Source organism: Pseudofrankia coriaricola, assembly GCF_032027725.1.
Taxonomy (GTDB): Bacteria; Actinomycetota; Actinomycetes; order Frankiales; family Frankiaceae; genus Pseudofrankia.
The window spans coordinates 115,344-173,014 of sequence record NZ_JASNFO010000021.1; the positions used below are offsets into that span (position 1 = coordinate 115,344).

42 protein-coding genes, 1 pseudogene and 1 riboswitch (2 of these 44 cut by a window edge) are annotated in these 57,671 nt (G+C 72.3%); of the genes and pseudogenes, 16 read left to right on the forward strand and 27 right to left on the reverse strand.

The annotated features are described in order from the left end of the window. A protein-coding gene (locus QOZ89_RS12950) for an AI-2E family transporter (RefSeq protein WP_312623884.1) crosses the window boundary here: on the reverse strand, positions 1-1,074 show its 5' portion. The gene continues 462 nt to the left of window position 1, outside the view; the window shows 1,074 of its 1,536 coding nt (coding positions 1-1,074); the start codon lies at positions 1,072-1,074; the stop codon falls past the left edge of the window. Between the two features lie 450 nt (positions 1,075-1,524). Between QOZ89_RS12950 and pepN the strand changes: the two genes are divergently transcribed. Then, a complete protein-coding gene (pepN, locus tag QOZ89_RS12955; protein WP_071051741.1) occupies positions 1,525-4,083 on the forward strand; it encodes an aminopeptidase N in 2,559 nt (852 codons plus the stop codon). A gap of 161 nt (positions 4,084-4,244) precedes the next feature. Here the strand turns inward: pepN and QOZ89_RS12960 are convergent, their stop codons facing one another. The 7 genes from QOZ89_RS12960 to QOZ89_RS12990 all read right to left on the reverse strand — a co-directional run bounded on the left by QOZ89_RS12960 (position 4,245) and on the right by QOZ89_RS12990 (position 13,667). Further along, positions 4,245-5,789: an MFS transporter gene (locus tag QOZ89_RS12960; RefSeq protein ID WP_241842099.1), complete on the reverse strand. Its 1,545-nt coding sequence runs from the start codon at positions 5,787-5,789 to the stop codon at positions 4,245-4,247. 294 nt (positions 5,790-6,083) lie between these two features. Then, a complete protein-coding gene (locus tag QOZ89_RS12965) occupies positions 6,084-6,482 on the reverse strand; it encodes a DUF5130 family protein (protein WP_312623885.1) in 399 nt (132 codons plus the stop codon). After that, complete coding sequence (locus tag QOZ89_RS12970) at positions 6,469-6,795, reverse strand: hypothetical protein (RefSeq protein WP_241842098.1); 327 nt, start codon at positions 6,793-6,795, stop codon at positions 6,469-6,471. Before QOZ89_RS12970 ends, QOZ89_RS12965 begins: the two co-directional genes overlap by 14 nt. A 241-nt stretch (positions 6,796-7,036) precedes the next feature. Then, complete coding sequence (locus QOZ89_RS12975; RefSeq protein WP_071051739.1) at positions 7,037-9,466, reverse strand: 4-alpha-glucanotransferase; 2,430 nt, start codon at positions 9,464-9,466, stop codon at positions 7,037-7,039. Between the two features lie 110 nt (positions 9,467-9,576). Beyond that, positions 9,577-11,439: a sensor histidine kinase gene (locus QOZ89_RS12980; RefSeq protein WP_397428731.1), complete on the reverse strand. Its 1,863-nt coding sequence runs from the start codon at positions 11,437-11,439 to the stop codon at positions 9,577-9,579. Then, on the reverse strand, positions 11,436-12,176 hold the full coding sequence (locus tag QOZ89_RS12985; RefSeq protein ID WP_071051737.1) for a response regulator transcription factor: 741 nt from the start codon (positions 12,174-12,176) through the stop codon (positions 11,436-11,438). Before QOZ89_RS12985 ends, QOZ89_RS12980 begins: the two co-directional genes overlap by 4 nt. Positions 12,177-12,440: 264 nt before the next feature. After that, a complete protein-coding gene (locus QOZ89_RS12990) occupies positions 12,441-13,667 on the reverse strand; it encodes a mechanosensitive ion channel family protein (RefSeq protein ID WP_312623886.1) in 1,227 nt (408 codons plus the stop codon). 538 nt (positions 13,668-14,205) lie between these two features. Here QOZ89_RS12990 and QOZ89_RS12995 point away from each other — a divergent pair. After that, positions 14,206-14,721 carry an HNH endonuclease gene (locus QOZ89_RS12995; protein ID WP_071051736.1) on the forward strand — a complete coding sequence of 172 codons (516 nt, stop codon included), beginning with the start codon at positions 14,206-14,208 and terminating at the stop codon, positions 14,719-14,721. Between the two features lie 93 nt (positions 14,722-14,814). On the opposite strand, the gene QOZ89_RS13000 is transcribed toward QOZ89_RS12995, so the two are convergent. Next, positions 14,815-17,397 carry an ATP-binding SpoIIE family protein phosphatase gene (locus QOZ89_RS13000; protein WP_241842097.1) on the reverse strand — a complete coding sequence of 861 codons (2,583 nt, stop codon included), beginning with the start codon at positions 17,395-17,397 and terminating at the stop codon, positions 14,815-14,817. 340 nt (positions 17,398-17,737) lie between these two features. Here QOZ89_RS13000 and QOZ89_RS13005 point away from each other — a divergent pair, with 340 nt between their 5' ends. Next, entirely contained in the window at positions 17,738-19,798 is a 2,061-nt protein-coding gene (locus QOZ89_RS13005) for an alpha-amylase family glycosyl hydrolase (protein ID WP_312623888.1), read from the forward strand. 196 nt (positions 19,799-19,994) lie between these two features. Next, positions 19,995-20,396, forward strand: coding sequence for a globin (locus QOZ89_RS13010; RefSeq protein ID WP_071051734.1), 402 nt, complete (start codon positions 19,995-19,997; stop codon positions 20,394-20,396). 68 nt (positions 20,397-20,464) lie between these two features. On the opposite strand, the gene QOZ89_RS13015 is transcribed toward QOZ89_RS13010, so the two are convergent. Then, on the reverse strand, positions 20,465-22,180 hold the full coding sequence (locus QOZ89_RS13015) for an MFS transporter (protein WP_071051733.1): 1,716 nt from the start codon (positions 22,178-22,180) through the stop codon (positions 20,465-20,467). A 159-nt stretch (positions 22,181-22,339) separates the two neighbouring features. Between QOZ89_RS13015 and QOZ89_RS13020 the strand changes: the two genes are divergently transcribed. Next, the gene (locus QOZ89_RS13020) at positions 22,340-22,693 is read left to right on the forward strand and encodes an ArsR/SmtB family transcription factor (protein ID WP_071051732.1); all 354 of its coding nucleotides are present in this window, start codon (positions 22,340-22,342) and stop codon (positions 22,691-22,693) included. Here QOZ89_RS13020 and QOZ89_RS13025 read toward each other — a convergent pair. Then, the gene (locus QOZ89_RS13025; RefSeq protein ID WP_241842096.1) at positions 22,656-23,324 is read right to left on the reverse strand and encodes a ribonuclease FAU-1 family protein; all 669 of its coding nucleotides are present in this window, start codon (positions 23,322-23,324) and stop codon (positions 22,656-22,658) included. The genes QOZ89_RS13020 and QOZ89_RS13025 overlap by 38 nt on opposite strands. 155 nt (positions 23,325-23,479) lie before the next feature. Between QOZ89_RS13025 and ettA the strand changes: the two genes are divergently transcribed. After that, complete coding sequence (gene ettA / locus QOZ89_RS13030) at positions 23,480-25,162, forward strand: energy-dependent translational throttle protein EttA (RefSeq protein WP_071051731.1); 1,683 nt, start codon at positions 23,480-23,482, stop codon at positions 25,160-25,162. A gap of 69 nt (positions 25,163-25,231) precedes the next feature. Here ettA and QOZ89_RS13035 read toward each other — a convergent pair whose 3' ends face one another. The 3 genes from QOZ89_RS13035 to QOZ89_RS13045 form a co-directional block, all read right to left on the reverse strand. Further along, a complete protein-coding gene (locus QOZ89_RS13035) occupies positions 25,232-26,470 on the reverse strand; it encodes a type II toxin-antitoxin system HipA family toxin (protein WP_312623889.1) in 1,239 nt (412 codons plus the stop codon). Further along, positions 26,471-28,072 (reverse strand): DUF262 domain-containing protein, encoded by a 1,602-nt coding sequence (locus QOZ89_RS13040; protein WP_071051729.1) that lies wholly within the window; start codon positions 28,070-28,072, stop codon positions 26,471-26,473. A 228-nt stretch (positions 28,073-28,300) separates the two neighbouring features. Next, complete coding sequence (locus QOZ89_RS13045; RefSeq protein ID WP_312623891.1) at positions 28,301-30,532, reverse strand: ABC transporter ATP-binding protein; 2,232 nt, start codon at positions 30,530-30,532, stop codon at positions 28,301-28,303. A 581-nt stretch (positions 30,533-31,113) separates the two neighbouring features. Here QOZ89_RS13045 and QOZ89_RS13050 point away from each other — a divergent pair. From QOZ89_RS13050 to QOZ89_RS13060, 3 genes and pseudogenes are all read left to right on the forward strand, one after another. Beyond that, positions 31,114-32,001 (forward strand): annotated as a pseudogene (locus tag QOZ89_RS13050) (PP2C family protein-serine/threonine phosphatase); the annotation flags it as partial. A 309-nt stretch (positions 32,002-32,310) separates the two neighbouring features. Continuing rightward, on the forward strand, positions 32,311-33,438 hold the full coding sequence (locus tag QOZ89_RS13055; RefSeq protein ID WP_071051800.1) for an AMP-binding protein: 1,128 nt from the start codon (positions 32,311-32,313) through the stop codon (positions 33,436-33,438). Beyond that, positions 33,438-34,979 (forward strand): aldehyde dehydrogenase family protein, encoded by a 1,542-nt coding sequence (locus QOZ89_RS13060; protein ID WP_312623892.1) that lies wholly within the window; start codon positions 33,438-33,440, stop codon positions 34,977-34,979. Before QOZ89_RS13055 ends, QOZ89_RS13060 begins: the two co-directional genes overlap by 1 nt. Before the next feature lie 215 nt (positions 34,980-35,194). On the opposite strand, the gene glyA is transcribed toward QOZ89_RS13060, so the two are convergent. Beyond that, on the reverse strand, positions 35,195-36,469 hold the full coding sequence (glyA, locus tag QOZ89_RS13065; RefSeq protein ID WP_071051728.1) for a serine hydroxymethyltransferase: 1,275 nt from the start codon (positions 36,467-36,469) through the stop codon (positions 35,195-35,197). A gap of 140 nt (positions 36,470-36,609) precedes the next feature. After that, positions 36,610-36,696: riboswitch (ZMP/ZTP riboswitch) on the reverse strand. Positions 36,697-37,081: 385 nt separating this feature from the next. Between glyA and QOZ89_RS13070 the strand changes: the two genes are divergently transcribed. Then, a complete protein-coding gene (locus tag QOZ89_RS13070; RefSeq protein ID WP_071051727.1) occupies positions 37,082-38,044 on the forward strand; it encodes a DUF5996 family protein in 963 nt (320 codons plus the stop codon). An 18-nt stretch (positions 38,045-38,062) separates the two neighbouring features. Here QOZ89_RS13070 and QOZ89_RS13075 read toward each other — a convergent pair whose 3' ends face one another. Further along, positions 38,063-39,883, reverse strand: a complete 1,821-nt coding sequence (locus QOZ89_RS13075) for an alpha/beta hydrolase (RefSeq protein ID WP_312623893.1) — start codon at positions 39,881-39,883, stop codon at positions 38,063-38,065. 418 nt (positions 39,884-40,301) lie between these two features. On the opposite strand from QOZ89_RS13075, the gene QOZ89_RS13080 reads away from it, so the two are divergent. Continuing rightward, on the forward strand, positions 40,302-41,039 hold the full coding sequence (locus tag QOZ89_RS13080; RefSeq protein ID WP_312623894.1) for a maleylpyruvate isomerase family mycothiol-dependent enzyme: 738 nt from the start codon (positions 40,302-40,304) through the stop codon (positions 41,037-41,039). A gap of 13 nt (positions 41,040-41,052) precedes the next feature. On the opposite strand, the gene QOZ89_RS13085 is transcribed toward QOZ89_RS13080, so the two are convergent. Both QOZ89_RS13085 and QOZ89_RS13090 read right to left on the reverse strand, forming a co-directional pair. Next, complete coding sequence (locus tag QOZ89_RS13085) at positions 41,053-42,057, reverse strand: isopenicillin N synthase family dioxygenase (RefSeq protein WP_071051726.1); 1,005 nt, start codon at positions 42,055-42,057, stop codon at positions 41,053-41,055. A 124-nt stretch (positions 42,058-42,181) separates the two neighbouring features. Beyond that, complete coding sequence (locus QOZ89_RS13090; RefSeq protein ID WP_071051725.1) at positions 42,182-43,102, reverse strand: LysR family transcriptional regulator ArgP; 921 nt, start codon at positions 43,100-43,102, stop codon at positions 42,182-42,184. Between the two features lie 61 nt (positions 43,103-43,163). On the opposite strand from QOZ89_RS13090, the gene QOZ89_RS13095 reads away from it, so the two are divergent. Beyond that, positions 43,164-43,847, forward strand: a complete 684-nt coding sequence (locus QOZ89_RS13095; RefSeq protein ID WP_083419402.1) for a LysE/ArgO family amino acid transporter — start codon at positions 43,164-43,166, stop codon at positions 43,845-43,847. A 96-nt stretch (positions 43,848-43,943) separates the two neighbouring features. Continuing rightward, complete coding sequence (locus QOZ89_RS13100) at positions 43,944-44,645, forward strand: cyclase family protein (protein ID WP_241842094.1); 702 nt, start codon at positions 43,944-43,946, stop codon at positions 44,643-44,645. Positions 44,646-44,687: 42 nt separating this feature from the next. Here the strand turns inward: QOZ89_RS13100 and QOZ89_RS13105 are convergent, their stop codons facing one another. From QOZ89_RS13105 to glnT, 5 genes are all read right to left on the reverse strand, one after another. Then, the gene (locus QOZ89_RS13105; RefSeq protein WP_397428733.1) at positions 44,688-45,425 is read right to left on the reverse strand and encodes a helix-turn-helix domain-containing protein; all 738 of its coding nucleotides are present in this window, start codon (positions 45,423-45,425) and stop codon (positions 44,688-44,690) included. Then, complete coding sequence (locus QOZ89_RS13110; protein WP_071051723.1) at positions 45,422-46,762, reverse strand: FMN-binding glutamate synthase family protein; 1,341 nt, start codon at positions 46,760-46,762, stop codon at positions 45,422-45,424. The genes QOZ89_RS13105 and QOZ89_RS13110 overlap by 4 nt, the downstream gene beginning before the upstream one ends. A 50-nt stretch (positions 46,763-46,812) precedes the next feature. After that, entirely contained in the window at positions 46,813-47,667 is an 855-nt protein-coding gene (locus QOZ89_RS13115) for a glutamate synthase (RefSeq protein WP_312623896.1), read from the reverse strand. A 29-nt stretch (positions 47,668-47,696) separates the two neighbouring features. Then, complete coding sequence (locus tag QOZ89_RS13120; RefSeq protein WP_312623897.1) at positions 47,697-48,689, reverse strand: class II glutamine amidotransferase domain-containing protein; 993 nt, start codon at positions 48,687-48,689, stop codon at positions 47,697-47,699. Positions 48,690-48,758: 69 nt separating this feature from the next. Then, the gene (gene glnT, locus QOZ89_RS13125; RefSeq protein ID WP_312623898.1) at positions 48,759-50,144 is read right to left on the reverse strand and encodes a type III glutamate--ammonia ligase; all 1,386 of its coding nucleotides are present in this window, start codon (positions 50,142-50,144) and stop codon (positions 48,759-48,761) included. A gap of 323 nt (positions 50,145-50,467) precedes the next feature. Between glnT and QOZ89_RS13130 the strand changes: the two genes are divergently transcribed. Continuing rightward, complete coding sequence (locus QOZ89_RS13130; RefSeq protein WP_071051720.1) at positions 50,468-51,046, forward strand: Maf family protein; 579 nt, start codon at positions 50,468-50,470, stop codon at positions 51,044-51,046. Between the two features lie 297 nt (positions 51,047-51,343). Here the strand turns inward: QOZ89_RS13130 and nudC are convergent, their stop codons facing one another. Continuing rightward, positions 51,344-52,366 carry an NAD(+) diphosphatase gene (gene nudC, locus QOZ89_RS13135; RefSeq protein ID WP_071051719.1) on the reverse strand — a complete coding sequence of 341 codons (1,023 nt, stop codon included), beginning with the start codon at positions 52,364-52,366 and terminating at the stop codon, positions 51,344-51,346. Positions 52,367-52,911: 545 nt separating this feature from the next. Between nudC and QOZ89_RS13140 the strand changes: the two genes are divergently transcribed. Then, entirely contained in the window at positions 52,912-54,123 is a 1,212-nt protein-coding gene (locus QOZ89_RS13140) for a DmpA family aminopeptidase (protein ID WP_312623900.1), read from the forward strand. 300 nt (positions 54,124-54,423) lie between these two features. Continuing rightward, positions 54,424-55,095, forward strand: coding sequence for a nitroreductase family protein (locus QOZ89_RS13145; protein ID WP_071051794.1), 672 nt, complete (start codon positions 54,424-54,426; stop codon positions 55,093-55,095). Positions 55,096-55,106: 11 nt separating this feature from the next. Here the strand turns inward: QOZ89_RS13145 and pstB are convergent, their stop codons facing one another. The 3 genes in view from pstB to pstC are tightly spaced (at most 56 nt apart) and all read right to left on the reverse strand, a layout consistent with a single transcriptional unit that may run on beyond the window. After that, positions 55,107-56,024, reverse strand: coding sequence for a phosphate ABC transporter ATP-binding protein PstB (gene pstB / locus QOZ89_RS13150; protein ID WP_312623901.1), 918 nt, complete (start codon positions 56,022-56,024; stop codon positions 55,107-55,109). 56 nt (positions 56,025-56,080) lie between these two features. After that, a complete protein-coding gene (gene pstA, locus QOZ89_RS13155) occupies positions 56,081-56,977 on the reverse strand; it encodes a phosphate ABC transporter permease PstA (protein ID WP_071051717.1) in 897 nt (298 codons plus the stop codon). Further along, positions 56,974-57,671, reverse strand: partial view of a phosphate ABC transporter permease subunit PstC gene (pstC, locus tag QOZ89_RS13160; protein WP_071051716.1) — the 3' portion only. 250 nt of this gene lie beyond the right edge of the window; only the last 698 of its 948 coding nucleotides appear in the window; its start codon lies beyond the right edge, outside the window — the gene reads right to left on this strand; the stop codon is at positions 56,974-56,976. The genes pstA and pstC overlap by 4 nt, the downstream gene beginning before the upstream one ends.

The window sequence follows — 57,671 nt, forward strand, 5'->3', positions numbered from 1 at the left end:
CCTGCCCGCGCCGCGGACCCGCTCCTCGGCGGTCGCCGGGAACCGGGACACGATCCAGTCCCAGATCCCGGCGCCGTCATAGACGAAGAAGAAGGTGGCGAACAGCGTGACCAGGATGGTGGTGAGCACCTCGAACAGCACCGAGGCTGTTGTGATCACACCGGACAGCACCTTGCCCCGGTTCTCGCTGAGCGAATGCTGGATGCTGTTGACCAGGTCGTCGATCTGCTTCTGCGACAGGTTCAGCGGGCCGTTGATCAGGTAGTCGCGGACCTGGTCGATACCCGCACTGACCTGGTCGATGACCTTCGGCAACTCATTGGCCGCGTTGAAACCGACGGCGACCGCCGCGCCACCGATCAGGACGAAGAAGGTCAGCAGCGCGATGAACGCCGAGGCCAGCCGCGGCACGCCGATCCGCTGCAGCCGGTGCGCGATCGGGACGATCAGCGCGCTGATCAGCAGGCCGGCGACGACAGGGATGACGACGGTGCGGATCCGCCCGAGCACGACCACCACGACGTAGACCGCGGCGGCGACGACAAGCAGCCGCCACGACCAGCCGGCGCTGACTCGTAACGCCAGCGGCACCGCCCGTTCGGCCCGATCCCGTGTCGAGAGCCGGGCGGCCTCCTCGGCCGCCGCGGCCCGCCGCGCGTCGGCCTCAGCCCGGCGCGCCTGGACCCGCCCCTGCAGGTTCGCTCGGAGGCGCCCGCCCGGAGGGGGTGCTCCCGCGCCCGGCCCGTCATCACCCGGTCCGTCATCCGGACCAGCGCGGTCGGCGTCATCGGCATCGGCATCGGCATCAGGGTCATCGGCATCAGGGTCGGCATCGACGACGTCCGCGTCGTCGGAGCCGCCAACTTCGTCGGGGCTCCCAGTGCCGTCGCCGTCCCCGGCGCCATTGCCGCTCCCGGTGTCGCCGCTGTCGGCGGTGTCAGCGACATCGGCGGTGTTGTCGACCTCGGCGGTGTTGTCGACCTCGTCCGTGCCGTGGGCGTCCGCGTCCGGCGTGTCGTCGCCGCCTGGCGGCGGCGGCGGGTCGGACTGCTCGCCGCGCGCGGCCCGTTCCACCTGGCGCTCTCCTCCGGTCGAGCGTTGTGCCGGATAACCGGCGATTCAGGGCCGGACCGCGGAACCGGCCGGCCGGACGCGCGGCCCCGAGACCACGCCGGAATCGTCCCACATCGTTGATGGACCGCTGACAGCCCGACCCGGCACGCGCCACCGTGGGCGGCGCGATGAGCGCGGGCACGGCCCGGCCGCCCACGCAGCGTGGAAGACTGGCGGGAATGGTTCTTCCGCCGCGCCTTCGGAGGCCTACCGAGGCACGTGGCCAAAGGAGGCGCGAAAATGCTCTTCTTCGCGCCTCCGGAGGCCTACCGGAGTCACGTGGCCAAAGGAGGCGCGAAAATGCTCTTCTTCGCGCCTCCGGAGGCTACCGGGAGTCGTGTGGCCAAAGGAGGTGCGAAAATGTTCTTCTTCGCGCCTTCGGAGGCTACCGGGAGTCAAGAGAGGATCCGAGTGCCGAACAACCTCACCCGTGACGAGGCGAGCGCGCGCGCCCGCCTGCTGAACGTCTCCTCCTACGACGTCGAGCTCGACCTGACGACCGGTCACGAGACCTTCGCGTCGACGACCACCGTCACGTTCACCGCGACCGAGCCCGGAGCGACGACCTTCATCGAGCTGGCGGCGCCGGCGGTGCGGGAGATCGCGCTCAACGGCGTCGCACTGGACCCCGCCGAGGTGTTCGACGGCGACCGGATCACGCTGGCGAACCTCGCCGAGTCGAACCGGCTCGTCGTCGCCGCCGACTGCGCCTACTCGCGCACGGGTGAGGGCCTGCACAGGTTCGTCGACCCGGTCGACGAGGCGGTATACCTCTACACCCAGTTCGAGACGTATGACGCGCACCGGATGTACGCCTGCTTCGACCAGCCCGACCTGAAGGCTTCCTTCACGCTGAGCGTCACCGCCCCGGCCGACTGGAAGATCATCTCGAACGGCCCGGTCGCGGCTGTCACCGAGGCGGCGATCGGCGTGCGCGTGATCCGATTCCTGCAGACCCCGGTGATGTCCACCTACATCACCGCGCTGGTCGCCGGCCCGTACCACGAGGTCCGCGACCACCACGATGGCATCGACCTCGGGCTGTACTGCCGGCGCTCGCTCGCGGAGTTCCTCGACCCGGCGGAGCTGTTCGAGATCACCAGGCAGGGCTTCGACTTCTACCACCGGGTGTTCGACTACCGGTACCCGTTCGGCAAGTACGACCAGCTGTTCGTGCCGGAGTTCAACGCCGGCGCGATGGAGAACGCCGGCTGCGTGACGTTCCTGGAGGACTATGTCTTCCGCGCCAAGGTGACCGAGGCCCGCCGGGAGCGGCGCGCCGAGACCATCCTGCACGAGATGGCGCACATGTGGTTCGGCGACCTGGTCACCATGCGCTGGTGGGACGACCTGTGGCTGAACGAGTCGTTCGCGACCTACATGTCGGTGCTCGCGCAGGTCGACTCGACCCGGTTCACCAACGGCTGGACGACGTTCGCGAACGCGGAGAAGGCGTGGGCCTACCGCCAGGACCAGCTGTCGTCCACCCACCCGATCGTCGCGGACGCCGTCGACATGGACGCGGTGCGCACGAACTTCGACGGCATCACCTACGCCAAGGGCGCCTCCGTCCTCAAGCAGCTCGTCGCCTGGGTCGGTCAGGAGGAGTTCCTCGCCGGCCTGCGCAGCTACTTCCGCGCCTACGAGTTCGGCAACACCGAGCTGCGCGACCTGCTCGACGAGCTGGAGAAGTCCAGCGGCCGCAAGCTCACCGCCTGGTCGCGCGACTGGCTGGAAACCACCGGTGTCAACACGTTGCGCCCGCGGTTCGAGACCGACTCGTCGGGTCTTTTCACCGCGTTCGACGTCGTCCAGGAGCCGGCGTCCTCGCCGCCGACCGCGTCCCAGACGCTGCGGCCGCACCGCGTCGCGATCGGCCTCTACGACCGGGACGAGAAGGGTGACCTGGTCCGGCGCGAGCGGGTCGAGCTGGACGTCGTCGGCGAGCTCACCGAGGTGGCGAAGCTGGTCGGCGCGCGGCGCCCCGAACTGCTGCTGGTCAACGACGACGACCTGACGTTCGCCAAGATCCGCCTCGACGACGACTCCCTGCGGACGCTGGTCAGCGACATCGGCAAAGTGCGGGCGTCGCTGCCGCGCACGCTGTGCTGGGCGGCGGCGTGGGACATGACCCGCGACGCGGAGCTCGCCGCCCGCGACTACGTCCAGCTGGTGCTGTCCGGTGCCGACGCCGAGGACGACATCGGCGTCGTGCAGACGCTGCTCGCGCGGGCCGCGCTCACGCTCGACAGCTATGGCGACCCGGCGAACCGGTCGGCGGCGCTGCGGGCACTGTGCGCGCGGGCCGAGGAGCTGATGCGGGCCGCGCCCGGCGGCAGCGACCTGCAGCTGGTGTTCACGACGACGTTCGCCCAGGCCGAGGACCCCGGGCAGGTCGAGAAGATCCGGGCGATCTTCGAGGGCCGCGACGTGATCGAGGGCCTCGCGCTGGACACCGAGCTGCGCTGGACGCTGCTGACCCAGCTGGTCGCCCGCGGCGTCTACGGCGACGCCGAGATCGACGCGGAGCTGGCCCGCGATGCCACGGCGGCGGGTGAGAAGCGGGCGGCCACGGCGCGCAGCGCCCGGCCGACCCCCGACGCGAAGGCGGCGGCCTGGGCGGCGGTCATGGAGTCCGACAAGCTGTCCAACCACCTCCTGGTGGCTACGCTGGGCGGTTTCTGGATCTCCAGCCAGCGGGAGCTGACGAAGCCCTACGTGGACCGCTACTTCGCCGAGATCGCCGAGATCTGGAAGACACGCAGCTTCGACACCGCGCAGACGATCACCCAGATGCTCTTCCCCGACGGCGTCATCGAGCAGGCGACGATCGACAAGGTGGACGCCTACCTCGCGAACGAGGACCCGGCGCCCCCGCTGCGCCGCGCCCTCGCCGAGGGCCGCGACGGGCTCGTCCGGGCCTTGGCCGCCCGCGCGAGGGACGTTGAGGCGGCGTCCGCCGCCGGCTAAGGGCCGCTGGCGGGGAGGCGGCGCCGAGGCCGGGCCTCCCGGATCGCCGGCTTCCCGGCGGGCTCGCGGCGCTGGGCCAGCCGTGGCGGATCCCGCCACGGCTGGCCCGGCGGCGGCGCGCCGCGGGCCGCGCGACCACGCGGTAGGGCCCGAGCCGCCGCCTAGGCCAGGGCCGCCCGGCGCGGCCGCAGGCCCACGAAGGCGGTCACCGAGGCCGCGAGGCTGGTGGCCGCGACGAACCACCAGCCCTCGTGGAACGCGTGCACGAATCGCTGAGGCGCCGGAGAACCGACGATCGCGACGAGGATGGCCACACCGAGGACGCTCGCGACCTGGCGGGCCATGCTCACCACCGCGCTGCCGGTGGCGAGCCGGTCAGGGGGCAGCACGGCGGTCGCCCCGGCGGTCAGCGTCGGCATCACAAGCCCCACGCCGATGCCGGTGAGCAGCATGCCGGGCAGCACGTCCGCGGCGTAGTCCGCGTGCTGCCCGACCCGCAGCGCCCACCACGCCGCCCCGACGGCGTAGATCAGGGCGCCGGTGCCCGCGGTCCGCCAGAGGCCGAACCGGGCGATCAGCGGGCCCGCCAGCAGCAGCGCCACCGGCGGCACCATCGCCGGCCCCGGAGTGACCGCGAGACCGATCCTCAAGGCCGACCAGTTCCAGGCGCCGGCCATGTAGGTGACCAGCGAGAGCAGCATCGCGGCGAAGGCGATGCAGAACAGGAACAGCGCGACCGCCGCGGGCGAGAACCCCGGCGTGCGCAGCAGGGAGAACTCGACCACGGGCGAGGGGTGGCGCATCGACCTCGCGACGAACCCGGCCAGCAGCACGGAGGCGCCCACCAGGCTCCCGACGACCTCGGCCGACCCCCAGCCCCAGTCGGAGGACTTCACCAGGCCAAGCGCGAGCAGGCCGATGCCGGCCGTCAACGCGAGCACGCCGGCGGCATCCGGCAGCGGCCCGGGGTTCTCCTCCCGCCGCCGCGGCAGCACTCGGGCACCGAGCACGAGGGTCGCGACGCCGACCGGCAGGTTCACCAGGAACACCCACCGCCAGTCCAGCTCGACGAGCAGGCCGCCCACGACCGGGCCCAGCGCGGCGGCGAGACCGCCGACCGCCGCCCAGCCGCGCACCGCGGCCGCGCGGCCCTCGGCCGGAGTCACCGCGAGCAGCAGCGCGAGGCTCGTCGGCAGCAGCACCGCCGCGCCGGCCGCCTGCACGACCCGGCCGACGACCAGCGACCCGACACCAGGGCTCGCGGCGCACAGCGCGCTCGCCGCGGTGAACAGCACGGTGCCGAGCAGGAACCCGCCCCGGTGCCCGTGGCGGTCGGCCAGCCGCCCGGCGGGCACGAGCAGCGCCGCGAAGACGATCGCGTAGCCGTTGAGCACCCAGGACAGCGTCGACAGCCCGCCGCCCAGGTCCCGCTGGATGTCCGGGAAGGCGATGTTGACGATGAACAGGTCCAGGTTGGCCATGAACACCGCCGCGCACACCACCCACAACACAGCCCGCGCCCGCCAGCCCGCCCCGGCGCCGGCCGCGCCGGGCTGACCCGTCGGCGCAGCAGCCGGCCCGGTCCAGGGCGCGCCGCCGGTGGCGACCTCCCTCGGCGCGGCGGTCGTGGAACGTCCCGTGGGGACCGCCGAGCCTCCCGCCTCGTCCGTCGAGGGCGCCGTTCGCAACGCGTCATCCACCGTCACAGACCTCCGTTGCCGCCGCCCGCGCCTCGGGCAATCTGTGAGTTCATATATCGAACTCAGTAGGGCGGCAAGGGTTCTGGGCGCTGGATCGCGACTGGCGATCGAGCCATGGCCGAGCCCAAAGACGGATGCGTCTCTGTCTCGGCTAGGCCGCGGCGCCGACGAAGGCGGCCCGGCCGTCTTGGCCCGGCGGGCACGGCCTCGTGGACAGTGGCGGGTCGACGTGGCGACAGCTCGCGTCGGCCTGGCCGGAGACTGCTCCACGCGCGTAGCCCGGGCAGGTACCTGCCCGGGCTACGCCGCGCCGACCGGAACCGACTCGGGTGGCGGTCCGGCCACGTCCGCGAGCTGGCGAAGCCCGGAGACGAGGCCACCGACCAGATCGCCGACAGCGAAGCTGGATGTCATCGACAACGTGGCGAGCGAGGCGGCCGCGTCGGGGATCCGGCGGCGGGCAGCCGGGGTGGTGGCGATCCGGACGAACCGCTGCCCTGGCGAGACGAGAACGAGAACGGCGGCGGCGGACTGACCGCCGACGATCTCGCCGAGGAGCCGCTCGGCGGCGGTCTTCGGGTCACCCGAGACCGCGCCGACCCGGACGTGAAAACCGATACCGGTCTGCCGCTCGGCGAGCAGCCGGGCGCTGTTCAGCCGGTCGATCTGGTCCTGGCGGAACGCCTCACCAGCTGCCACTGGCTCCGCCGGAGCCCGGCGCCGCCGTTCCCGCGGTCTCCTGCGCCGTCGGCTCGGCGCCCTCGGCGGCCCCCTCACCGCCGAGCCAGACCTCCTGGTGCTCCCAGGGCTGCCCGGGGCGGTAACGATCCGAGCTCTTGCCGCCGGACAGCGCGGTGAGGATCAGGGCGACCAGGAAGCCGGCGACGATAGTGCCGCCGTAGATCAGCCAGGACTCCAGCGGAGAGAGCGGATCCGGGCTGTAGTGCGTGCCGATCCTCCCCCCGTCCGCGAAAGCCGCCGCGGAGAAGAGCGGCAAGGTCAGGGTGGTCAACGCGGCCAGCGTCAGCGCACGACGCGCCCCGCGGCGGACAGGACGGCGAGTCACGGTTCCGAAGACTACCGGCAACCAGTCCCCCGCGAGAGCCGCATGGTCCGCCGGTGGCCGAAGCCCACGCGACAGTTGGCGAAGCCTCGCGCGGGCGGAGGCATCCAGCAGATTCCGTCCACCGGACGTAGACCCTTGAGCGTGCCCCTGCCGGCGGACCTGGGCCGGCGGGAGAGGACACCGGCGATCAGGTGGTAGCCGGCGGGCGGGCCGTGGACACCTCGGACAGGATGTCGACAAGACGGGCGACCCGGGTGTCGGTCATCAGGTCCTCGATGGTGACGGCGACACCGCGGTCGTCACGGACCGGAAGGCGCCAGTTCGGGTAGCTGTCGACCGTGCCGGGCAGGTTGGGCTGGTGGCGGTCACCAACGGCGTCACCGGGCGCGGCGAGAATGATGCGTGCCGGTGTGGCGACCAGGAGGCGGTGCATCCCGAGCGCGGCGTCCCGGACCAGAGCCGGGTCCAGCTCGTCGCCGTCCGCGGTCCCCGCCGGTGCCGTGCCCTGGGCGGCGGTGGCCCCGTCCTCGGTGAGCAGGCCGTGGAAGCGCAGGTGGGCCAGCAGGCGGTCGCGGGCGACGCGCCAGTCGGCCGTCTCGTCCGCCACCGGGCGGCCGAGCAGGCCGCGGTCGGCGCGGGCGCGGACATGCTCGCCCAGCAGGAAGCCGGCGGCGGTCGGCAGGTCGTGCGTGGTGACGCTGGCCATCGTGCGCTCCCGCCAGGCGCTCGGCGGGAGCGGGACGCCGTCGGCGTCGTTCTCGAACCACAGCACCGACGAGCCGAGCACGCCGGCGCCGGCCAGCGTGGTCGCGACCGTCGACTCGACAGTGCCCAGGTCCTCGCCGACGATCACCGCGCCGGCTCGCGCCGCCTCCAGCGCGATCACACCGAGCATCGCCTCGGCGTCGTAGCGGACGAACGTGCCGTTCGCGGCGCCCGCGCCGACCGGGATCCACCACAGCCGGAAGAGCCCCAGGATGTGGTCGACGCGCAGCCCGCCGCCGCGGGCGAGGACCGCGGCGACCATACTGCGCAGCGGCGCGTAGCCGGACGCGGCGAGCCGGTCGGGCCGCCACGGCGGCAGCCCCCAGTCCTGGCCCTGCTGGTTGAAGGTGTCGGGCGGAGCGCCGATGCTCGCGCCCGCCGCGTAGGCGTCCCGGCCGGCCCAGGTGTCGGCGCCGGCGGGGTCCACGCCGACGGCCAGGTCGTGGACGACGCCGACCCGCATCCCGGCCGCGAGCGCGGCGGCCTGGGCCGCGGCCACCTGCTCCTCGCAGCGGTCCTGCAGCCAGCGGTGGAAGGCGACCCGGTCCGCGAGCTCGCGCCGGGCCTCGGCGACGGCGGCGGGGTCCCGGTCGCGCAGGCCGGCTGGCCATCGCCGCCAGTCGGGGCCGTGCCGCTCGGCGAGTGCGCACCACGTCGCGAACCCCGACAGCTCGTCGTCGCCCTCGGCGCCGGCGCCGGCCGCCGGCGCCGGGACGGCGAACAGCAGCTCCAGCGCCGCCTGCTTGGCCTCCCACGCGGCGTCCCGGTCGATCAGCTGGCCGAACTCGTCGTCGCCGGCCACCGCCGGACCAGCCGCGACGACGCCGGTCGCCCGCGCCCGCCCCGCCGGGAGGGACTCGGTGCCGCCGCCCTGCTGGGACTTGCGCGCCGCGGCGGCATAGCCGTCGACGGCGGCGCGGGTCGCCTCGTCGGCCGCGGCGTACTCGGGGATGTGTTCCGGGCGCAGGTAGAGCGGCGAAAGGAAGCGCCGGCTCGTCGGGTAGTAGGGCGACGGCTGGACGGGCAGCGTGGGCGCGGCCGCGTGCAGCGGGTTGACGAGCAGGACGTCCGCGCGACCGCCGGCCGCCGAGCCCGACCAGGCGGCGAGCTGGGCGAGGTCGGCGTAGTCGCCGATCCCCCACGAGCCGGCCGAGCGCAGCGCGTAGAGCTGCGCCATCCAGCCCCACATCCTGTCGCCCCGCCGGTGGTCGTGGTCCCGCGAGGCCGACGCCTGCCCGGCGGCGCCCAAGGCTGCGCTGGGAAGGTCCCCAGGGATACCGGGGACGCCCGCGTCGGGTCGGCGTGGTCGCGTGCCAGGGCGGCTGTCGGTGGGCTCGGGCACCCGGTCCGGCACGGCGACGACCTGGGTCACGCTCTCGCGCCCGCCCGCACGCACCCGCAGGGTGTGGTCGCCCAGCGGCAGCCCCGGGGGCAGCGGCGCCAGCACCGCGGCCAGCTCCTCGCCGTCGATCTCCCGGCGCTCCCCCACCGCTCCGAGCGCCACCGCGACCCGTCCGCCACCGTCGCCCAGCTCGAGCTCGCAGTCCACACCGGCGTCGGCTTCCGGCCCGCCCCGCACGGAGGCCACGAGCCGCGCCGGCAGACGCAGGACGACGGGACGCGGCGCGGATGCCTTCACGACCACGCTGGCCGGCGACAGCCGCCGCCACGGGGCGGTCCGAGCCTGGTCAAGCGCCGCGGCCGCGTCGGCGGTGTCGACGCCCATCAGCTCCAGCACGCGCCGCACCGCCGTGGCCGAGACGGCGACCGGCCGGTCGTGGGCGTCCTGGTAGCCGGTCGCGACGCCGTAGGCCGCGGCGAGCGCGGCGAGCGCGGGGTCGGCGAGATCCATGACGAGCAGCCTAGGGCGGTCCCGTGGCCGGACGCTCCAGGCCCGCCGCCGGGCACCGCCTCGGGCAGGGATCCTGCTCCCCGCGTTGGACAGTCGGAACAATGCGACGTCTAAGGCTTGGTGTCGGCGCCCCCACCGGAGCTGTGCGGGTCGGCGCGATCGGCGGTGGTGAAACCGAGATAGGCGCGACGGACGGCCTCGATGTCAGGGCCGCGAGGGCCCGGCGCCTCCGGCGCGTCGAGTGTCCGCGAGGCCGCCGGGCTGGGCGGGTCTGGCGCCCCGGGTGCCGGCGGGTCCGGCATCGGCCCGGACGGTGGGTCCGGTGGCGCCCAGGATTCCCTCGGCGGGGCCTGGGGGCCGTCCCAGAGGGCCACGGGCGGCGTTTCCGGCGGTGAGGCGAGGGGCAGCCGCACGTGCATGCGCGCGCCGCCGTCCGGGGCCTCCCCCGCCGTGACCGTGCCGCCGTGGGTGTGCACCGCGTCGGCGACGATCGCCAGGCCGAGCCCGGACCCGGGAAGGCTGCGGGCGTCGGTCGACCGGTAGAAGCGCTCGAAGACGTGCGGGCGGTCCTCCGCCGCGATGCCCGGCCCCTCGTCGCTGACGACCACCTCGCCGGCGGCGGTCTGGACGTGCACGGCCGAGTCCACCGGGGAGAACTTGACCGCGTTGTCGAGCAGGTTGGTGACCGCCCGTTCCAGCATGTTCGGCCGCCCGTCGACCCAGGAAGGGGCCGACGTCACCTTGATCACGATGCCCTTCGGAGTCGCGCGCCGCCGCGCCCGCTCGACGGCCGCGGCCACCACCTCGGCCAGGTCGAGCCGCTCGACCTCCTCCACCGGTGCCTCGTCGCGCGCGAGCTCGACGAGCTCGCTCACCAGCCCGGTCAGCTCGCGCGTCTGGCCGTCGACGTCCCGCAGCAGGTCCGCCCGGTCGGCCGCGGGCAGCGCGCGGTGCGGATTCGCCTCGGACCGGATGAGCAGCTCGATGTTGGTACGCAGGCTGGTCAGCGGGGTGCGCAGCTCGTGGCTGGCGTCGTCGACCAGTTGGCGCTGCCGCGCCTTGGAGGCCGCGAGGGCGCGCAGCATGCTGTTCAGGCTTCCGGCGAGCCGGGCGATCTCGTCGGTGCCGGTCACCGGGATGAGCGCGGACAGGTCCTGGGTGCGGGCCACATGCTCGGCCGCGGCGGCGGCGTCGTCGACCGGCCGCAGGGCTGCGCGCGCCACCAGCAGGCCGGCGACCATCGACCCGCCCACACCGACGATGCCCACGACCAGCATCACCAGGCCGAGCTCACCCAACGTGCTGGTGACGTCCGACATCGGGCGGGCGAGCTGGAGGCCGAGCTCGAGCGGCGCCATCCGGTAGTCGCGCGGGAACGGGTTGTAGATGAAATCGTCGGCCGTCATCCGCAGCGCTTTGGTGGCAACCCGGTATTCCTTGCCGTCGGCCTTCACCGTCCGCAGCCGGACCTCGTCGCCCTGCGTCCGTGCGATCGCGATATCGGCACCGTCCACGGGCAGCTGGACGTAGTCCTGAGGGTTGTACGGCGTGAGGATCGTGCCGTCCAGCCTAAAGACCTGCAGGCGCAGGCCAAGCGTGTTCGCGTAGATCTGGATGCGGTCGTCGGCGGGACTGTTGGGGTCGGATCCCGTGTCGTACCAGAGCTTGGTGTTGTCGCCCGCGACCTGGACCTGCTGGCGCAGCTGGTCGTCGATGGAGTTGCGCAGGACGACGTTGGTCGCGCCGAGCGCGACACCGGCGACGACCGCGATTCCGGCCAGCACCGCGGCGCCGACCAGCAGCGCCATCCGGTTGCGCAGCGCCAGCCGCGAGAACCATGACCGTCGGCGCCGCCGCCGGCGGGGATCACCGGTGCCGGGGCCACTCTGGGGGCCGCCCTGGCCACCGCTCGTGGAGCCATCCGGCGGGCGGTCGACATGCCTGTCGGCGAGAAGGTCGAACGGGTTGGTCACGGTGAGTGCTCACGAGCCGGCGCCGCTGACTGCTCGCGCAGCACGTAGCCGACGCCGCGAACGGTGTGCAGCAGCCGTGGCTCACCGGCCGCCTCGAGCTTGCGCCGCAGGTAGCTCACGAACACCTCCAGCGAGTTCGACGACGGGCCGAAGTCGTACCCCCAGACCCGCTCCATGATCATGGAACGGGACAGCACCTGGCGCGGATGGGTGAGGAAGAGCTCCAGCAGCTCGAACTCGGTCTTGGTGAGCGTCAGTTCCCGGCCGCCCCGGACGACCTGCCGGCTGCTCGGGTCGAGCGCCACGCCGCCGTAGCTGAGCACGCCGCTGCCGACCGCTGCGGAGGAGCCGGCCCTGGCGCCGGTGCGGGCGGCGAGCGCCGAGCGGCGCGCGAGCGCCCGCAGCCGGGCGAACAGCTCCTCCAGGGCGAACGGCTTGACGAGGTAGTCATCCGCGCCGACGTCCAGACCGCTGACCCGGTCAGCGAGCCCGTCACGGGCGGTGAGCATGAGCACGGGCAGGTCGTCGCCGCGGGCGCGCAGCTGCCGGCAGGCCTCCAGCCCGTCCATCCGCGGCATCATCACGTCGAGAATGGCGATGTCCGGCCGCTCCCTGGCGATCAGCTCGAGCGCCGCGATCCCGTCGGCCGCCGTGGCCACCTCGTATCCCTCGAACCGGAGCGACCGCTCCAGGGACTGCCGAACCGCCGCGTCGTCATCCACAATCAGTACCCGCACGTGCCCAGTCTGCTCCGGCCGGCGCCTCTCGGGGCTGTCCCGACATAGGGCTCAGGGATATCTCGTTCCCCGTTCAGGATCCCTTCAGGCGGCGTCGGCCGGCCGCGCCATGAACCGAGCCGCCACGGGGGTGCCGGACGAGGCAGGGATCCGGGCATGCGGCGTGAGGCGAAGGGCGCTTCGTCGGCCCCCTTGGCTCCCTTGGCGCCGCCGCCCAGGCGGAGACGGCATCCGGCGCGGGCCAGGCGGGCCAGGTGGAAAGGCTCAGGTCGCGGAGCCGCCGCGAGCTGCGCCCGGGCCTGAGGACGGCGACGGGCCGGGCTGGGCCGGTGGGTCGATGCGGGGCGGAACGTCGTCGCCGAACTGCGGCGGCGCGCCGGGCGCAGCCTCCTCGTCCTCCTCGGACGAGGGCTCGGCCTCCTCGTCGTCGTCGACGACGACGAGGCTGCGCTGCAGAGCACCCAGGCTGATGCCGGCCCCGACGAGCGCGAGGCGCAGGCGCTCGCGCAGCTCACGGGCGACGTCCCACTGCTTGAGCGGCAGGGTCTTGACGGCGACGCGCAGCGTGTAACCGTCCGCCGTCATCGATTCCATGCCCCAGACCTCGGGCTCCTCGATGATGAGCAGGGCCCACTGGTCGTCACGCCACATCACCTGGGTGGTCTCCAGCAGGACCTCCTTGGCGCGGGCGACGTCGGTGTCGTAATCCAGCGGCACGTCGAGCACGGTTCGCGCCCATTGCTGGCTCTTGTTACCGATTCTGGTGATCTCGCCGTTGCGGACGTACCAGACGGTTCCCTCGACGTCGCGCAGCCGCGTCATCCGGAAGGTGACGGCCTCGACCGTGCCGGAGATGGTGCCGACGTCGATGACATCGCCGACCCCGTACTGGTCCTCCAGCAACATGAAGATTCCGGAAAGAAAGTCCTTGACCAGGTTCTGCGCGCCGAAACCCACAGCGATTCCGAGTACGCCGGCGCTGGCGACGATCGGCGCGAGGTTGATGCCGAGCTCGCCCAGCACCAGGATGAACGCGATCCCGTAGACCACGATCGACACGACGCTGCGCAGCAGCGAACCGACGGTCTCGGCGCGCTGGCGGCGCCGTTCCAGCAGGATCGCGCTGTCACCGAACGCGCCGAGCAGGCCGCCGCGGAACAGGCCGCCGTTCCCGGTCACCGACGCCGCGTGCCGCGTGGTCCGTTTGATCAGCCGGTGCAGCAGCGAGCGGATGACGGTCGCCACCAGCAGGATCAGGATGATCGTCACCGGCGTGCCGAGGAAGACCTGGGCACCGGAGGCGAGGTAGTCGCTGTGGGTCGAGTCGTAGACGGTGCGACACAGGAAACCGGGCGGATTGCCGCAGGCATCCATGAGCGCGGCCTTGACCCCGTCCAGGCTCACGTCGGGCAGGCCAGGGGTCGGCGTGGGGGAGGTCGACGTCGACGGTGTGGACGTCGCGCCGGCGGCAAGCATCAGGGGCAGGGACACGGCCTGGTCATCCTCCTCGGGCGGTCGGCTCCTCGGGCGCGGCGCACGCCGGGTGGCGAGCCGCTCACTGGGCGGGCCGGTCACCGGATGCACCCCCAGGCGCCCGCCGAGGCGCGCCCGGCACGGCACGCGGCGCCAACCCGCGCGCCACGGCGCCGCTGGGTCTACGCGGCCAGGACAGACCGGTCGGGGATGGCATGTCCGCGCCCCCCGCGGGCCCACGGCCAGCACCTTACGGGGTGTCGGATACGTCCGACTGATCGGCACCCGGCACGCGGCCTCGCCGCGGCGCGGCCCAGCAGGGGCGTCGCGAGGAGCCAGCGGGGCGACACGCTGCGCGACGCGGCTGTCATCCCACCGACACGATGGCGTGACAAAGGCGACCAGATATGTCCATCGCCACTTTCGCTCACCAGATGACCATGCAAACACGCTCGCGTTCCGCGCCGGAACACGCTTGACTATCCATTGTCACCGGAGACGCTGGTTAGGACGGGCTCCCGGGTGGGCGCCCGCCTCGACTCGGCAGGAGGTCGGCGTGGCAGAGGCGCTGGTTCTCAATGCCACGTACGAGCCCCTGTGCGTGGTGTCCCAACGTAGGGCGCTCATCCTCGTCCTCACGGACAAGGCGGTGATGGTCGAGGCCGGTGGGCAGGTCCTGCACTCCGTGGCAGCGGCCGTCGAGGTTCCCGTCGTCGTCCGGTTAGCGCGGTTCGTGCGGGTTCCCTATCGCTCACAGGTCCCGCTGACCCGCAAGGGCGTCCTCGCCCGCGACCATCACCGGTGCGTGTACTGCGGCGCACCGGCGACGTCGCTCGACCATGTCATTCCCCGGTCCCGTGGGGGCCCGCATGTCTGGGAGAACGTGGTGGCGGCCTGCGGCCGCTGCAATCATCTGAAAGCGGACCGCGCCGTCGCTGATCTCGGCTGGCGGCTCCGCACGGCGCCGCGCGCGCCGAGCGGAGCCGCCTGGCGCATTCTGGGGAGTCGTCGCATGGACCCGCGCTGGTCCGAGTACCTCAAGACCGACCTCGGCGAGGCCGCGACCGCCTAAGCCAGCCTCCGGACGGAGGACCGGACCACCGGCGCCAAGTCGTCGGGGTCCCCGTGGATCCGATGTGCCGTCACCCGCTGCGGCCGATAACGCTCACGGCTCGTCGACATCCGGAGACTGACGGAGCAGGTCGAGGTCGAACCAGACGCGCTTGCCGCCGGGGGTCGTCTGGACGCCCCAGGCGTCGGCGAGGGCTTCGACGAGCAGCAGACCCCACCCGGACTCTGCCTCCGGGTCACCGCGGGCCGCCCGGCCGGGCTTCGGCAGCGTCGTACCCTCCCGGTCCTCGACGCTGATCCGCAGCCGCGCGGGCTCCGCCCACACCCGCAGCGTCAGCTCGCTGCGGGCATGTTTGATCGCGTTGGTGCAGATCTCACTGACCAGCAGCGCCGCGTCGTCCGCCCGGCCGAGGGCGCGCGCCCCGACCACCGCCCGCACCGCGTTCCTCGCCTGCGCGGCGGACGCGGCCACCGGAGGCATCACCAGCTCCAGCAGCGGCGGCCCGGCGGCCTGCGTGGTCAGCACCAGCAGCGCCGTGTCGTCGTCGGTGTCGGGCGGCAGGTCGGCGGCGAGCAGGCTGAGCTCCAGCAATGCGCGGGAGGCGTTCTGCGGCCAGTGGCTGTCGTCGAGCTCGACGGTGTCCGGTCCCGACCAGCTGCGGACGGAGAACCCGCTCCGGGTGCGTCGGCGACGGTCGCCACCGCGGCGGCGCTCGATCCCCCCGGGCGGCCGGCCGGGGCCGGGCGCCCGGCGCTCCCGGGTACGCCGTTCGGCCCCCGTGCGCCGTTCCGGGCCTGTCCAATGGTCTCTTCCGCCGGCGCGGCGGTCCACCGCCGCGTCAGGGGCCGGAGCACCCGGACCTGGCGAGCCGGACGAGCCGGGCGTGCGCTCCTGCGTTGGCGCGGCCGTCGTGGCGGCTGTCGTGGCGGCCGGGTGACGCTGGCGCGCCGCGTCGATCTCCGCGCGCCGCGCGGCGGCCCGGCGGCGGGCCATCTGCTCGCCCATCCCGGCCCGCAGCAGGTCGAGGCCGTCGGACAGCGGGCGGTGGCGCGACTCGACCAGGCCGTCGGTGAAGAACACCAGGCTGGAGCCAGGCGGCAGCTCGACGGTCGACTCGAAGAAGTGCGCGGGGTCGCCGACCCCGAGGGGCAGCCCGGGGTCGATCTCGAGGTAGTGCGGGTCGTCGTCCGGGGGTATCAGCAGCGGAGCCGGGTGGCCGGCGCCGGCGAGCACGACCCGGGCGCACTGGGGGCCCGGCCCGTCCCCGGCAGGGTCGGCGTCTCGCGAACCGGTGACCGGCGCGGCACGGGCGGGCTCGTAGATCCCGTACAGGCAGGTCGCGAACGGCAGGCCCGGCAGCGAGGACACCATCACATCGAGACGGGCCAGCAGCTCGGCGGGCCCCCACTCCTCCAGCGCGTAGGCCCGCAGTGCGGCGCGCAGCTGGCCCATCACCGCCGCGGCGCGCAGCCCCCGACCCATCACGTCACCGATCGCGAGCCCGACCCGGCCGCCGGCCAGCGGGATGACGTCGTAGAAGTCACCGCCGACCTCGGTGCCGGTGGTGCCCGGCCGATACTCCATCGCCACGTCGGCGCCCTCGAGAACGGGCGGGTGCGCCGGCAGCAGCGAGCGCTGCAGCGCCTGGCCGGCATCCTGGGACTCGCGGTACATCCGGGCGTTGACGAGCGCGAGCGCGGCGCGGCGGGCCAGATCCTCCGCGATCGTCTGCTCGACCTTCGTGTACGGACGGTCGCCCTGCGCCCGACTGAGAGTCAGGGCTCCGATGACCTGGTCGCCGTACGGCAGGGGCACTGTCATCGACGGCCCCCAGCCGAACTGGCGGAAGCGCACGTAATCCTGGGGATCGGGGAACAGCGCGCGGCGCAGCGTCGGGGTGAGGTCGTCAACGCACATCGGCTGGCCGGTGCGCACGACCGCGCCCGGGGCGTAGTCGTCACTCAGGCGCGCCGGGCGGGTCGCGGTGCGCGCCCGGACAAAGGCGGCGGCCTGCGGGTCGACGTGGTCCGCGGCGGCGAGGTCGATCACGTCGCCCTCGGGCGCGCGCAGCCAGAGCATGGCGCCGTCGCCCAGGCGGCGCCGCGCCAGCTCGACCACCATCTCGATGATCCGGTATGGCTCGAGCGAGCCGCCGAGCCGCAGGCTCGCGTCGGACAGGAACAGCAGGCCCTCCAGCACGGCCCGTTCCTCGGCGTGCCGCCGCCGCGCGCCCGGCAGCGACCGGGCGGCATCCCACAGCGCCGCGGCGCGCCGCGCCGCGCCGACCCGGCCCGAGCCGGCTCCGCCGGCCCCAGCGTCGCGGCCGGTGTCGTGGCGTTTGTCCCGGCCCGCGGCGGGCCGCTCGCCGCCCGTGCTCGGCTGCCGCGCGCTGGGCCTGCCACGCCACGGCCCGAGGCAGCGCCAGAGCCTGCTGTCTCCTGGCAGGACAGGCGCCGGCCCGTCACCCGCGGCGGCCGCGCCACCGGCCCGGGCCCGCGCGACGCCCGCGGCCCCATCGGCCGCCGCGGGTGTGGCCGCCGCCGGCATACCGGGCGCAGCGGGCGAGTCGGTCTCGACCGGCCCGCCGTCCTCGGCGGGCTCGACCGGCGCCTCAGCCGCGACCGGCGGATCGTTCTCGTCCGGTGATTCGGCGCTCCTCGGCACGTCAGCCGTCATCGCCACCTCCGCTACCGGCGGAGCGTCGGCCGCCAGCGGCGTGTCAGCCGCCACCGGGCAGCCGGGCGCCTGGCGCGCCGGCTCCGGGAGACGGTCCCGTCCCTCCGCTCCGAAAGCCTCAATATGAGGACTCCTCGGAGTGGAGTGATAACGGGCAGTCACGTCATCCACTCGGGAAGTGTAGTTCAGCTCACCCAATGCTCGCTTGGTGAGAACATCTACGCCTTGCGCAACGAGCATGCACCAGCCACGACGACAGCCGGATGTCCTCCGCGCCACGACATGGGCCGACCTCGCCGATCTCGGCGACAGCTCGCGCCCCCGCGGCTTGAATGGCCAGGTGGCCCTAACCGCCGGCTGGTGCCGCGATGCCGTGTTCTACGAGGTATATGTCCGCAGCTTCGCGGACGGGGACGGCGACGGGGTCGGCGACCTCGACGGCATCCGTGCCCGACTGCCCGACCTCGCCGAGCTTGGCGTCGACGGCCTCTGGCTCACGCCGTTCTACCGCTCACCGATGGCCGACCACGGCTACGACGTCGCCGACCACCGCGACGTCGACCCGCTGTTCGGCGACCTGGCCGCCTTCGACGCACTCCTCACCGAGGCGCATCGCCTCGGCCTCGCCGTGCTCGTCGACCTCGTCCCCAACCACTCCAGCGACGCCCACCCGGCCTTCCAGGCGGCGCTCGCCGCGCCTCCCGGCGACCCGGCCAGGCACCGCTACCTGATCCGCCCAGGCCGGGGCCCCGGCGGCGCCGAGCCACCGAACAACTGGATCTCGGTCTTCGGCGGCCGGGCCTGGACCCGCCTGGACCAGGCCCGCCGCTTCCCCGTCCCCACCGGTTCGCGAGCCACGGCGACACCGACCGACCAGGACGCGCCCGCCGACCAGGACGCGGACGCGCCCGCCAGCGGGGACGCACCCGCCGAGTGGTACCTGCATCTGTTCGCGCCCGAGCAGCCGGACTGGGACTGGTCCGATCCGGCCGTACGCACCGATCACGAGCGGACCCTGCGGTTCTGGCTCGACCGGGGCGTCGACGGGTTTCGGATCGACGTCTCCCACGGCCTGGTCAAGGACGGCGAGCTGCGCGACAACCCGCCAGGGCCGCTCGCCACCCCGGAGTCCGGCTTCCGGGAGAAGCTGGAACCGCACGTCTGGGACCAGGAGGGCGTGCACGACGTCTACCGGTCGTGGCGCGCGATCGTCGACGGCTACGGGCGGGCCCGGACCTCCCAGATCGGCTCCGCAAGCTCCCGGACCTCCCAGATCGACTCCCGGACCTCCCAGATCACGACCTCCCAGATCGGCTTCGCCGATCCGGCAGGGACCCCGTCCGCAAGCTCCGTCGATCCGGCAGGGACCCCGAGCTCCGTCGATCCGGCAGGAACCCCGGGCCGGGAACCAGTGCTCATCGGCGAGACCTGGGTCGAGGACCCGGACAGGCTGGCCCGCTACGTCCGCGCCGACGAGCTGAACCTGACGTTCTCGTTCTCGCTGCTGGCCGTCGAATGGTCGGCGCCGCTGTGGCGCCAGGCGATCCAGGAGGGCCTCGCGGCGATGGCCGCCGTCGGCGCGCCGCCGACGTGGGTGCTCGCCAACCACGACGTCGTGCGCCCGGTGACCCGCTACGGTGGCGGCGCGGCCGGCCTGCGCCGGGCCAGGGCCGCCCTGGTGGCCCTGCTGGCGCTGCCGGGCGCGGTGTTCCTCTACCAGGGCGACGAGCTGGCCCTCCCGCAGGTGGACGTGCCCCCGGAGGCCCGCCAGGACCCGGTCTGGGAACGCTCGGGGCACGCCTCGCCCGGCCGCGATGGCTGCCGTGTGCCGCTGCCGTGGTCGGGGCATGAGCCACCGTTCGGCTTCGCGGCTCCCGGCGTCGTCCCCTGGCTCCCGCAGCCCGCCGGCTGGTCCGCGCTCACCGTCGAGGCGCAGCGCGCGGACCCGTCGTCCACCTGGTGGCTGGTCCGGTCCGCGCTGGCGGTCCGTCGTTCCTTCCAGGAGCGCCCCGACGGAGTCACCGGCCTCCAGTGGCCGCGGGTTCCGGAGAGCATGCTGGCCTTCGACCGACTCGTGGTCGCGACCGAGGCGCGGCCGCGGCGGTCCACACCCTCCGGGGCGCTCACGGACGCCGCCCGGAAGACCCTCACCAGACTGCTCACGAACGCTGGCCACGACGGGCCGTCGCCCGTCGGTCAGGGCGCCGGGCTCATGCTGAGCTGCCTCCTCACCACCAATGCCGAGGCACGAGTCCCCATGACCGGCCAGCTGCTGCTCGCGAGCGACCGGGTCAAGCACGACGGCGAGACCCTGGTCATGCCACCCGACACCGCCGCCTGGATCATCCGGGCGGTGGCCGGTGATGCCGGCCCGGATGACAGCCCCACGGCATCCGGATGACAGCCCCGCGGCATGAGGACGGTCCTCCCGTCGGACCGTTCCTCGGTGGACGCCGGTCCACGGGCAGAATGGAGCGGTGAGCCGACAGCCGTCGCCTGCCCAGCCGACCCCCGAGCCGGCGCCAGCGCGGCCGCCCGCGGACGCGGCGCCGCCTTCGGCGGGCGCGGCGCGCCCCCCGTCGGATCCGGCCCGGCCCATGCTCCCTGTGGGGCCGCCGCCGCGGGCCGACGAGACGTTCTACGCGTCCGTCGGCGGCGAGGAGACCTTCCGGCGGCTGGTGGCCCACTTCTACGAGGGTGTCGCCGCCGACCCGGTGCTGCGCCCGCTCTACCCGGAGGAGGACCTCGGCCCCGCCGAGGAGCGGCTGCGGCTCTTCCTGATCCAGTACTGGGGCGGCCCGACGACCTACCACGAGCGGCGCGGCCACCCTCGCCTGCGGATGCGGCACGTCCCGTTCGCGATCGGACCGACCGAACGGGACGCCTGGCTCGCTCACATGCGCGCCGCCGTCGACTCGCTCGGCCTGTCCCCGAGCCAGGACGAGACGCTCTGGTCCTACCTCGTCTACGCCGCGGCCTCGATGCAGAACCGCCCCTGAGACGGGCCGTGGCCGAGGCGCGGAGCGCCTCGGCCACAAGCCCGCCGCCTGGAACCTGGCGAGCGCGGCTACAGCCTGGCCGGCAGGTCCGTGCCGGCGCTGAGCTGGGTGGGCACGTCCACCGCCCAGTCGCGTGAGCCGCTCGCCCCGATGGTCGTCGCGGCCAGGGCTCCGGCGGCTTCGACCGTGCCGACGGTGCCCACCGATCCCACCGTGGCGACCACGGGCGCGGCGGCGCCGCGTGGGAGCAGGAGCGTGCCGGCGCCGGCGATGGCGATCCCGACGAGATCGAACACGAGCGCGGCAACCAGGCCGTCAGCCGGCCCGCCGCGGTCCGCCGCCGCGAAGAACACGGTGCCCACCCCGGCGACGCCGAGGGCCGCCGACGCCTGCTGGGTGGTCGTGAGCAGCCCGCTGACCGCCCCGCTGACGTCCGCGGGCGCCCCGGCGAGGACCGCGGCGACGAGCGCCGGGACGATCAGGCCGTTGCCGACACCGATGGCCAACAGCGGCGGCATCAGCTCGCCGGTCGGGACGCCGACGCCCTCGGTCGCGACCATGGCCAGCAGCACGGCGAGGCCGGTGAAGCTGATCGCCGCGCCGACGGTGAGCGTCCGCGGGCCGTACCGGGCCACCAGGCCGCGGGCCGCCATGGACGACAGCGCGAACGCGACACCCAGGGGCCCGAACACGAGGCCGGCGTTCAGGGGCGAGCGGTGCTGCCCGTCCTGCAGGAAGATCGTCGCCGCGAGCAGGAAGCTGCCGAAGAAGGTGAAGAACCCGAAGCTGACCAGCAGGCCCGCGATGGTCCGGCGGGTCCGCAGCACCGCCGGCGGGACGATCGGGTGGCCACCCGTCCGGGCGAGCCTGGCCTCCCATCGGCCGAAGGCCGCCAGCACCACGACACCCGCGGCGAGCGCCAGCCAGGTCCAGACCGGCCAGCCCTCGTCCCGGCCCAGCGTCAGCGGCACGAGCACCAGCCCGAGGCCGGCCGCGAGCGCCGTGAGCCCGACAAGGTCCAGTGGCTCGGGCCTTGCGGCCTTCGACTCGGCCAGCAGCCGCCAGACCACCGCCATGGCGACGATCCCGATCGGCACGTTCACCAGGAAGATGGGTCGCCAGCCGAGCCCGAAGATGTCCAGATCGACGAGCAGGCCGCCGATGACCTGGCCGGACACCGCGCCCAGGCCGACCGTGACGCCGAAGTACGCGAACGCGCGCGCCCGCTCGGCCGGCGGGAAGATCACATTGATGATGGCCAGCGCCTGCGGCACCATCGCCGCCGCGCCGAGGCCCTGCGCGAGCCGCCCGGCGATCAGCGTCGCCTCGCTCGGGGCCACGCCGCACAGCGCCGAGGCGACGGTGAACAGCGCCATCCCGATCAGGAACATCCTGCGGCGCCCGGAGCTGTCGCCGAGCCGCCCGCCGGTGATCAGTCCGGCCGCGTAGGTGAACGAGTAGCCCGCGACGATCAGTTCGAGGCCGGCGTCCGACGCCCGCAGGTCGGCGCCGATGCTGGGGGCCGCCACGTTGACGACGAAGATGTCGAACAGCGACATGAACGTGGCGACGAGGACCGCGGGCAGCACCCGCCAGCGCCGTGGGTCCGGCTCCGCCGGCTCGGCGGGCCGGGCCGGCCTGGTCGCCGGGGCCGGCCGGGACGAGCCGGCGGGCGCGGGAACGGCGACCGGGGGGCCGCCGGTTGTGGTGGGCGAGGACAGCGGCGATGACGGCGCACCCGCGGGCGTCTCGGTCGCGGGCTCGTCGACCCTGTTGGAGGCCATCAGGCTCCCTCGGCTCGTAGTTCGAGATCCGTCGAACTACGAGAAGTCGCCTTCGGCCCAGGGCATTCCCGGGAAATGATGCGAGCCTCGCGGCGTTCCTGACTGTGGTTGTCTGGTGGCCCGGGGCGGCGCCCCGGGCCGGAGGCTGGGAGGTGGGTCATGGGCACGCTGCCGATGCCGGCGACCCAGGACATAGATCTCGTCGCCGTGCTGGCCTCGCTGGGCGACCCTTCCCGCCTCGAGATCGTCGGCGCCCTCGCCCAGGTCCAGGAGGCCGCCTGCGGTGAGCTGCTCGCCGGCCGGATGGCCAAGTCGACCCGCAGCCATCACCTGCGGGTCCTGCGCGAGGCCGGCGTCATCGCCACCCGCGCCGAAGGCACCCACAAGTTCTCCCGGCTGCGTCGCGACGACCTCGACGCCCGCTTCCCGGGCCTCCTGACCGCCATCGTTACCGGTGCCCTCGCGCCGGCGGGCGTCACCGGTGCGTTCGGGGACGGTCCCAGCCGGGGGTGAGGGCGAACGGAAGGGCGCGCCAGGCCGGCTCGGGGCGAAAGTCGTGCCAGGTGCCGTCGAACGGGAAGAGACCGGCCTCCGCGTCCTTGATCAGTCGTTCGCCCTCGGCACGGACGGCGGCGGCGTCGCGCACCCAGTAGCGATCCGGGAAGGCGAGGCGCTCCTCGAGCTCGTCCTCGTCTTTCCACTCCCAGCCGCGGTCCGGCCAGACCCAGATGTCGAGATCCTGGTCACATCCGTCGACGCCGGCCACGGCGCCGTCGCGCCAGCGGGTCACCGGCTCCTCGAGGTTGACGTACCAGGCGTCGAAGCTGCCGCGCCAGTCCCAGAACCACCAGACGCTGTGCGCCCGGTCGGGCGGGATCAGCATGAAGATGTCCGGGCCCCACCAGGTCGTGCGGGTCAACGCCGTCGGCTGCGTGATCCACTCGGCGAACGGCATGTCGCGGATCCCGCGGCCGTCCTCGCTCATCCGGACCGCCGCCGGACCGCCGTTCGGGATCCAGACCCGCAGCCCGCGCTCGTCGTCGCCGACCACCACGCCGCAACGGACGAAGACCAGCTCGTCGTCGGTGAACATGCGGTGCAGGATCAGCTCGCCCGGCTCGAACACCGGCTCAACATGATCCACAGGCCCACGATAGCGCCTCCCGGAGGTGTCCCGGCCCCGGACGGCGCGACGCATGTCGGTCAGATGGAGGGAAACCGGTGTCCGACGGGCACGCGCGACCTCGCCTCCGATCACCGCGTCGCCAAGATCGCCGCGCGGACCAATAGGGTTGACGCATGGCGCAGTACGTCTTCCAGATGCGCAAGGTGCGCAAGGCCCACGGCGACAAGGTCGTCCTCGACGACGTGACCCTGGCATTCCTGCCAGGCGCCAAGATCGGGGTCGTAGGTCCCAACGGTGCGGGGAAGTCGTCCCTGCTCAAACTGATGGCCGGGCTCGACCATCCGAGCAACGGCGACGCCCTGCTCTCTCCCGGCTACACCGTCGGCATGCTGGCCCAGGAGCCGGTGCTCGACGAGACCAAGGACGTCCGCGGCAATGTCGAGGACGGCGTCCGCGAGATCCGTCAGGTGCTCGCCGACTACGAGGCCATCAACGAGAAGATGGCCGACCCGGACGCGGACTTCGACACGCTGCTGACCGAGCAGGCCGCGCTGATCGACAAGATCGAGGCCGCGAACGCCTGGGAGCTCGACAGCCAGCTCGCCCAGGCGATGGACGCGCTGCGTCTGCCACCGGCAGACGCGGACGTCTCCAAGCTCTCCGGTGGCGAGCGGCGCCGCGTCGCGCTGTGCCGGCTGCTGCTGGAGGCGCCCGACCTGCTGCTGCTCGACGAGCCGACCAACCACCTGGACGCCGAGTCGGTGCTGTGGCTCGAGCAGCACCTGGCCCGCTACCACGGCGCGGTGCTGGCCGTCACACACGACCGGTACTTCCTCAACAACGTCGCCGGCTGGATCCTCGAGCTCGACCGCGGCCGGGCACACCCCTACGAGGGCAACTACAGCACGTACCTGGAGAACAAGGCGGCCCGCCTCAAGGTCGAGGGGCAGAAGGACGCCAAGCGGCGCCGGGTGCTGTCCCAGGAGCTGGAGTGGGTCCGCTCCAACCCGAAGGCGCGGCAGGCCAAGAGCAAGGCGCGGCTGTCCCGCTACGAGGAGCTCGCGGCCGAGGCGGACAAGGCCAGGCCGCGCGACTTCGACGACATCCAGATCCCGCCGGGCCCGCGGCTGGGCAGCCTGGTGATCGAGGCGAAGAACCTGACCAAGGGCTTCGGCGACCGGGTGCTCATCGACAACCTGTCGTTCAGCCTGCCGCGCGGTGGCATCGTCGGGATCATCGGCCCGAACGGCGTCGGCAAGACCACCCTGTTCACCATGCTCACCGGCGAGGCGAAGCCCGGCTCGGGCGCGCTGACGGTCGGCGACACGGTCGACATCTCCTACGTCGACCAGAGCCGTTCCGGCCTCGACGGGAAGAAGAACGTCTGGCAGGTCGTCTCCGACGGGCTCGACCACATCATCGTCGGCAAGGTCGACTTCCCGAGCCGGGCCTACGTGTCGTCGTTCGGCTTCAAGGGCCCCGACCAGCAGAAGCCGGTCGGCGTGCTCTCCGGCGGTGAGCGCAACCGGCTGAACCTGGCGCTCACCCTGAAGCACGGCGGCAACGTGCTGCTGCTCGACGAGCCGACCAACGACCTCGACGTCGAGACGCTGCGCTCGCTGGAGGACGCGCTGCTGGAGTTCGCCGGCTGCGCCGTGGTCATCTCCCACGACCGGTGGTTCCTCGACCGGGTCGCCACCCACATCCTCGCGTGGGAGGGCGACGACGAGAATCCGGCGAAGTGGTTCTGGTTCGAGGGCAACTTCGCCGACTACGAGGCCAACAAGCTGGAGCGCCTCGGCCAGGAGGCCGCCCGGCCGCACCGCGTCACCTACCGCAGGCTCAACCGCGACTGAGAGACCGCGGTTCCGCTGCGGCCGTCACCCGGGCCGGTGACGGCCACAGCAGCGCCTGAAATCGCCCTGTTACTCTCGGAGGAGAGAGAGCGCATCCCGCCGTTCTGTGAGGCGCTGGTACGCATCAGCTGCCAGGTGCTCTCCGAGTACAGGCCAGGCGTTGAGCACCTTCTCGATCGCGTCGTGGACGCGCCGATGCGTCTCAGGGACGCCGAACTGGGTCCGGCTTCCAATGCCCTCGAATGTCGCAACCGTGACGTCGGCGAACTTCTTGGTGCCCCCCAGCCTGAGCCCGAGATCGTCGTTCTCCATGAACAGAACGGTCGGGACTACGTCGTAGACTGGACTCAAGATTGGCAACCGTCCATCTGGGTAAAGCACCGCCCAGTTCTTCAGATGTGCGTCGCCATTTCCGAGCAGGACATTGAGAACAATCCGGTCGATAACCTTGCCCACTGCATCAGATCCGGCGAGTGCCTCGACGAGTACCGCAATCGTTTCAAAGTTCGCCCGCCGGTACTTCGCCGATTCCCGTGCAGTTGGGATGTCCATGACTTGCGCGATCTCCTCCATGTGGATGCGCAGGTCACCAGGACCTCGGTCGAAGCGGGATACAGCCAGCGCCACGCCAGGCGTTCGCCGTGCCCAGTCTTCCAGCCCAGGTACCTCCGAAGGTCGGATGAGAAACGCCTTCGGCGCGTCGATGCCGGCCGCACGGGCGAGTTCGAGACTGGCCAGTTCGGCCTCCGGAACACCCGTGAAACCCGGCCGCCCATCCGGGAACTTGAGAATGACGTTGCCCGCTTGGCCGTGGGCCGGCACAGTCAGCCCACGGTCGTCGCCGTATACCGAGAACTTCAGCTGCACCCCCGCCAGGCTGAACTTCAACAGCGGGTCCTCGTGTTCGGCTGGTTCCTCCACAGTGGCTAGGTCAGGCGACGATGCTGCCGACGGCGTGATCGCCGGTATGGCGCGTACGGCGCCCGGGAGATCCGTGGCGCCAAGCCGCCTGAGTAGTTCAAACTCTCGCCGGCTGTTGACGTGCGCGGCGTCCGCGACGGCCTGTCGCAGCCGACCCTCGGGCAGGAGGTGGGAAAACCAGTGCGGAATCGCAACGCGCGCGCTGGGCTGCCAGAACCGGCCACGTTCCTCGAATATCTGGCCGAGTACGGGACGGTCACGCATGGTCCAGTAGGACTCAGAGAATTCGAACCAGTTTTTCTGGTCTCGCGTGCCGTGCAGGTACCCCGCGTCGACCCAGATTCCCCTCGTCTGGATCTGAATGAGGAGGGTGGTGTCAACGTCCACTCAGCCCTCCTCGGCCGTTCCGGTCGCGATCAAATCAGCGAGCGACGGACGCACAAGAGCACCCGGCTCAACTCGGCTGTCCAGGAACCTTCCGACAAGTTTACCGATCAGCTCTTCACGCCGGTCAAGGAATTTCTCGATCTGGCCCGCCCACAAGTAGGCGGCGGCTTCCTCGTCAATCGCATGGCTGGCAAGCACCGACGGAGCGGAAACTTCCTCGATGGGTATGGCGTCTCTTGGCCAGAACGAGCGAGCCGCAACGTACGAGCGGCGATTGCGGACTATCTCGGTGACCGCTTCGGTCCCATGCTCCTCGAATTCCCGAGCGAGGTCGACAGGACTACTCTCCGGGCCATGAGGATGTAGCGACGCCAGTGCCAACAGGACCAATCTGCTATGGGCATATCGCGTGTTGAAATTCTGAAGCGGCAGGTGGGGGACCGGCCGATCCGGAGCATATTCGAGCAACGACTTCACCGCCGAGTACTCGTCCGGTGCCTGGTCCACTTCCAGCTTGTGCGGGTTAACAGACCTGATGGCGCGGCGCAGCACCGGGGTCTGCCCTCCTTCCCGCCCGAAGTCATGAACCCAGCCACGCCAGAGCCAACGCGCCAAAAGACGGAGTGTCCAAGGCTGCGGTTCAGGATGCAGGAAGAAGAACGTCGCCAAGACTGGCAGGGGAAACGTGTTCGGGGCGAGTAGTAGATGCTCCACACCCTCACCGCGAAGAAACTCGATGGCTTTGGCGAGCGCCTGCTCGGTTCGGTCGTACCAACTCGCCGGGTCCTCTCTCGGCCCGAACTCACCACGAAGATCTCTCGATACGTCGCCGCCTCGAATACCCAGCAGGCTCTGCACGACGCGATTCTCATCGAGAGCGCCGAACTTCAGCTTGCGCAGCGCAGCCACCACGCTGGCAGGGCTGCCCGGCTCCGTACCGCTGGCAAAAAGGGCGTGGAAAACCTGCGCGCGACTCATCGGCTTGCCGGACGAGTTCACCCGGTCAAACAGTTCTCGCAGGATTTCTTGATCCTCGCCAGTCACCACGTAAGCGGGGATCCGGTAGTCACGTATGGCGCCGCCGAGCCGGTCGGCCAGATCGTAGTCATCGGCCGCAAGGTCGTCGGCGTGCCGCCTTAGCCAGGTGAGGAGACTCCTAGTCTCCAACGCATCCCGAACAGGTATTGCACGTGGTGCGTGCACCCCCTTACGAAGGTTGACAAATTTCTGCGTCTCGAGGTCGAAGTACACCTCGAAACGTTCGTCAACACCACCCAGACCGGGAGCCAAGGAACCCGCGAGAGAGATGATTCTCTGCTGGCCGTCTACGACCCAGTATGCGTATTCGTCTTCTTCGGCCAGGATCTCAATTGGGCCAAGCGAAGCCTGACCGGCCGCAGCCTTGTGCCGCCAGAAGAGTAGTGTCCCCACCGGGAAACCCCGATAGATACTGTCGAACAGGTCGCGCACGTCTCCTGCGTCCCAGCTGAAGTCCCGTTGGAACACGGGAACCCTGATGGAGCCCTGACGCGCCAGCTGGACCAAGCTGGGGATGCTGAAACTTTCAGAGCCAGAGCGATCAAGAGGAGCCGCCGTCACCATCGTGTACGTCCCTCTCGGCTCGGCCACGGCGAGGAGATCGTGGCGGTCCTGCCAGACTACTCTGCTTCGAAGGTTCCAGGCAGGACGCCGAGACCGCGCGATACCGTGCCTAGCGCCAACCAAGACCACCTTGGCCCTCATTCGCACACGCCGGCAATGGCCAAGCTATTCGACCTAGAAGGCATCGACCGACAGTGTGGGCTTCTTCTCGTAGCTTCCTCACCGGCCTCACGGCCGCGATCGTGGCAACCCGGCCGGAGCGGTTCCTGACGTGTCCTGTCCCGGGCGGTCGTTCGGGGCCGGGTCGTCGATGTAGGCGGCGGCCTGGAGGGTGAAGAGCTCGGCGTACTGGCCGCCGAGGGCCATCAGCTCGCGGTGGGTGCCGGACTCGGTGATGCCGCCGTCCTCCAGGAAGATGATCCGATCCGCCTGCCGCACCGTGGAGAAGCGGTGCGAGATGTAGAAGGCGGTGCGGCCGGTCGCCAAGGCGCGCAGCCGGGTGAACAGGTCGTGCTCCGCGCGGGCGTCGAGGGCGGCGCTCGGCTCGTCGAGGACGAGGATCCGGGCGGCGCGCATGAAGCCGCGGGCAAGGGCGACCTTCTGCCATTCACCGCCGGAGAGGTTCACCCCGTTGCCGAACCAGCGGCCGAGCGACGTGTCGTATCCGTGCGGCAGGGCGCGGATGAAGCCGTCCGCACCGCCGTCCAGGCCGGCCTGTTCGACGCGCGACCGGTCGGACAGCGCGGCGAGCTCACCCAGGCCAATGTTCTCCGCGGCGCTGGCCTGGAATGAGACATGGTCCTGGAAGACCGCACCGATCTGGGCACGCAGCGCTTCCGCGTCCACGTCGGCGATGTCGACGCCATCGACGAGGATCCGGCCGCTGTCCGGTGTGTAGAGCCGGCACAGCAGTTTGATTAGCGTCGACTTCCCGGCGCCGTTGCGGCCGACGATCGCGATCGTCTCCCCGGCGCCGACCTCGAAGCTGACGTCGTTGAGCGCCACGACCTCCGTGCCCGGGTAGCGGAACGAGACACGCTCGAAGACGACGTGCCCGCGCAGCGGCGTCGGTAGCTGCGCCGGTGCCGGTAGCTGCGCCGGTTCCAGTAGCTGTGCCGGCCCGGGTGAGGCCCGCGGCGCCGGCACCGCGGCCGGGGCGTCGACCGGCGCCGCCTCGATCGCTGCCGATGCTGCCGATGCTGCCCCAGGCGACGCGGCCGCCAGCCGGGCCGCCCGGTCGGCGGCCAGGCGCTCCGCCTCGGTCGGCGTGGCCAGCAGGCGGTACAGGTCGTCGACGTACAGGTTGTTCTCGTACATCTGAGTGAGCGAGCCCAACATGCTCGACACGTTGCCCTGCACGCTGGAGGCGGCGGTGCCGTAGAGAGTCAGGTCGCCGAGCGTGAGCCGCCCGGCGGCGGCCTGGAGCGCGACGTAGAGATAGCTGCCCGAGCGGGCGAGCTCTGCGAGCAGGCTCCAGCCCAGCTCGGCGAGCTGGCGGCGGATGGCCAGTTCACGTAGCCGCTGGTTGTAGTTGACCGACAGCAGCCGGAATCGCTCGACCAGGTAGGGGCCCAGGTTGAAGATCCTGATTTCCTTGGCGTCGGTGTCCGTGGTCAGCACCCGCTGCAGGTATGAGATCCGCCGGTTCACCGGCGATGTCCACCTGCTACGCATGTAGGTCCACCGGCCGTAGCGGGTGTCAACGACAAAGGCGGGGATCGGCGCCACCAGCACGATGACCCCGAGTAGCGGGTTCAGGCTGATGAGTAGCCCGATCATGCTGACGAACGTCACCACCGTCTGCAGCAGCCCGAAGAACGTGGTGAGCGTGTCGAACGGCCGGGTGCCCTGCTGAGAGGCGCGCTGCAACAGGTCGTACGACTCGGACTGCTCGAAGAAGCTCAGCTCGAGCTGGCTCGCCTTCTCGACGACCATCGTCTGCACGGTGAGCGACAGCCGATCGGACAGGATGCGTTGGACGATGGACCGCGCGGCCGACAGCAGCTGGCTGAGGATGGACACCGCGAACTGGATCACGACGAGCCAGAAGACAACCTGGGTGCCGGTCAGCGTCGCCACCCGCGGGCTTCCGGGCAACGGCAGCGCCAGGACCGACTGGTCCGGCTGATGGGTCGCCCGGATCTGCACCGCCCGGACCACCGCGTCGACGAGCAGCCGCGCCGTCGACGCGGTCAGCGCGGGGAAGAGCCCGACTACAACGGTCAGTAGCGCGAGCATCACCGTCGCCGGCGCGCTCGCCCGCCAGCACAGCCGCAGCACCCGGGGAAGCCCGACCACGGTCGCGCGCGCGCCGCGGCCGGCGTCCCGCAGCCGTTCACGCCGCGGCTTCGGCGGATCCGGTGGCGGATCGGGGATGTCGACCGGCCCGGTGAGGCCGCTCGGCAGGCCGGACTCGTCCCGCTCCGGCCCGCGTCTGGCAGAACGGCGCCTACCCGGCATGCGACCCCCCTCGCGCTCCTCGACCGCCGCCGCCCGCCGGATGGCCTCCTGGCGGCACACCCGGCGAACCCGGCGAAACCCGCCCGGGCCTCGCCCAGCCGGCATCCAGCGTCTGGCGATCGAGTTGGCTCCTACCAGGACCATCGTCCTCTCCCGCGCATTCGGGACGTGCGACGTTCGCGCACGGCCGACCGCGACACCGCCGGCGGGCGGCGCCGGGCGTGGGTGCCGGTTGTGGGGGCGGACCACCGGGTACGGGCCGACGTATGCCTGCAAGGACCCGCGCGGCCCCGCGCGGACCGGACGGGGAGCCGCGCGCGAGGGCCGGCGGCCACTCGCGGCTCGTGCACCCGCCGGACCCGCTGGCCGCCGCCACGGTGCGCCGGACGCGCCCCGCAGTCGCGGGACGACCGGGCAGGCGGGGCCGGCCGCGGCGCGCGGCCAGGGCCCGGCGCCGGGTGACCTCGTCGCGGCGCACCTGGTGGGCGGTGGTTCTGCCGGCACTCACTCTGCTCGCGGTGATCCTGCTGGAGGTCAGCAACCGGACGTGGACGATCCGTGAGCTGGTGGTGATCAGCCCCATGGCCGCCGCGACGCTCGCCGGCCCGGGACTGACCGCCGTGTACGCGGTCGCCGCGCTCATCACCGCGTTCGGGCTTGGCTGGTATGACAACCTCGACACGGCCACGGCGGGCGGCTGGACGGCGCAGATCGTCCGGCTCGGCGGGGTCGCGATCGGCGGCGTGCTGGCGATCCTGGCCAGCCGGTACAACACCGGGCGGGAGACCACGCTCGCCAACGTCAGGCGCGTCGCGGAGGCAGCGCAACGGGCGATCCTCACCGACGTGCCCCCGGTGTCCCGGGAGGGCCTGCGCCTCGCGGTCCGCTACGAGAGCGCCGCCGCCGAGGCGACTGTCGGCGGCGACCTCTACGACCTGGTCGACAGCCCCTGGGGTACGAGGCTGTTGATCGGTGACGCGCGCGGCAAGGGGCTCGAGGCGGTGCGGCTGGCCAGCCGGGTCCTCGGCTGCTTCCGCGTGGTCGCCCGTGGCCGCCGGTACATCGGCGACGTCCTGCCCGACCTCGACGCCGAGGTGGCCAGTGTCGGCGGGCTCGACGACTTCGTGACCGGCATCGTCGCCGAACTCGACGGGCGCTGGCTCACCCTGTCCAACGCCGGCCATCCCGACCCGGTGCTGTGGCGGCGCGGGCGCGTCCGGCTGCTGTCACCGTCCGACCGCCAGCCGCCTCTGGGCCTCGGCGCGGGGGGCGCGAGGGCCATGGAGAACAACGCGGGCGTGGTCACCATGGCGTTGGAGCCGGGTGATCGCCTGCTGTTCTACACCGACGGGATCGCCGAGGCGCGGGAACGGCGCACCGGCGCCTTCTTCCCGCTGCTGCCCGCCGTCGAGCGCGCCCTCGGCGACGCGAGCACCCTCGAGGACGCCCTCGCGGACCTCGCCGCCACGGTCCGCGAGTGGACCGGCTCGGCCTTGGGCGACGACGTCGCCCTGCTGGCCGTGGAGGTGCCGGCCGACCCACGCCCGGTCCTTCCCAGCACCCCGGCCTTCTCGACCCACCGCCGGGTCGGCCTCGCGGCCCCTGGCCCGGCCCCGGGCGACCGTCGCCGCGAGCAGCCAAGCCTTACCGCGGCCGGCGGATCAGCGTCGGCACAGAGCCGACCAGGCAACACGTCCGACCACGACCAGACAGGACACCAACCGGACAGGACATCGAGACGACGCTGGAAAGCGGGGACGACGGAGGGGACGACGGAGATGACTCCACTCACCGATCTGGGACTGCGCCTACCCGAGCCTGTGCTCGACCATCCACCGGGTGAGACCGTCCCGGAAACCGAGTTCGTCGAGGCGGCGATGCGCTGGCACTTCGACCCGGCCACCGGCTCGCCGTTCTGGCTGCGGGCGGCGGGTGACCTAGGCTTCGACCCGCGCCGGGACGTGCACACCATCGCGGACCTGGCGAAGTTCCCCAACCTCGTGGACCTGCTGCGCGAGGTGCCGGCCTACGACCTCGTCCCCCGTGGCTACGGAGCCGATCCCGGGATCGGCGGGGTGTACGAGAGCGGTGGGACGACCGGGCCGCCCAAGCGGGTCGTCTTCCTGGATGACTGGCTCGACTGGCTGACCGGCTACAGCCTCGCCGACCTGGCCGCCCGGGGCTCCCCCACCGGCGTCGACTGGCTCGCGGTCACCCCAACCGGACCGCACATGTTCGGCGCCTTCATCGAGCGGTTCGTGCGCCGGGCCGGCAGGCTGCGGTTCACGATCGACCTCGACCCGCGGTGGGTGAAGCGCGTCATCGCCGAGGGCCACGCCGACGAGGCCGACCGGTACGCCGACCACCTCATCGACCAGGTCCGGCACGTGCTGAGGACGCAGGACATCCGCGTCATGGTCATCACGCCGCCGCTGCTGGAGCGCCTCGCCCGCCACGACGACCTCGTGGAGCTCGTCCGGGCGAAGGTCAGGATGATCGAGTGGGGCGGCGCCCACATGGACGCCGACACCCGCTCCCTGTACATGACCGAGATCTTCCCCGGCGCCGCGCTCTACGGCCGCTACGGCAGCACGATGGTCCTCGGCGCGGCGGTGGAGCGCCACGGGCTCACGGCGGACGACCCGTGCGTGTTCGACCCGCCGTCGCCCTACGTCACGTTCTCGGTCGTCGACCCGGAGACCCTCCGGCCGGTCGAGTACGGCGCCAGCGGGCAGGTGGTGATGAACCACGTGAGCCGCTCCACGCTGCTGCCGAACAACCTGGAACGCGACCTCGCCACCCGCGTCGAGCCCCTGCCAGGGTCGGCGCAGGTGGGCGACTCGGTCGCCGACGTCAGGCCGGTCGGGGTGTTCGGCGGGGAGACCGTCGTCGAGGGGGTGTACTGATGACCGGGCCGAACAGCGCCGGCGCGACCCCGCCCGCCGCCGCGAGCCGCGCCGCCACCGCCACCGCCACCAGCACCGGCACCGGCACCGGCAAGGGGCCCTCCACCGGGCCCGCCAGGGCCGCCACCGGGCAGGCGGGTCCCGCCCGTGTCACCCCCGGCACGGCCGTCAAGCCCGACTGCCTCCAGCTGGACGCGCTCGGGCCAAACGGGCCGTTCCGGTCGCGGGAGCGGCTGACGATCAACGACGTGACGGGTACGCCGATGGCCGAGCTCAGCCTGGTTCCCCGCCTCTTCGTGCACCGCGCGATGGCCGCGCTGCGCAAGGCGGAGACCATGCCGGCCGAGGAGCGGCTCGCGGCGCTGGCCCGGGCCGCCGAGGCGTTCGAGCATGGCGCGCCGGCCGGGATCCCGACCGACGAGTACACGCACCTGGTGAGCCGGATGTCCGGGATGCCGATCTCCGTGGTGCGCTCGGCCGTGAAGGGAATCGCGCGCAGCCTCACCGGCGCCGGCGACGACGCCGGGTGTGCCCGCCCGATGGCCGCCGTCGAGAGCTGGCGTGACCCGGCGACCCGCGAGGGGCGCGCGGTGTGGACCCGGCGCGCCGAGGTGTTCGCGGTCCACGCGGCCGGCAACCACCCAGGGGTGCACTCGTTGTGGCCGGAGGCGCTGGCGCTCGGCTACCGGGTCGCCGTCCGGCCGTCGCGCCGCGAGCCGCTGACCCCGTACCGGCTGATCGCCGCGCTGCGCGACGCCGGCTTCGGCGCCGACCAGGTGGTGCTGCTGCCGACCGACCACACCGTCGCCGACGACATCCTGCTGGCGGCGGACCTGTCGATGGCCTACGGCGGCGACGAGGTGGTCCACAAGTACGCCCATGACGGCACGGTCCTGCCCCAGGGGCCTGGCCGGTCGAAGATCCTCGTCTCCGGGGAGGACTGGCGGCCACACCTGGACATGATCGTCGGCTCAGTGGCCGACGAGGGCGGCACCGCGTGCGTGAACACGACCGCGGTCTACGTCGAGGGCGACCCGACGCCGCTGGCCGAGGCGCTGACCGAGCGGCTGGCCGCGATCCCGAGCCTGCCGCCGGAGGACGAGCGGGCAGTGCTGCCCACCCAGCCGGTCGAGACGGCCCGGGCGGTGGAGAAGTACCTGCTCGACCATGCCGGTGACGCCACCCCGCGCCTCGGAGGCGACGGGATCGTCGACCCGCTGCCCGGCGGCGGCGCCGTGCTGCGCCCGGCCGTCTTCCAGGTGGACCGCGCCGACGCGCCGCAGACCGGCATCGAGCTGGGGTTCCCGTGCGTCTGGGTGGCACCGTGGTCGGCGAAGGACGGTGCCGGACCGCTGCGCGACACCCTGGTGCTCACCGCGATCACCGAGGACGCCCGGCTGGTGGACCGGCTGGTCGACGACCCGTCGATCAGCAACGTCTACCTCGGCGACCACCCGACCTACTGGATGCGTCCCGACGTCCCTCACGACGGCTATCTCGGCGAGTTCCTCATGCGTACAAAGGCCGTCATCCGCGATTGAGCGCGCGAAAAGCGTCCGGCCGCCGGGCGAGAGACACCCGGCGGCCGGACAGCCGACCTGGCCACCGCCAGCGAGGGCGCGTCAGCGCAGCCCCAACCCAGCCACCTCATCGACCCGGTACAAGCCAGACCACCGTCACATACGTTGGCCCGGAACCACGTTGGGAGGGCGCTCAGCGCCCGGCAGGCGGGGCGGCGATGGACGCGCAAGCGTCCTTATCGCCGACCGCCATCCCAACCGGGCATGGGGTAGCCGGCGGTGAGGTCGCGGATCTCGCCGGCGATCTGGGCGAGGACGGCCTCGTCGTTGTCGGCGGCGGCCTTGACGGCCTGGTCGATCCAGGCGGCGATCTGGCGCATCTGCTCGGGGCCCATGCCGCGGGTGGTGACGGCGGCGGTGCCCAGGCGCAGGCCGGACGGGTCGAACGGCTTGCGGGTGTCGTACGGGACGGCGTTGTAGTTCAGCTCGATGCCGGCCCGGTCGAGCGCCTGCGCGGCGGGCTTGCCGCCGATGCCCTTGCTGGTGAGGTCGACGAGGATCAGGTGGTTGTCGGTTCCGCCGGAGACGAGGTCGAAGCCGCGCTCGGTGAGCGCCTCGGCGAGCGCCGCCGCGTTCGCGACGATCTGGTGGGCATAGGTCTTGAAGTCCGCGGTGGCCGCCTCGCGCAGCGCGACGGCGATCGCCGCGGTGGTGTGGTTGTGCGGGCCGCCCTGCAGGCCGGGGAAGACGGCCTTGTCGATCGCCGAGGCGTGGGCCGCGTCGGTCATCAGCATCGCGCCACGCGGGCCGCGCAGCGTCTTGTGGGTCGTGGTCGAGATGACCGGGGCGTGGCCGACCGGCGACGGGTGCGCGCCGCCGGCGATCAGGCCGGCGATGTGCGCGATGTCGGCGGCCAGGACCGCGCCGACCTCGCGGGCGATCTCGGCGAACGCCGGGAAGTCGATCGTGCGCGGGATCGCGGTCCCGCCGCAGAAGATGACCTTCGGGCGCTCGGCGAGCGCGAGCTGGCGGACCTCGTCCATGTCGACGCGGCCGGTGTCCTGGCGGACGGTGTAGCGCACCGAGCGGAACCACTTGCCGGTGGCGGAGACCGACCAGCCATGGGTGAGGTGGCCGCCCATCGGCAGCGCCATGCCCATCACGGTGTCGCCCGGCTGCAGGAAGGCCAGGTAGACGGCGAGGTTGGCCGGCGAGCCCGAGTAGGGCTGGACGTTGGCATGCTCGACGCCGAACAGCGACTTGGCGCGCTCGATGGCCAGCGTCTCGATCGGGTCGATGAACTGCTGGCCCTCGTAGTACCGCTTGCCGACGTAGCCCTCGGAGTACTTGTTCGTCAGGATGGTGCCCGCCGCCTCGAGAACGGCGGTGGAGACGTAGTTCTCCGACGCAATGAGGCGAATCTTCTCGTACTGCCGCTGAGCCTCGGACTCGACCAGGCTCGCGATCTCCGGGTCGGCGCTGGCCAGGTGGTTGATGGGTGGCTCGTGCATGGGGAGACCTCCAGGATGTGGCTGCCCGGCCCGTCCGCGTCCACACGTCGCCGTTAGGTCGTCCGTGTGAGCCGCCGACGGACGATCCGCGTGCGGGCAGGCGTTGTCCGCCGGTGACACCAGCTACCCGGTGTCACCTTCGGCGGCACCCAGGCGCACGGTGCCGTGCCGATTGGTCGCTCCCCGGTGGTTGATTCCACCCCAGCACGCCAGTCACGACTCGGCCCGAAGTCTAGCCGGTCACCTCCAGCGAGCGATCCACACCCGGCCCGCGCCGCGAGACGGCGGCATCGTCCGCCACGACCTGGCAGGCGGTGGCGGCGAGGTTGCCGGACGCGTGCTCGCCGGCTCGGGAGCGCAGTCCGGCCGCGCAGACGAGCCCGGCGACGCGACCAAGACGACATCAACGCACCATCTACCTGGCTATCCGTCCGGCGGGATGTGTGACAAGCGATGCCGACGGATCTCACACGCCCGCGTGCTCACGAGCTCGCCAGCCGGGACGTCGGCGGCCCGCCCGGATCCCGCCGGACCGTCCTGATCCAAGATGCGGCGGGCACCGACCGTGTCGACACTGTCCCCATCGGTCAGGCATGGGGGAGGAACGTAGACATGGTGGAGACGCTCGCGCCGCTCTCGCTCTCGTCATGGATCGACACCAAGGAGACCCTGCACCGCTACCTGCAGGTGGTCGGCAAGATCCGCCTTGCCGCGAGCCCGCGCCGCAACCACTGGTGGAACGTCCCGTTCCACTTGACTGGCCGCGGCGTGACGACCCGGCCGATGGGCCAGGTGGACGGCAACCTGATCTTCACGATCGACTTCGACTTCGTCGGCCACGAACTGCTCGTCCACGCTCTGGACGGAGAGTCGATCTCGTTCCCGCTGGCCGGGCGCTCGGTTGCGTCGTTCTACAGCCGGACGATGGACACGCTCGGGGCGATCGGCGTGAAGGTGCACATCGAGCACCCCCACCCGTTCGACCTCGCCGACTCCCGCCGCCCGTTCGAGGACGACACCGAGCACGCCGCCTACGACCCGGCGAAGGTGATGCGGTACTGGCAGACGCTCAGCCAGGTCAACCTGCTGCTGGAGGAGTTCGCCGAGGGCTTCTCCGGCAAGGTCAGCCCGGTGCACCACTTCTGGCACACGTTCGACATCGCCCACACCCGCTTCGGCGACCGCCACATCGACGAGGGCCCCGACATCGACCCGGTGACCAGGGAGGCATACTCCCGCGAGGTGATCAGCTTCGGCTTCTGGTTCGGCGACGACCAGCTACCCGAGCCGGCGTTCTACTCCTACACCGCGCCGGAGCCGCCGGGCCTCGCCGAGGACCCGCTACGCCCCGAGGGCCTGGCCACCTGGCAGCCGCGGCGCGGCAGCCACCTGGCCATCCTGCCGCTGGCCGCCCTCGAGGACAGCCCGGACCGGAAGGCCGCGGCGCTCGACTTCTACGAGAGCGCCTACCAGGCCGGCGCGCGCCGCGCCGGCTGGGACATCGACGGCCTCGCCTGCCCGCACGGCATCACCGACCCGGTGATCTGTCACCACACCGCGAGCCTCGGGAGCTAGCACCCGGGTACGGCGCCGTCAGGAGCAGACGGTGCCGGGCTTGGGCGTGACCAGGTCGATCAGGTAGCGGTTGACGGCGTTGTGGACGCAGGTGCTGGGGCCTTCGTAGGCGCCGTGGGTGTAGGAGTCCCAGGTCAGCAGGACGGCGTTCGACAGCTGCCCGGCAAGGGAGCGTGCCTCGGCGTAGGGCGTCGCCGGGTCGCCAGTGGTGCCGACCAGCAGGATCGGCGGCGAGCCCTCGGCGCGGAACGGCCCGGTGTAGCGGTCAGCGGACCGGACCGGCCAGAAGGCACACGTCATGCCGCCCAGCGCGATGGATGCTCCGAAGCGCGGGGCATCCCGGGAGAGATCGCGCACGAACCGTCGGAAGACGGCGAGGTCGGTCGGGTAGGTCTGGTCGGCACAGTTGATGGCGGTGTTCGCGTCGAAGGAGTTGTCGTACGTGCCGTCCTGGCGCCGGCCGGAGCCCTGGTCGGCGAGCGCCTGCAGCACCGAGCCGTCGTTGTAGTCGTCGGCCAGCTGCAGGGCGGCCGCGAGGATCGGCCACTGCTCCTCGCTGTAGAGCAGCTGGATCACGGCCGTGATCGCGGTGGAGTCGTCGACCGACCGAGTCTTGTCGGCGTCCTTGCCCCGCACCTTGATCGGGTGCTCCGCGAGCCGGCCGATCAGCCGGTCGTAGGCGCCCGCGGGGTCGCCGTGGCCGAAGCCGCAGTTCGGGTCGCTCGCGCAGCTGGCCAGGAATGCGTCGAAGGCCGCTTCGAAACCCAGGGCCTGCAGCCGGGTCTCCGCGAACGGATCGTTCATGGACAGCCTCGGGTCGACCACCGCGTCGAGGACCATGGCGCGGATCCGGGTCGGGAACAGCTCGGCGTAGGTGGCGCCCAGCTCCGTGCCATACGAGGCGCCGTAGGCGGTCAGCCGATCGTCACCGAGCGCGGCGCGCAGCACGTCGAGGTCGCGGGCCGCGAACTCGGTCGACAGGTACGGCAGCAGCGCCGCGCTCCAGCGCTCGCATCCCCGCGCGACCAGGCGGTCCGACGCGGCGGTGCCCTCGAAGCCGGCCAGCACCTCGTTCTCCCGGGCGGTCGCCTCCCCGGCAGGCGTTTCCGTGGCGGGCGACGAGGACGGGCCGTGAGCCGAGCTGGTGGCGCCCGAGGGAACGGCCGCGGAGGAACTCGACGAACCCGAGGAGGAGCCGTCCGACAGCCGGCCGGCCCCCGCACCGGCACCGGCACCGCCACCGGCCCGGTAGGGACCGACCGTGGAAGAACTCGAAGAACCCGAGGAGGAGCCGTCCGGCAGCCGGCCGGCCCCCTCACCGGCCCCCTCACCGGCACCCGCGCCCGCACCCGCGCCCGCGCCCGCACCGGCACCCGCACCCGCACCCGCGCCCGCACCGGCGGCCCGGTGCGGAACGACAGCGCTGTCGGACAGCTCGCTGGCCTTCTGCTGGTCGGTGAGGCACCGGACGGGCACGCTCGCGCCGACACCCCGCTGGTCGAACCCGACGATGTCGAACCGGTCGCGCACGGCCTTGTCGAACAGCTCCGGGTACGTCCGGATGGAGTCGACGCCGGAGACGCCAGGCCCGCCCTCCAGGTAGACGAGGGATCCCAGCCGCCGCGCCGGGTCCGCCGCCAGGCGGCGGATCACCGCGAGGTCGATAGTCCCCTTGCCGGGGTGCGCGTAGTCCAGCGGCACGGGCAGCGTCGCGCACTCCAGCCCCTTGCCGCACGCCGTCCACGCCGACAGCCGGTCCGTCCCGGCCGGCCGCGGCAAAGCCACCACCGCGCCGGCGGCCGACGCCGGGGCGACGAGGCCGGCCACGGACAGCGACACCAGTGCCAGCGCGCTGGTGAGGCGCGCCCGCCGCGAGCCGGCGGCCGCCGTGGCCTGCCTCCCCCCGGCGCCCGCGTGCCGGCGACCTCGGCGATGGCTTCGATGCTCGTCCCGACGCAGGCCTTGGTCCTGGTACCGCCAGGGCTGGTTCACGGGCCTCGGCCTCCGGTCGGGTTGGCGCGGCGCCGGTTGGCGCGGCGATCAGCGACGAGCCGCCAGCACGGGCGACAGATCAATCACTTTGCGTGACAGTCGCGTCGTGCTGCCTCCCCGCCGCACCCGGGCCCCAACCCTCGGCGCGGACAACCCCCCGCCTCGTGCGACCCCTCCCGGCAGGGAGTGTCTGGATCGCGTCGCCGCGGACTGGTTGGCCCGTCCTGTGCGGCTCCGAGGCAGCCGGCTGGATGCGTTTCGGGTGATGAAGCGGCAGAATCCGGACGTGGACTACCCAGCGCTGTTCCAGACGGAGGCCGAGGCGCTCCTCGCCGCCGCGGCCAAGGACCTCGACGCGCCCGTGCCCTCCTGCCCCGGCTGGGACAACCGCCGGCTGCTGAGCCACGTCGGCCGCCTGCTGGACTCGACAGTGACGCACCTTCCCCGCGGCGTCGTCGACCCGCCGCCCCGCGTCGAGCGGCCGCCGGCCGAGAACGACGCACTCGTCGAGTACTTCCGCCGTGGAGTCGCCGGCACGCTCGCCGCGTTCCGGGATCTCGACCCGGCGGCTCCGGCGTGGAACTTCACCCTCGAGCCGCAGGTCGCCGCCTTCTGGCGGCGCCGGTTGTCCCACGAGACGCAGATCCACGCCTGGGACGCGGCCGGCGCGGTCGGCGAGACCCGCGAGTTCGATCCGGTGTTCGCCGCCGACGGCGTCGACGAGGCTCTGCGCATCCTGCTGCCGGCCATCCGCGCCGCCGGCCTGTCCGCGCCCGGCGACGGAACAGCCCACATCCATCTCACGGACACGCCAGGCGAGTGGATGATCAGCCTGACCGGCGACACTGTCGACGTCACCGAGGGTCACCACAAGGGCGACGCCGGCCTCCGCGGCCCGGCCAGCCAGGTCCTGCTGGCCCTCTGGGGCCGGATCCCCTTCGACGCCCCCGGCCTGACCGCCTTCGGCGACCAGGACCTCCTGACAGCGCTGCGCCCCACCTGACGAGGCGGGACGCTCAGCGCGCCGCGGCGCCCGCCGCGAAGTTGGCCTGGATGCGCTGGAGGAGGTAGTCGCCGGCGGTGATGTCCGGGTGGCGGCCCGAGGGACTGCTGATCACGGCGTCGGTGTTGGCCTGCGCGAAGAACGCCAGGCTGTAGCGGGAGCCGTCGTACTCGCCCGCCCCGGGCAGCCGGACGCGGTGGAACGTCGACGGCAGCGCGTCGTCGCTCCACCGCATCAGCATGTCGCCGATGTTGCACGTGATGGCGTCCGCGGTGGCCGGCACCGACGTCCACCGCTCGTCGGCGGCCTCCTTGCCGGGCAGGACCTGCAGGCCGCCCTGGCCCTCCCGCTGGAACAGCAGGGTGAGGCAGTCGAAGTCGGTGTGCGCGCCGGCGCGCCAGATCCCGGGCGTGGCACGCACCTCCGGCGGCACCGGGAAGTAGTGCAGCAGCCGCAGCGTGCTCTGGTAGGTCGCGCGGGCCGGGTCGTGGGCGGCCGTGAAGAAGTCGCGCGGGAGGCCGAGACGGTCGGCGAAGCAGCCGAGCACCCGCATCGCCAGCTCCCAGCACCGGCGTTCGAACCCGAGCATCGTCGCCTGGAATCCGGCGAGGTCGTCGTCGCTGGGCCACAGCCCGTCCATGCGCGGCCGGGTGACCTGGAACGACTCCTTCTGGTCCGCCGTGCGGGTGGACGGCCGGACCTGACTCATCTTCTCCCAGCCGGCGTTCTGCCCCTTCCTGAGCGGGAACCGGCCCTTCGCCTCGTCCGGCAGCGCGAAGAACGCCTCCGTCGCGGCGAACGCCGCGTCGATCTCCTCAGGATCGATCCCGTGGTCGACGAGTTGGAAGAACCCGATGTCGGCCGCCGCCGACCACAGCTCGGCCGTGACCTCGTCCCGCCGGGCGTCGAAGTCCCGCAGCGAGATCCGCCGGATCTCCCGGTCGGTCGCCTCGGTCCCAGCCCCGCCGAGCCGGCTCTCCCTGGCCAGCTCGGTCAGCGCGTACTCGGGTGTGCTCATGGTTCTCGCTCCCCCTCGGAAGGCACGCGGAATCGGTCGCCGACGCCGGTCGACGTTGACCCACGGCGCGCCCCGTCCGCCGGTGAGGAACGGCCGATCCGGACGGGGAATCCTCGCGCGCAGTCTAGGACCGGGCCGGGCCCGGCCCGTCGCGGCGCAGGTGGCGGGCCGCGGCGGCCCGGACCGCCGTGCTCAGCCGGTCGAGCAGCGGCGAGTCGAGGCGCCAGCGCTGCCAGTGCAGAGCGATGTCGAGGTGGGCCTCGGTCAGGACGACCAGCCGGCCGGCGGCGAGGTCTTCCGCCAGCTGTGCCTCGGGCAGCATGCCCCAGCCGAGGCCGAGGCGGACCGCCGTGTGGAAGTCCGCCGTCGTGGGCACCCGGTGCGCCGCCGGGGCGCCGGTGACGCCCAGCTCGCGCAGGAGCTGGTGCTGGAGGTCGTCCTTCTCGTTGAAGACGACGAGCGGCATCCGATCCCACTGGTAACCAGCGTGGTGGCCAGCGGCGGCGAGCCGCCAGCGGCCGGCGAGTCCGGGGGTGGCCGCCGGGTGGTAGCGCAGCGTTCCGAGCGGCTCCGCCCAGCAGCCCTGGACGGCGACCGGGTCGCTGGTCACGGCGGCCAGGGCCTCGCCGCCGCGGAGCAGGTCGGCGGAGAACGCCTGGTCCTCGACGTGCAGCCGCAGCACGACGTCGTCCCAGCGGGCGGCCGTGGCGACGACGTCCGCGAACCAGGTGGCGAGCGAGTCCGCGTTGACCGCCACCGACACCTCGGCCCTGGCCGACGAGCGGCCGACCAGCGCTTCAAGCGCCTCTGCCTGCAGCAGCCTGGTCTGGCGCGCGAAACGCAGCAGCGCCTCGCCAGCGGTGGTGGGCCGGCACGGTGCCGAGCGGCGGACGAGGACCTGGCCGGCGGCTGACTCGAGCGCGCGGATCCGCTGGCTGACCGCGCTCGGCGACAGGTGCAGGTGGCGGGCGGCGGCGTCGAAGCTGCCGAGTTCGACGATCGCGACGAGGGTCGCCAGCTGCGCCGGCGGCAGCTCCAGGGACATGAAGCGATGCTAATGAATCTGAAGAATCTTTCGTTGGTCTTCAGGAGATGGACGACCTAGCGTGACGGCCGTGCTCGCCTCCGCCGTCGCCGGTCTGCTCACCGGGTTCTCATTGATCGTCGCCATCGGTGCGCAGAACGCGTTGGTCCTGCGCCAGGGGCTCGCCCGGCAGTGGGTCGGCACAGTCGTCGTGATCTGCGCGGGTTCGGACCTGGCGCTGATCGTCGCCGGCGTCGGCGGGGTCGGCGGCCTGCTGACCCGAGCCGGGCCGGTACTGGCGGCCGTCCGCTGGCTGGGCGTCGCCTTCCTACTCTGGTTCGCCGCCGGGTCGCTGCGCCGCGTCTGGCGCGCACCGTCGTCACTGCGCGTCGACGGCGGCTCCCCCGCCGACCGGGGCACCGACGCAGGCGCAGACCCAGGCGACGCCCAGGCTCAGGCGAACGGATCAGCCGGATCGGCGCGGGCCGTGGTCGCCGCGCGAACGGCCGCCTTCACCTGGCTGAACCCGCATGTCTACCTGGACACCGTGCTCGTCCTCGGCACCGTCGGCGGCAACGAGGGGACGACCGGGCGATGGTGCTTCGCCGCCGGCGCCGGCCTCGCGAGCTGCCTGTGGTTCACCGGCCTCGGCTACGGCGCGCGCCTCGCGTCCAGCGCGCTGGCCAGCCCCAGGACCTGGCGCGTCCTGGACCTCGTCATCGGCCTGACCATGCTGTACGTGACCTATCGCGTAGCTTTCCCCTGATGGGCCGGCGCCGGAGGTGGACGCCGGGGGTGGAGTGTGCCCGCGCGGCGTCTGCCCGTCGCCGGCGCGCGCCTGGGTGCTGCGAAGCTGAGCCGTGTGCCGGATGCCACGGGTGTGGAGCTGATCGACCTGACGGTGCCGATCACGTCGGGGATGCCGGTCTACCCGGGGGATCCCGAAGTGGCGGTCTCGGCGGCGCTGACGGTCGCCGACTCGGGCGTCAACGTGCGGCGGGTGCACCTGGGGTCGCAGACGGGAACCCACGTCGACGCGCCGTACCACGTCGACGACGCGCTTCCCCGGCTCGACGAGATCCCGCTCGCGCGGTTCGCCGGGCCAGCGGTCCTCCTCGACGCGCGCCGCTACGGACCAGGCGCCGAGATCGGCCCGGAGGCCATGCCCGCGGCGCTGCCCGACGGCGCCGTCGTGGTGATCGTCACCGGCTGGTCGGCGCACTGGGGAACGGACCAGTACCTGCGTCACCCGTATCTCGGCGCCGACGCGGCGCGGGCCCTCGTCGAGGCCGGCGCGCGGACGGTGGCGGTCGACGCCGCGAGCGTCGACCGCACGACCGGGCCGGACGAGGAGTTCACCCTGCCGGCCCACCAGATCCTGTGCCGTGCGGGCGCCGTCATCGCGGAGAACCTCACCGGGGCGCGGCGCCTGCTGGCGGCGCGCGACGCCGGCCACGCGATCGAGATGTTCCTGTTCCCGCTGGCGCTCGCCGGCTCGGACGGCGCCCCGATCCGGGCCGTCGCGCGGACCACGCGGCAAGGGGCCCGGGCGCCTCGTCCCTAGGCCTCGTCCCCAGGCCTCCGTCACCGTTCCGCCTCGCCGCCCCTAGGTCTGGTCGTCGGCTCCCGCGCTGTAGGCGACGACCGAGAGAAACCGGATCGGGAGGGTGGCCAGGTCCCGTGGGCCGTGGATGCCCTCGCCGTCGAGCTGGAGAGCGTCGCCCGGGCGCATGGTGTAGCTGGCCTCACCGTGGTCGTACACCATCTCCCCCTCGAGCATGTAGATCAGCTCGGTACCGGGATGCTGGAAGAGCGGGAAGGTCTCGCTGCGCTCGGTCAACGTCACCAGGTGCGCCTCCATCCGCTTGTGGGGCCCGCGCAGGCCGCCGAGCAGGGTGTAGTCGTGGCCGACCCGGGTGCCGCGGGCCACGATGCGGGCGCCGGCGCCCGCCGGGGTGAAGACGGCCTCCCGCTGGTCGTCCGCGCCGCGGAACAGCGAGGTGACCGGCACGTCGAGGGCGTCGGCGAGCCGGGCGAGCGTCGTCAGACTACAGCTGGTGTTCGCGTTCTCGATCTTCGACAGCATCGGTTTCGAGATGCCGCTGCGCGCGGCCAGCTCGGCGAGGGTGAGTCCGGCAGCCTGCCGCATCCGCCGTACCTGGGCCGCGATGACCCGCTCGAGCCGCCCCTCCTGGGGCGAGGGGGCGGCGACCTCGCGCGCGGCCGCACCGGTGTCCGGGGTGCGGGCCGCGCCGAGATCCTCGCCGTCGCGGCGCTCGGCGCCCCGGGATCGCTCCCGGGGCCCGGGGCGGATCGCGGGGCCGATCCGCGAGCTCCGGCTCACAGCAGGCCTCCCTGCCCGGGGATCCACGTCGTGCCGGCGAGCGGGACGCGTGCCATCGCGGCGGACTCGATGGTCAGCGCCACCAGGTCCTCGGGCTCCAGGTTGCGCACGTGCGACTTGCCGCAGGCGCGCGCGATCGTCTGCGCCTCCATCGTCAGCACCCGCAGGTAGTTGGCGAGCCGGCGGCCGCCCTCGGCCGGGTCGAGCCGGACGGCCAGCTCCGGGTCCTGCGTGGTGATGCCGGCCGGGTCGCGGCCGTCCTGGAAGTCGTCGTAGAAGCCGGCGGCGGAGCCGAGCGCCGCGTACTCGTCGGCGTAACGCGGGTCGTTGTCGCCCAGCGCGATGAGCGCCGCGGTACCGATCGCCACCGCGTCCGCGCCGAGTGCCATCGCCTTGGCGACGTCCGCGCCGGTACGGATGCCGCCGGAGACGACGAGCTGCACCTTGCGGTGCAGGCCGAGCTCCCGCAGCGCCTGCACCGCCTGCGGGATCGCGGCGAGCGTGGGGATGCCGACGTGCTCGATGAACACGTCCTGGGTGGCCGCGGTGCCGCCCTGCATGCCGTCGACGACGACGACGTCCGCGCCGGACGCGACCGCGAGCTTCACGTCGTAGTACGTCCGGGACGCGCCGATCTTGACGTAGATCGGCTTCTCCCAGTCGGTGATCTCACGCAGTTCCAGGATCTTGATCGCGAGGTCGTCGGGGCCGGTCCAGTCAGGGTGCCGGCAGGCGGAACGCTGGTCGATCCCGGCCGGGAGCGTACGCATCTGGGCGACCCGGTCCGAGATCTTCTGCCCGAGCAGCATGCCGCCGCCGCCGGGCTTGGCCCCCTGACCGAGCACGACCTCGATCGCGTCGGCCTTGCGCAGGTCGGTCGGGTTCATGCCGTAGCGGCTCGGCAGGTACTGGTAGACGAGGTGCTTGGACTGGCCGCGCTCCTCGGGCGTCATCCCGCCGTCGCCGGTGGTGGTGGAGGTGCCGACCTCGCTGGCCCCGCGGCCAAGGGCCTCCTTCGCCTGCGCGGACAGCGCCCCGAAGCTCATCCCGGCGATCGTCACCGGGATCGCCAGGCGCAGCGGGTACTTTGCGTTGCGGTCACCGAGCACGACATCGGTGTCACACCGCTCGCGGTAACCCTCCAGCGGGTAACGCGACATCGACGCCCCCAGAAAGAGCAGGTCGTCGAAGTGCGGCAGCCGGCGCTTGGCGCCCCCGCCGCGGATGTCGTAGACGCCGGTCATTGCGGCACGCTGGATGCCGGCGATCGTCGCCCGGTCGAAGGTGTGGGACTCCCGAAGGCCGAGCGACGCTGGGTCCGGCGGATACCCGGTCATGGAACCCTCCTCTTGGTCGGCCTGGTCGGCCTGGTCGGCCTGGCGCGGCGTCAGTAGGCGGTCGAGTTGTGCGCGGCGAAGTGGTAGAGGCGGCGGGCCGAGCCGTAGCGGCGGAACCGTCCGGGCGCGTACTCGCCGACGGGCTCGATGCCGGCGGCGGTGAGCAGCTCGGCGAGCTCGGCGAGATGCTCGGGGCGCTGCTCCTTCTCGACGCAGTCGGCGCCCAGGCCGCCGACCGCGCCGCGGACGTAGATCCGCGCCTCGTAGATCGAGTCGCCGAGGCCATCGCCGGCGTCACCGCAGACGACCAGCCGGCCAGCCTGGGCCATGAACGCGCTCATCGGGCCGATGTCGCCGCCGACGACGATGTCGATGCCCTTCATCGAGATGCCGCAGCGCATCGACGCCGAGCCCTCGATCACCAGCAGGCCGCCGTGACCGGTCGCGCCGACCGACTGCGACGCGTCGCCGCGCACCCGGACCAGCCCGGACATCATGTTCTCCGCGACGCCGGTACCGACGTTGCCATGGACGGTGATCGTGGCACCGTCATTCATCCCGGCGCAGTAGTAGCCGGCATGGCCGCGGATGTCGATCGTCAGCGGCGCGTGCACACCGGCGGCGATCGCGTGCGCGCCCTGCGGGCGCAGCACCTCGTAGGACGTAGCCGACGGGGCGTGCAGCTCGCTGTTGAGCGCGCGCACCATCGTGGCCCCGAGGTCGAAAGTGACGGTGCTCGCCGTCCCGGCCGTGGAAGCGCCAGCGCCAGCGGCACCGGCCGGGGTTCCCGCCGGATCGGACTCGCCGATCCGGAAGGGCTGGGGCGCCTCGACGGTGGCCCGGTCGCTCGGTATCTCTGCTTCGCTCCCTCGCCCGCGCGCTCCGGCCTCCTGCTCGTACCTCACAGGAGACCTCCGCGCGCGTGCTCCTCCGCTCAGCGGTGCCATGCGTAGACCCTCTCCGGCTCGGGCTCGTAGATCCGGGCGGTGTCGATGCCGGGCAGGTCCGCGAGGGCCCTGAACTCCGAGGCCATCGCGACCCAGGCGTCGGTCTCGGCGATGATCGCCGGCTTGCACGCGATGGCGTCGCGCACGACGGCGAACCCGTCGTTACTGGTGACGAGCAACGTGTAGAAGCCGTCGAACCGCTCGCACAGCAGTCGCAGCGCCTTGTCCAGGTCGACGCCCTCGGCGAGCCTCGCGGCGACGAACCGGGCGCCGACCTCGGAGTCGTTCTCCGAGTCGAACCGGACGCCCTCGGCCTCGAGCTCCCGGCGGATCGTCGCGTGGTTGGCGAACGAGCCGTTGTGGACGAGGCACTGGTCGGGGCCGACCGAGAACGGGTGGCAGCCCGCCGGGACGACAGCCGACTCTGTCGCCATCCGGGTGTGCGCGAGGCCCTGCCAGCCCCACGCGTTCGCCAGGTCGTAGGTGACGGCCAGGTCCCGGGGGTTTCCGACGTCCTTGTATACGGTCAGGTCCAGGCCGGAGCCGACGACCAGCGCGCCGGGCGCCGACCGGCGGACCGCGTCGACCAACGTGTCGACGGCGACCGGCGCCGCGATCACGGTGGTGGCGCCCGCGGCGGTCACCAGCGGGTCGGGCCCGCCCGACAACGCCGCCCGCACGGCGGCCGAGAGCTCAGCCCTGGCCGCGTCCAACGCGGCACCGGCCGCCGACACGGCGCCGGTCGCCGGCACCGCACCGACTGCGGGCGTGGCGCCGGTCGCAGGCGTGGCGCCGGTCGCCGGCAGCAGCACGGACACGGCGGCGTGGCCCTCCGGGCAGCGGCGCTGGTCGCCGTAGACGGCGACGCCGGCCGAGTCAGGTCCGCGCTCGGCGACCTGGCACAACATGGTCTCCAACAGGCGCCCGAGCTGGGGATACAGCTCGGGGTCGCGCAGGTGGAGCCCGACTATCCCGCACACGGGCCTGATCTCCTTTCGGGAAATGCGGCGAGCAAGGGGATACGGCGAAGGGTCAGAAGGTTGTAAAGGTCAGAAGGCTGTGAGGTAGCGGTCGTGCTCCCAGGGGCCGACGCCCGCGTGCCATTCGAAGAACTCGTCGCGCTTGAGCGCGGCGAAGTAGTCGGCCACCCCCGGCCCGGCGGCGTCCAGACCGGCGGCGACGACCGGGTCAGCGCCCAGCGCCTCCACCGCGTGCAGCAGCGTCGGCGGCAGCTCGGACCTCGCCGGCTCGCCCGCGACGGCGCCGGAACTGGGACCCGGGCCGGGGCCGCCCGGGTCGAGCGCGCGCTCGATGCCGTCGAGGCCGGCGGCGAGCGCCGCCGTCATCGCCAGGTACGGGTTGGCCGAGCCGTCCCCGCCGCGCAGCTCGATCCGGTTGCGGTCGGGGATGCGCACGTAGTGAGTGCGGTCGTTGCCGCCGTAGGTCGCGCGGCTGGGCGACCAGGTCGCGCCCGAACGGGTCGACGTCGCGCCGGTGCGCTTGTAGGAGTTGACGGTCGGCGCGAGCACCGCCTGCAGGGCGGGCGCGTGCTCGAGGATGCCGGCGAGGAAACGGCGCGCGACGTCGGACAGCCCGAACGGCGCGGCTGCGTCCCCGGCGGGGAACAGCGGCGTGCGGTCATGCCACAGCGACAGGTGCAGGTGCAGGCCGGAGCCGGTCCGGTCGGCGAACGGCTTGGGCATGTAGGTCGCGGTCATGCCGCGGCGCTCGGCCAGCACGGAGATCAGGTAGCGGGCGGTGATCACCCGGTCGGCGGTGGTCAGCGCGTCGGCGTAGGCGAAGTTCTGCTCGAACTGGCCGTTCGCGTCCTCGTGGTCGTTGGCGTAGTTCGCCCAGCCGAGCGCGTTCATCGCCGTCGACACCTCGGTGAGGTGGTCGTACATCCGGGTCAGGCCGCGGGCGTCATAGCAGGGGCGGGGCGCGACGTCCCGCGGGTCCGCGAGCCCGAGCGCACCGTCCGGGCCACGGGTGACCAGGAAGTACTCGATCTCGGCGCCGGCGAACAGCTCCAGGCGCCGGCTCGTCGCCGCCGCGAGCTGAGCCTTGAGGATCACCCGCGGCGCGAAGTGCCAGGGCACGCCTTCGACGTGCGGGTCGCAGTGCACCAGCGCGAGGCCCTCCTTGACCCAGGGCAACGGGGTGTAGCTCGCCGGGTCGGGGATGGCGATCAGGTCGGGGTCCGACGGCACCTGGCCTATCGCGCCCACCGCGTAGCCGGCGAACCCGACGCCGTCGGCCAGCAGTTCGTCGACAGCCTCGATCGGCACGAGCTTCGCGCACGGCTTGCCGACGAGGTCGACGAACATCGCGAGGATGAACCTCACTCCGTCCTGGCGGGCCCGGGCGGCGAGATCCAGCCCCGCCGCCACGGCTGGGACGGGGTCGGTGCGGGGGGCACTTTCGTCGATCGTCACGTCAGGCTCCACTGGCTCGGAAGGGGTCCGGGCGACGGCGCGTCGACGCTCGCTCCCCTGCCGCCGACTCGCACCCTAACGGGAAACAAGGTATCGGGGTAGGAAACAAGACAGGTTACGCGAGCGTGACGATTCGTGACATACACATGACCGCACCGGCATGCTCGACGATGGAGCCGGTCAGAGCCGCACCGCCGCCGCCAGTCGCACCGCGCAAGCCGGGCCGGGCCGGGCCACGTCGAGCCGGGCGGCGCCACACCAGCCCCGGTCGTCAGCAACGCGCGGCGTCAGTCGCGCGGCCGCCTCAGCCGTGAAGGAGCCAGATGTCCCTCAGGCGGATCGTGCTTGCCTCCGGGTCGCCGCGGCGACGCGAGCTGCTCGCCGGCATGGGCGTGGCCTTCGAGGTCGTGACCAGCAACGTCGACGAGAACGTCGAGACCTTTGCCGGCCCGGAGGACTTCGCGCTTCAGCTGGCCCGGCGCAAGGCACGGGCGGTGGCGGGATGCGTGGGCGACGCGCTGGTCATCGGCGGTGACACGGTCGTCGAGCTGGACGGGCGAATCTTCGGCAAGCCCGCCGACCAGGACGAGGCGGTCGAGATGATCAGCCGGCTCGACGGCCGGACGCACCGGGTCGTGACGGGGCTCGCCGTGGTAGACGCGGCCACGGGCGAGCACCGGGAAGGCGCGGCGACGACCACCGTAACGATGCGCCCGCTCGGCGAGGACGAGATCCGCGAGTATGCCGCCTCGGGCGAACCGTTCGGCAAGGCCGGCGCCTACGCGATCCAGGGCCTGGGCGGGCGCCTGGTGGCAGGCGTCGAAGGCGACCTCGACAACGTCATCGGCCTGCCCACGGCCACCCTGCGCCGCCTCCTGGCCGCCTTCGGCGTCATTGCCTAGCACCACCGACCCGTCCCGGACCTGGGTACTCTTCCCACGGCCGCCGATCAACACCCAACTCCGCGGCGCCTACTCTCCGCGATTGACCGCGCACGGCTGTGCGGGCCGCTGACCGAGCCACCGCCGCCGGTGAGGATGAAAGCCTCACCCCGCCACGCCCACGGACAGGTGCCATCTCCGCCAGACGCCAGCTCAATCCCGATCTGTGGTGCCTCAGCCACTCCATAGGCTTCTCAGGTAACACAGTCCGTACCCCGTCGGGTGAACTGTGTCGGATAGGCCTGCCTATGGACGTGCTCAGATGCCACGGATCGAGTCTCGGTCGGCGACCCAGGACTCGATCATGATGCGGGCGATCGACGAGTGGCCGGGCAGGAGCAGCTGGCCGTCGCCGCCGCCGCGCCAGTCGCCCCGTTCCAGCGCCTCGTCGAGGTCGCGGCGATGCACCCACATCGCTTCGGCGATCTCGTTGTCGTCCAGCCTGATCGGCTGGGACGGGTCCGCGGCGGCGTGGAAGGCGAGCATGAGGGAGCGCGGGAACGGCCAGGCCTGGCTTCCCAGGTAGCTGACGTCTGTGACGTCGATGCCGACCTCCTCGTTGATCTCCCGTACCACGCACGCCTCGAGGGACTCCCCGGCCTCGACGAAGCCCGCGAGCACCGAGAACCGCCCCGCCGGCCACGTCCTCTGCCGGCCGAGCAGGACCTGGTCGGCGCCGTCATGAACCAGGCAGATGATCGCCGGGTCCATACGGGGAAACTCCTCGTGTTCCTTGGCGGCACACACCCGCGCCCAGCCGGCCTTCGTCGGCCGGGTCGGCGAGCCGTCGCGGGCACAGTACCGGGCGCGGTCGTGCCAGGTCAGCAGCGAGACCGCGGTCGTGAACAGAGCGGCGTCGAGTCCGGGCAGCTCGCCGCCGACGGTGGCGAGGTTCAGCCAGCGCGCTTTCGCCACCTCCTCGGCGCGGTCGGCGCGGTCGGCGCGCAACGCCCAGTAGACGGTCCCGTCAGCCTCGCCGAGCAGCACGGCGTCGGTCGACGGGGACGCCGCGACGCTCACCCCGGAACGGGTCACCAGCCGCGCCACGGCATCGGCATCGGCGGGCGGTGACGCTTCGGGCGCACCACCGATCTCCTCGGGCCGCTGGGCGCGTGGCCGGGCCGGTAGCGCGATCGTCGAGCGTCCCTCGTCGTCGAGGATGACAACCCGCGCCGTCGCCCAGCTCTCCTGTTGGCGCCCTATGTCCAGCCGGAACAGTTCCTCCCGCAGGACAGTGGCGCTTGCCAGCGCGGGCGGCCTGACCAGCCCAAATCCACTCACGCCCGCATCTTCCCTCGCCGTGGCTGTCTCCCGCCGCCGGGCTGTCAGTCCGCGCCGGCGGCCGAGCCTCCGACCACGCGAGGCCTCCGACCACGCGGGGTCGCGCCATTGCGGTGAGAAGGCCCTGACGATCCCTTGCCGGGCCGGCAGAGAAGCCCGTCGAAGCCCGTCGGCCGGCTCCTCGGCCCTGCCGGCCCTACCCGCGAGGCTGTGGAGCCAACGGGCGGTCGCCGGACGCGGCGGCGGCCCGTGGGGAAGCCGGATCGGCGAGATGCCTCAGGATGTCGGCGCCGACCGCGGCGGGTGCCTGGAAGGGGCCGAAGTGCCCCAGGTGCTCGTGCACACGCAGCGTGGCCCGCGGCAGCGCGGCGGCGAGGCCCGGGCCGAACGAGGCCGGCGGCCGGATCGCCGGCCGCTCGTCGCGGTTCGCGGCTCACAGGCCACGGGTCTCGGGTCTCGGCCGCCGGGTCACGGGTCACGGCCGCCGGGTTGCGCCCGCCACCCGCGCGCGCATCGGCCGCATGTAGCCGGGCAGGATCGGGTCTGTGGCTGAGCCCCGACGCCGCGCCCGCGCGCACGGCTTCCCCTTCGACGGCACGCCAGGCCCACTGAACGCGATCACCGACGTCCCCGGCGTCGAGGTGGGCTACGTGACACTCATCAGCGGCGAGGGGCCCCTGCGGACCGGCGCGGGGCCGGTCCGGACCGGCGTCACCGCGATCCTGCCGGCCGGGCGCGGGGGCATCGGCTCGGCGGTCGCCGCCGGGGTCCACGCGTTCAATGCCAACGGTGAGATGACGGGCGCCGCGTGGCTGCGGGAGACCGGCAGCCTGGCGATGCCGATCCTCATCACGAACACCCACGCCGTTGGCCCGTGCCACCGGGGCGTCATCGACTGGGTGGTCGCCAACCGGCCGGACCTGGCCCGCGGCTGGCTGCTGCCGGTGGTCGCGGAGACCTGGGACGGCTACCTGAACGACATCAACGGCAGCCACGTGACAGCGGCCCACGCCGTCGCCGCGATCGACGCCGCCACCGGCGGGCCGGTCGCCGAAGGCGCCGTCGGCGGCGGCACCGGGATGATGTGCTACGGCTTCAAGGGCGGCAGTGGCACCGCCTCCCGGGTCGTGAGCCATGGCCCCGACGGCTATGTGGTCGCCGCGTTCGTCCAGGCGAACTTCGGCCGCCGCGACGAGCTGCGCGTCGCCGGCATCCCGGTCGGCCGCCCGCTCAGCGGCGACAGCGGCGACAGCGGCGACAGCGGCGACAGCGGCGACGGTGCGGTCCCCTCGGACGGCACGAACGGCGCGGGCGCGAGCGGCGCGGGCGGCTGGGACGGTGACTGGTCGGCGCCGCCCGGTGCCGGCAGCGCCATCGTGGTGCTCGCGACCGACGCGCCACTGCTGCCCGGCCAGTGCGAGTCGCTCGCCCGCCGGGCGCCCATGGGCATCGCGCGCACCGGGACTACCGGCTCGCACTTCTCCGGCGACCTCGTCATCGCCTTCTCGAGCGCGAACGCCGGCGCGCTCACCAGCCGGTTCCCCGGCGGGGAGCCGACCGCCGACGACTACGCCACGCTGCGCTTCATCCCCTGGGGATGGATGGACCGCTTCTACGAGGCGGCGGTCCAGGCGGTCGAGGAAGCCGTCATCAACGTCCTGACCACCGCCGCGTCCATGACCGGCCGTGACGACCACCGCGCCGCCGCTCTCCCCACCGCCCGCGTCGTCGAACTCCTCGCCAGCCACCCCAGTTGATCGCCGCCTGACCGCACCCCACGCAGATCGCGCGACCACGTGGCAGCCGACGGCCGCTTGATCGCCGCCCGTGCCCTCCGGTGGATGTCATCCAGTCCCGTTCACGACCGCCCAAGGGCAGAAACCGCGATCAGGCGACCGACGGGCGGGGCGGGGCGGGGCTTCAGGGGACTTCAGTGGCGCGGCTCGGCAGCGAGATGCCGGCGGCTGCCGGATACGGGGCAAACGGGGATGATCGGCGCGTTATTTGACCCCGACGTCGAAGTTACGGGAGGTTGGGTGGGCCGGGAGGAGGTCGCCATGGTCGAGGTGGAGCAGGGGTCCGACACGCCTCAGATAGATCTGTTCGAGGCGATGCGGACGGCGCGCTCGCTGCGGCGCTTCCGGCCGGACCCGGTGCCGGACGAGGTGCTGGCCCGATGTCTGCAGGCGGCCACCTGGGCGCCGAGCGGTTCCAACGCGCAGGGCTGGCGTTTCATCGTCCTGCGCTCGCCGGAGGCCCGAGCGATCCTGGGCCCGGCGTTCCGCGCCGGCTGGGACTGGGTCTGCACCAGCATCTACGGCTACGAGCCGCGCCCCGCGGACGACGACAACTCCCATCAGGCCCGGCTGACCCGCACGATGCTGCACCTCGTCGACGACTTCGAGAACGTGCCGGCCTACGTGCTGTTCTGCCACCGGCTGACGGGCTTCGTCGACGAGTTCCTGGAGGCGGGCTCGATCTTTCCCGCGATGCAGAACTTCCTGCTCGCCGCCCGCGCCCACGGGCTCGGCACCGTTCCCAGCACCTGGTTCACCTTCGGCGAGGACAAGCTGCGTTCCTACGTCGGCATCCCGGACGGGTGGCGGATCGCCTCCCTGGTCGCCGTCGGCTGGCCGGAGGGCCACCACGGCCCGGTCCGCCGCAAGCCCCTGAACAAGGTCACCGCCCTCGACACCTGGGACAACCCTTTCTTTCCCGCCAAGAGCTGACCCGCGGAGACTCAGCCGAACTTGCCGGAGATATAGTCCTCCGTCCGCTGATCGGATGGCGTGCTGAAGATCTTCGCCGTCCGGTCAAACTCCACCATCAGACCCGAGCGCCGGCCGGTCGCGTCGTCGACCTCGGTGGTGAAGAACGCGGTTCGGTCGGAGATCCGGGCCGCCTGCTGCATGTTGTGCGTGACGATGATGATGGTGTACTCGTCGGCCAGCTCAGTCATCATGTACTCGATCTTGGCGGTGGAGATCGGGTCGAGGGCTGAGCACGGCTCGTCCATGAGGACGACGTCGGGCCGCACCGCGATGGTCCGGGCGATGCAGAGCCGCTGCTGCTGCCCCCCGGACAGGCCGAACGCGTGCTGGCGGAGTTTGTCCTTCACCTCGTCCCAGAGTGCGGCGCTGGTGAGCGCCTCCTCGACCACGTCGTCCATGTTCGGCACCTTCATGCCGGTCACCCGCGGGCCGTAGGCGACGTTGTCGTAGATCGATTTCGGGAACGGGTTCGGCTTCTGGAACACCATCCCGATCCGGCGGCGAACAGTGATCGGGTCGACCCGCGGCCCGTAGAGATCCTGACCGCGGTAGCTGACCGAGCCGGTGAGACGGGCTCCCGGGATGAGATCGTTCATCCGGTTGAAGGCACGCAGCGCCGTGCTCTTGCCACAGCCGGACGGCCCGATCAGCGCCGTGATCTCCCGCCGGCCGAACTGTACGGTCAGGCCACCGACCGCGCAGAAACTGCCGTAGTAGATGGCCACGTCGGCGACATTGATGACGATCTCCTCCGGCGCGTCCGGCACCGTGCGGCCAGTCGCTCGCGGGATTCTCCCCGCCAGGGGGGGCGCCTCCGCCGCGGCCGGCCGGTCCTGGTCGGCGAGCTCGTGCGAGGGATCCGCCATCGGTTCATCTGCATCGGACACGGTCGACGTCCTCAGCAAGCGCATGGGGGGATGAGGTCGGGTTCGAGGCGGCGCGTTCACCAGGTCCGCCGGTAGTGGTTCCGGATCAGGATGGCGATGCTGTTCATCACCAGCAGCAGCGCGAGCAGCACCACGATCGCCGCCGCGGCCAGGGTCCTGAACTCCTCCTGCGGGCGGGAAACCCAGTTGAAGATCTGGATCGGCAGAACGGTGAACCTGCTGTCCAGGCCGGTCGGGGTGAACGTGACGTAGGCCAGGCCGCCGAGAAGCAGCAGCGGCGCCGCCTCACCGATCGCCCGGGACAACGCGAGGATGATCCCGGTGGCGATCCCCGGGACAGCCAACGGCAACGTATGGCGCCACACCGTCTGCTGCTCGGTCGCGCCGAGCGCGAGGGAGGCATCCCGGATGGAGCTGGGGATGGCCCGCATCGCCTCCCTCGACACGATGATGACGACGGGCAGGACCAGCAGGGTGAGCGTCAGGGCGGCGGTGAGCACGGTCTGCCCGAGATGCGCCGCCCGCGCGAGCAGGCCCAGCCCGAGGATGCCGTAGACGATCGACGGCACCGCCGCGAGGTTCTGGATGTTGACCTCGATCATCCGGTTGTACCAGCGCCGCGGGTCGGCGAACACCTCCATGTAGATGGCCGCAGCCACGCCGAGCGGGATCGTGAACAGCGCGGTGGCCCCGATCACCCAGATCGATCCGATGATCGCGGACCGCGCGCCCGCCAGCGCCGGCAGGCTGGCCGGGAACTGGGTCAGCAGGTCCAGGTTGAGCCGGGGCAGGGCGTCGACGAAGACCTGCACGAGCAGGGTGCCCAGTGCGGCGATGGCGACACCGATGCTGAAGAACATGGCCAGCCGGAACGTCGCATCGCGGATCGATCCGCGGACGGTCTCGATCTGGTATTCGACCGACCGCCCAGGGGGTTCGACTTCCGCGGTCATTCGTACACCTCCCGGTACCGGCGCACCAGCCGGATACTCACGATGTTCATGATCAAGGTGATGACGAAAAGCAGTGATCCGACCGCGAAGAGCGTCTGGTAGCCGATACTGCCGGTCGGCTGGTCGCCCAGCGCGGCCGCCGCGATGAACGCGGTCATGGTCTGCATCGGCTCGGTCGGGTCGAGACTGAGGTTGGCCGTACCGCCCGCCGCCACGGCGACAATCATGGTCTCGCCGACCGCCCGCGACACCGCCAGCATGGTCGCCGCGATGATGCCGGACAGCGCGGCCGGGATCGTGACCCGCGTGGTGACCTGCCGCGCGGTGCTGCCCAGCGCCCGCGCTCCCGCGCGCAGGTCGTCGGGCACCGCGCTCATCGCGTCCTCGGACAACGACGCGACGGTCGGAATGATCATGATTCCCATCACGAGCCCGGCCGAGAGCGCGTTGTAGATCTGCGGGCCCTTGCCGGGCAGGATCCAGATGTCGCGCAGCAACGGGGTGAGGAATGTCAACGCGAAGAATCCGTACACGACCGTCGGAACCCCGGCAAGGATCTCCAACAGCGGCTTGAAGATCTTCCGGGTCCGCCGGCCGGCATACTCGGACAGGTAGGCGGCGCAGCCCAGGCCCAACGGAAGCGCCACGAGCAGCGCCCAGAACGTGGTGACCGCGGTGGCGGTGACCAGCGGCA

What these genes read in the sequence shown, in the direction of transcription:
- QOZ89_RS12975 (WP_071051739.1), bottom strand. Translation starts at nt 9,466, where the DNA reads ATGGATCTCGCCGACCCCGCGCTCGCCGCGCTCGCCGCGGCCTACGGC.
- QOZ89_RS13000 (WP_241842097.1), bottom strand. Translation starts at nt 17,397, where the DNA reads ATGACGGCTGACGTGCCGAGGAGCGCCGAATCACCGGACGAGAACGAT.
- QOZ89_RS13010 (WP_071051734.1), top strand. Translation starts at nt 19,995, where the DNA reads ATGCTCCCTGTGGGGCCGCCGCCGCGGGCCGACGAGACGTTCTACGCG.
- QOZ89_RS13015 (WP_071051733.1), bottom strand. Translation starts at nt 22,180, where the DNA reads ATGGCCTCCAACAGGGTCGACGAGCCCGCGACCGAGACGCCCGCGGGT.
- QOZ89_RS13020 (WP_071051732.1), top strand. Translation starts at nt 22,340, where the DNA reads ATGGGCACGCTGCCGATGCCGGCGACCCAGGACATAGATCTCGTCGCC.
- ettA (WP_071051731.1), top strand. Translation starts at nt 23,480, where the DNA reads ATGGCGCAGTACGTCTTCCAGATGCGCAAGGTGCGCAAGGCCCACGGC.
- QOZ89_RS13040 (WP_071051729.1), bottom strand. Translation starts at nt 28,072, where the DNA reads ATGGTGACGGCGGCTCCTCTTGATCGCTCTGGCTCTGAAAGTTTCAGC.
- QOZ89_RS13045 (WP_312623891.1), bottom strand. Translation starts at nt 30,532, where the DNA reads ATGCCGGGTAGGCGCCGTTCTGCCAGACGCGGGCCGGAGCGGGACGAG.
- QOZ89_RS13055 (WP_071051800.1), top strand. Translation starts at nt 32,311, where the DNA reads ATGACTCCACTCACCGATCTGGGACTGCGCCTACCCGAGCCTGTGCTC.
- QOZ89_RS13060 (WP_312623892.1), top strand. Translation starts at nt 33,438, where the DNA reads ATGACCGGGCCGAACAGCGCCGGCGCGACCCCGCCCGCCGCCGCGAGC.
- glyA (WP_071051728.1), bottom strand. Translation starts at nt 36,469, where the DNA reads ATGCACGAGCCACCCATCAACCACCTGGCCAGCGCCGACCCGGAGATC.
- QOZ89_RS13070 (WP_071051727.1), top strand. Translation starts at nt 37,082, where the DNA reads ATGGTGGAGACGCTCGCGCCGCTCTCGCTCTCGTCATGGATCGACACC.
- QOZ89_RS13080 (WP_312623894.1), top strand. Translation starts at nt 40,302, where the DNA reads ATGAAGCGGCAGAATCCGGACGTGGACTACCCAGCGCTGTTCCAGACG.
- QOZ89_RS13085 (WP_071051726.1), bottom strand. Translation starts at nt 42,057, where the DNA reads ATGAGCACACCCGAGTACGCGCTGACCGAGCTGGCCAGGGAGAGCCGG.
- QOZ89_RS13090 (WP_071051725.1), bottom strand. Translation starts at nt 43,102, where the DNA reads ATGTCCCTGGAGCTGCCGCCGGCGCAGCTGGCGACCCTCGTCGCGATC.
- QOZ89_RS13110 (WP_071051723.1), bottom strand. Translation starts at nt 46,762, where the DNA reads ATGACCGGGTATCCGCCGGACCCAGCGTCGCTCGGCCTTCGGGAGTCC.
- QOZ89_RS13130 (WP_071051720.1), top strand. Translation starts at nt 50,468, where the DNA reads ATGTCCCTCAGGCGGATCGTGCTTGCCTCCGGGTCGCCGCGGCGACGC.
- QOZ89_RS13145 (WP_071051794.1), top strand. Translation starts at nt 54,424, where the DNA reads ATGGTCGAGGTGGAGCAGGGGTCCGACACGCCTCAGATAGATCTGTTC.
- pstA (WP_071051717.1), bottom strand. Translation starts at nt 56,977, where the DNA reads ATGACCGCGGAAGTCGAACCCCCTGGGCGGTCGGTCGAATACCAGATC.